This is a genomic window from Erythrobacter litoralis (assembly GCF_029760855.1).
GTDB classification, from domain to species: domain Bacteria; phylum Pseudomonadota; class Alphaproteobacteria; order Sphingomonadales; family Sphingomonadaceae; genus Qipengyuania; species Qipengyuania litoralis_A.
The window spans coordinates 287,917-344,306 of record NZ_SOSI01000001.1 but is presented as its reverse complement, the minus strand read 5'-3'; the positions used below and the strand labels follow the sequence as shown (position 1 = coordinate 344,306).

Genomic DNA, 56,390 nt, shown 5'->3' with positions numbered 1-56,390 from the left:
CCAACTTGGGCCGATCAAGGCATCGTTTGAGCAGGCTTTCATAGCGCTCGTTCGCGGCGGCTCCCCAGCGCCCCAATCGGCCCGGCTCCTTGTCCTGATTGGTCAGGTCGAAGCGCGCCGCCAGTGCGGGGACCAGCGAGAGGGCGACGAAAGAGGAAATGATGACGGCGACCGCCAGCACGAAGCCGAATTCCCGGAACAGGCGCCCGGCTTCCGAAGGCAGGAAGCTGATCGGCACGAAGACCGAGACGAGCACCGCCGTTGTGGCCACCACGGCGAAGAACACTTGCCGCGTGCCGACCACCGCCGCCGCCCGCCGCCCGAGCCCTTTGTTCTGCAAGCGCTGCGCATTTTCCAGCACGACGATGGCATCGTCCACAATCAGGCCGGTCGCCAGCACGAGGGCGAGGAGGGTCAGAAGATTGATCGAAAAGCCCATCGCCCAGATGCCGGCGAGAACACCGACCAAAGCCACCGGAATGGTGGCGCTCGGCACAACTGTGGGCCGCCATGCACGGAAGAAGACGAGCAGAGTGCCGACGACGACCAGAATAGTGAAGCCGAGCGTAATGAGCACTTCCTGCACCGAAATGCGGATAAATTCGGCATCGTCGGACACAACCTGAATCTGCAGGTCGTCGAAGCGCTCGTTCAGCCGCTCCACGCCCTGCCGGATGGTGTCCGAAATCTCGATCGTGTTCGAACTCGCCTGCCGCACCACGCCGAGGCCGACGATGGGCTGCCCATCGAGCCGTACAAAATTGGTCGCATTAGCCGGGGCGAAATCGGCTTCGGCGACATCGCCGATGCGTGTGTTGCCGGAAATGACGACATTCTCGATCAGGGCGGGATCGGTGGCGCTCGCTTCGGCGCGGACGATCAGTTCCTGCGCCTCCGAACGGAACGAGCCGACCGGAACGTCGTACGGCGCGTTTTCGAGCGCGGTCGCGACATCGGCCAGCGTCAGGCCAAATCGGTTGAGGCGGGCGGGATCGACAGCCACGCGCATCTGGCGGGCGCGGGTGCCGAATTCCTCGATACTGGCGACGCCTTCCGCCGCCAGCAATTCGGGCACGATGTCGTTCTCTACGATGCGGGTGAGTTCCGCCTGATCGTAGCGGTTCGATTGCACCGCCAGCGTCATGATCGGCTGCGCATCTTGATCGGCTTTGACCACCGTGACCTGTTCGACGCGTTCGGGAAGGTCCCGCTGCGTCCGGCTGACCGCCTCGCGCACGTCGGATGCGGCGGTGTCGAGATCGATGCCGGGATTGAATTCCACCCGGATACGTGAATTGTTCTCCTCGCTCGATGCGCTGATCTGCCTGACACCCGAAACGCGCGCGACGGCATCTTCCAGCCGGCTCGTCACTTCGGAATCCATCGTTTCGGGCGCAGCACCGGGGAGGGTCGCGGTCACCGACACGATCGGCCGATCGACATTCGGCAATTCGCGCACTTCCACGCCCAGCAGTGCGGCGATCCCCGCGATGACGATCAGCAGGTTGAGAACGCCGATCAGCAGCGGCCGCTCGACCGCCAGCAATGCGAGATCGCGTTTATTCTTCATCGGCTGAAGGGGAGGCGGTGGGCGTGGGGCGGACCTGCACGGTCTGCGTGCCCTGGCTCCCGCCGCGTACGAGGCGGATGTCCTGCCCGTCGCGCACCTTCTGTACGCCTTCCACGATCACGCGATCCTGAGAACGAATAGCGCCATCGACGAAGACCTGCCCCTCGCGCCGCGCGGTGATCGTCACGGGGATACGCACCGCCTTGCCATCGCGCACCACGAACAGGTGCGAGCCTTCGCCGCCCCACACGATCGCTTGCTCGGGCACGACGGGGCGCGCTTCGCCTGCACGCGTGAAAACGACCCGGAAGCTCATGCCGGGGCGCAGGCGATCGCCGGTATTGGGAACGGCGGTGCGCACGATGAAATCGCGGCTGTCCTGCGAAATGCGGTTGTCGGTCGTCACCACACGGGCGTCGATGGTGCGCGACGGGTCGGAGAACGGGCTGACCTGTACCACCTGTCCCGGACGCAGGGCGTTGAACACCGACTCTGGAGCGGGGAAATCGACATAAAGCGTGCCACGCTGGTCGATCTGGGTGATCGGCGTTGTATCGTTCACCCGGTCGCCGGGATCGATTTCGGTCAGGCCGACATGGCCCGAGAAGGGCGCGCGCACCACACGGTCGGCAAGCGCGGTCTGCGCCTGTTCGAGAGCGACACGGGCGGAGGCGAGCGAAGTCTCACCCGCTTCGATCTGGCTTTCAGACAGGGCACCGGTATCCTCGATCCGGCGATAGCGGCCGAGCAATTGGTCCGCTTCGCGCACCGAAACTTCCGCCGCTTCGACGGCAAGGCGCTCCTGCCGCGCATCGAGCCGCAGCAGCGGTTCGCCTTCGCGCACATAATCTCCGGCCGAGAAGAGCACGGAGGTGACGCGGCCCGCAGTTTCCGGGTAGATTTCGGCGGAGGTCGCCGCACGCGCCGTGCCGATCGCTTCCACCTCTAGCTGTTCGGGCAGCACGCGAACCGCTTGCGCGACGACAGGCACAGCCTCGCTCTCCGGCTCCGGCTCCGGCTCGGAGCAGGCGGCTAAAGCAAGGCTGGTGGCAAGGATCGCAAGGCGAGCGAGGGCGTGCGGCATTAGCGTCATCCCTCGCACGGCTTGCAAGGCAGCATCAAGCGAATTGCGCGCTGCGTCAGAAATCCGCTGAGATCGAGGCCTTGAAGGTGCGCGGATCGCCTTGCAACAATTGCCCGCCGAACGATCCGAACGCGGTGAAGGCCGAAGACCAGTACCGCTCGTTCGCCACGTTATCGACCGTGAAGCGCAAGGTTACCGGCGTATCGCCCGCCGCGAAGACATAGCGCGCACCGAGATCGACCCGCGTCCATGGATCGAGTTCGAGCGTGTTCGCCTGATCGACCCATTGTTCGCCTGTATGGACGACGCGGCCCGTCAGTGTGACACCGGGCACGAAGGGCAGGTCCCATTCGGCGTTCGCGTTGATCGTGTAGTCCGGGATGCCGAGCGCGGTATTACCTTCGTTTACGCCGCCAGGCGTATTCGTAAGCTCCGCATCGGTGACCGAACCGCCCAGGATAAGACGGAGGCCCTCGGTCGGTTCGCCGGACACGAAAGCCTCGATCCCGCGATTGCGCTGCTCGCCGAACGGGGCGAAGGCGAGAAAGCCGGGTTGCCCTTCGTTCGGCCCGAGGAAGGCGTTGGGCTGCTCGATCTGGTAGGCGGAAACGCTCGCATCGATCATGCCGAGCGCGAGCTTTGCGCCGACTTCGTATTGTACCGACTTGAAAGGTGGCAGCACCTGATTGGCGTTGCTGACCGGTAGCACGGGGCCATCGGGATTGTCGGGGTCTATCCCGTTGATCGGCGCCCGCTGGCCTTGCTGCAAACCCTCGATCCGGTTGGCGAAGAGCGACAGGCCCGCGACCGGCTTGACCACCAGACCCGCCACCGGCGTGACCGCGCTTTCCTCGTATGCGCTGGTTTCCGCCCCGCTGTTTACATCGAAGCCGCGCACTTCGATCTCCTGAAGGCGCAGGCCGCCGATGATCAGTACGCGCTCGTCCAGAAAGCCGACCGTGTCCGATACGAAAGCGCTCATCAACCGGGAGCGGCTAGAGGTAAGCGGATCGTCGAGATCGCCGCTGGCGAAGGATACGTCGGTCGGGAAAGCGACTTGCGGGGTATCGTAGATATTCGTCGCATAATTGGTTCGAAAATCGAATGCGGTGCGAAACTCCTGCCAGCTGACATTCGTGCCGAAATTGAACTCCTGCGTGACCGCACTGCCGATCTTGGCGCGAAGGCCGGCTTCGATCGCTTGGTTGCTCTGCTCGGCCGGGACGATGGAAGCGCCGCCGCTCGCCGCGCCGGTTACGGCGTCGGTCACGGTGATGCTGCCATAAGTGCCCATCTCCTCGCTCTCAAGCGCGCCACCTGTGACGTAAAACAGGGCGTTGTCGGCGACATCGTATTCGAGCCGGGCGATGCCGAAGAGGCTTTCGAGCTCGGTATTGGTGAAGGCCTGCCCGTAATTCGCGTCCGCATCGGGCACGGCGGGGATGGCGCCGGCGGCAAGGCCGATCTGCGGGCGCAGCCGGTCCACCTCGATGCGCTGATAGGCGAGATCGGCGAAGACGCGGACATTCTCGCTGCGCCAGTCGACGGCGGCGCCGGTCGCCAGGGTTTCGCGAAACTCGTCGTCGATCGACACATCGCCGCTGCGGAAGACGCCGTTTACTCGCACGCCGAACTGTCCGTCTCCGCCGAAGCGGCGCGCGATATCGGCGCTGCCGCCGAAATGGGAATCCGAGGTATAGCCGAGCGTCGCGCGCGTCAGCGGTGTTTCCCCAGCGCGCTTCAACTGGAGATTGACGTTGCCGCCGATCCCGGTGCCGCCGGGCGCCGCACCGTAGAGGAAGGCGTTGGCGCCGTTAAGCACCTGCACCCCGCTATAGAGTTCAGGGGCGACGAGCTGGCGCGGCGTGATGCCGTACAGCCCGTTCATGCCGACATCGTCGCCGTACAGGGGGAAGCCGCGGATGACGAATTGCTCGCCCGCAATGCCGAACCCCAGCGTGGTGCGTACTGTCGGATCGTTTTCCAGCACCTCGCCCAAAGTCTGGGGTTGCTGGTTGAGGATCAGCGACTCGTCGAAGGTTCGCACGGTGAAAGGCACGTCTTCCGCCGGTTTGTCGCCCAGCACACCCACATTACCCCCGGCGACGACTTCCGTCCGGTTTTCGCGCTGCGCCGTAACGATGATGGTGTCCTGACTGTCTTCGGCAGGTGCGCCGGATTGCGCATGGGCGGGAGCGGCGAGAACGAGCGCCAGCGCGGCGCCGGTAAGATGCGGATTACGAAGCACGATTATGAAGGTCCTACTGGTAAGTACGGAAGAGAAAGAGGGCGAGAAGGGCCAGCGGTAAGCCGACCAGGATCCAGGCAGCCACATCGCGCAGACCGTCGCCGGTAAGGCCGAGAACGAGCCCGACCAGCGTCGCCGCGAGCAGAACGAGCGGCATCGCGAAGACGCGGGCCACGGGCTGGGCGGGGCGGCGGCTCATGCGAGCGCCTGCCGCCTGCCGCCGCTGCGGATTTCTTCGATGCGCCGTTCGATCGCGCCGGGGCGGCGGCGCAGCCAGAGCGCGAGGCCGGTCCACAGCACCCAGATCGTCGCGATGGTCAGCAGCGCCCAGACGATCTTGAGGGGCAATCCGCCATAATCGCCGAAATGCAGCGGCTTCGACATCATCAGCGCCTGATTGAGGGCGGGCATGGTGCGTGCATCGACGAAAGCGCCGGATCCGGCATCGACCAGCGCCGGGGTAAGCAAGTGCTGCGTCACCGGACGGTCGCCCTGGAAGAAGATCGCGTAATGGCGGGCCGACGACCAGTCGCCGCCGGGAAAGGCGATGAATTGCGGGCTGCGACCGGGCAGCGCGTCCTGCGCGGTCGCAAGGGCGGCGTCCAGCGAGGCGTATTCTTCGGGGGCGACCGGTGCCGCCTCGCCATATTGCGCGGTCAGGCGGGCAACTTCACCGTCGCGCCAGTTTTCGGTCAAAGGGTCAGCGAAGGCGTTGATCGCCCCGGTCAGCGCGATGACGAGCATCCAGCCCAGCGCGATGATGCCGACAAGATTGTGCTGGTCCAACCGCCGGACGCGCGCGCTGCGATCGGTGCGGTTGGTGCCGAAGGGCAGCCGGCGCATGAATGGCGCATACAGCACCACGCCCGATATCAGCGCGACGACCAGCAAGATGCCGCATACGCCGAGCGCCCACATGCCGCCCTGACCGAGAAACATGTCGGTATGCAGTTGTAGCAGGAAATCCATCGGCGCGTTCACGGGCGCGGGGCCGAGCGCTTCGCCGGTCGCACGATCGAAAAAGAGGAGCGTCATGTCCCCGCCCGCCGCATCGGGCGAGGGCCCGGTGGTGACCGTAAGCAGCGGCGAATCCTGGCTGAACGCCATGAACAGCGGGACCTCTCCCGGGCGATCCGCCAATGCCTGATCGAGGATCGCGTCGAGCGGCAATCCCGACGAAGCTGATGGAGCGCCCGCCAGCGCGGCTTCCGCGTCCGATGCCATCAGCGCATCGATCTCGTCGTGAAATATCAGCGGCAGGCCGGTCAGGCACAGCATCAACAGGAATGCCGTCGGCACGATGCCGCTCCATTTGTGCAGCAGATACCAGAATCGGATGGCGCGGCGCGACATGGCGGGCGAGCTAGGGGCATCCTCCTACTTCGTCAATGAGAATAGTTCGCAATAGCAACGGAGGTATCTCTGCGAGTGTCATTCAGCGTTCACGATGCTAGGGCAAAGGGGCTCGCGACCGACCGGAGTTTAATCGCATGACCATCGCCATTCACCGCCGCCGTTTTCTTTCCGCCACCGGCAGCGCCTTCGGTGCGCTCGCACTCAGCGGCTGCATGACGCGCGGAAACATGGCGACCTCGTCCGCGCGTGCAGTATCATCTTTCGACGGATACGGACCGCTGGTCAAAGATCCGAACGGCCTGCTCGACCTACCCGAGGGCTTCACCTACCGCCTCATCTCCAGCCTCGGCGATGCGATGAGTGACGGCGGGACGGTGCCTGACAAGGCCGATGGCATGGGCTGCCTGCCGCTTCCTGGCGGCGAGATCGCCTTGGTCCGCAATCACGAACTCGTTCCCGACGATGCGCCCGGCGGCACGATTGCCAGCGGATACGACCGGGTCGGCGGCCGGCAGGTTCTGCCGGGTGGGACAACGACGCTAGTGCTCGATGCGGAAACGCTTGCGGTGAAGCGCGAATATCGTTCGCTCGCCGGCACCATTCGCAATTGTTCGGGCGGGGTGACGCCTTGGAACAGCTGGCTTACCTGCGAGGAATTCGTCAGCAAGGCGGATCAGCTCGGCGAAGGCAAGCTCGGCAAGGATCATGGCTGGGTTTTCGAGGTTCCGGCAGGTGCGCCGGGCTTGGTCGATCCCGTGCCGCTGAAGGCAATGGGGCGCTTCAATCACGAAGCCGCCTGCGTCGATCCGGCGACGGGCTATGTCTACCTCACCGAAGATCGCGGCGACGGCGTGCTTTACCGCTTCATACCGCAAACCCCCGGTAAGCTGCATGAAGGCGGACGCCTTCAGGCGATGATCGTCAGCGGCATCGCCGATACGCGCAACTGGGAAGGCCCTGCCATGCCGGTCGGCCAGAGCTATACGGTCGACTGGCTCGATCTTGCCGATGTCGATGCGCCGGGAGACGACCTGCGCATGCGAGCCGCCGCGCGCGGCGCGGCGCTGGTCGCGAGGGGGGAGGGCATTCATATGGGCACGGACGAGCTTTACGTTTGCTCCACCAATGGCGGTGCGAAGAAGCTCGGCCAGATATTCAAACTGGTGCCGGGGCGGGGGCGGCGGGCCGACACCGTCGAACTGTTCTTCGAAAGCGAGCGCGAGGACCAGTTCAATTACGGTGACAATCTCACTGTCGGCCCGAATGGCCACCTCATCGTGTGCGAGGATCAATATACCGACGTGGTCGATAACCATTTGCGCGGCATCACACCCGGTGGCCGAGCCTACGATTTCGGCAAGCTCGACATGCAGACCGAACTGGCGGGCGGTTGCTTCTCGCCGGACGGCAAATGGTTCTTCGTAAACGCCTATTCCCCGACGCGGACGATCGCCATCACCGGGCCTTGGGCTGCGTGAGCGCCTGATCGGCTGCGTCGATCAAACAGACCGCATCACATCGCGAAACCGCGACAACGGTCTGGCGTTATGGGAGGGAACCCAAACACGATAAGACAGAAGGACTTTGTATGGCCACGTCGGGCGACAATTCGAAAAAAGCACTCGTGAGCGCCTTGAACGGCGCACTTGCCGACACGCTCGCGCTTTATCTCAAGACCAAGAATTTTCACTGGCATGTGGCGGGTCCGCGCTTTCGCGACCTGCACCTGCTGTTCGACGAGCAGGCGCTGCAGCTGATCAAGACTGTCGACGATATCGGCGAGCGTGTGCGCAAAAACGACGAATACACGCTAACCTCGATCGGCAGCGTCGCCGCGACCACGCAGATCAAGGATCAGGACGACGTCACGCTCACGCCGGACCAGATGGTTGCCGAACTGCGCGACGACAATCGCAAGCTCCACGCACGCCTCAAGGAAGTGAAGGAAACTTCCGAAGAAGCGGACGACAATGCGACCAGCGGCATCGTCGACGAATGGGCGGACCAGTGCGAAGAACGCATCTGGTTCCTCAATCAGACCAGCAAGTAAGCCTCCGGCTACGCATACGTTTACCGGCCGTCCGCTCTAGGCAGCGGGCGGCCTTTGTTTATAGGTATGCCGCATGAGCAATGTGACGATAATCGAGAACGCCAATAACAGCGCTGTCGCGGAATGGCTCGGCGAGAAGCTGGCTGCGATGTTTGCGCAAGCCGAAGGACCGGTCGCGATAACCGTGCCGGGCGGCTCCACGCCGTTTCCGATTATCGAAAAGCTGCTGACGCGCGACCTGCCGTGGGATCGCCTCATCGTCTGGCCGAACGACGATCGGGTGGTTCCCGAAGATCACGAGGCGTCCAATACCGGCAAGCTGCGCGCCTTGTTCGAGCCGGCGGGGGCCGAGGTCGCGACGCTCACGATCATGGAGAAAATTCCCTCCTTTGCGCTGGCTTGGCTGGGCATGGGCGCCGACGGGCATATCGCCTCGCTATTCCCCAATACCGATCCGCAGGTAGACGAGAAACGGCGCATCCTGCGCCTCACCCCCGATCCCCTGCCGCCCGAAGCCCCGTTCGACCGGATCAGCCTCACTATGCCTGCCCTGCTGGATAGCGACGAGATCGTCTTCGTCGCGCGCGGCGCGGACAAACGCGGCGTGCTGGACGATGCAATTGCCGGGGAAAGCGACCTTCCCGTTGCGCGGCTTCTGGGTGCGGCGCGCCAGCCGGTCACATGCTTCGTCTGATTCCGAAGCCGCTGCTTCACACGGCCTATCGAATTGCCTTTCGTCTCCGTAATATCGTGCGCCGGATCACTGGACGGACGCAGGACGGGGCGAGCGTAATCGCGCAGGATCTCGAAGGGCAGATCCTGCTGATCCGCCACTCCTACGGGCCTGCAGGCTGGGCCTTGCCGGGCGGCGGCATGAAGCGCGGAGAAGATCCTGCAGTCGCAGCAGCGCGTGAATTGCGCGAGGAAACGGGACTCGAAGCACACGGCCTGACCCAGCTTCGCGTAGTCCACGAGCAACTCAGCCGCGCCTCGCATGTCGAACACGTCTATCACTGCCGCGTCGATGCGATGCCGCGGCCTGACGGTATGGAAATCGTCGAGGCGCGCTTCTTTCCGCTCCATTCGCTGCCCGAACCCCTGCTTGACCGCACGCGCGAGCGGCTGGATGTCTGGAAGCGTTCCGGCGCGGACCTAAAGCAGGCTTAACTGCGCATCCGGGCGCTTGGGCAGCGGTTCTTCTCCGTCGCTCTTCGTCTTGGGTTCGAGCTTCGAGAGCGTCAGCCCCATCAGCCTGATCGGCATGGGGAGTGGCAGCACCTCCTCCAGCAAGGCGCGCGAGACGGCTGCGAACGCGTTTTTCTCGCGGATCGGCTGCGGCAGGGATTTCGCGCGGCTGAAGATTTGGAAATCCGTATATTTGAGCTTCAGCGTAACCGTGCGCCCGCTCACGCCATTATGCGAAATGCGGTCCCAGACGATGTCGATGATCGTCTCCAGCGTTTCGCGAAGTTCGCTGCCGCCAGATAGATCGCGACTGAAGGTCCGCTCGCCGCCGACCGATTTGCGCGTGCGGCTACTGCGCACGGGGCGCAGGTCGATGCCCCGGGCCGCGCGGTAGAGGTAATCGGCGAAGCTTCCGAAATGGGCGCGCAGCCACTCGATGTCTTTCGCGGCCAAGTCCGCCCCCGTCTCGATGCCGAGCCGCGCCATCTTTTCCGCCCCCTTCGGCCCGACGCCGTGAAACCTTCGCACCGGAAGCGACTGGACGAAGGCTGCGCCCATGCCGGGGCGGATTACACAGATTCCGTCGGGCTTGTTCTGGTCGCTCGCAAGCTTGGCGAGGAATTTGTTGTAGCTGACCCCGGCACTGGCGGTGAGCTGCGTCTTCGCGCGGATCTCCTGCCGGATCATCTCGGCGATGCGTGTCGCGCTGCCGATGCCGAGCCGGTCTTCGGTCACATCGAGATAGGCCTCGTCGAGGCTCAAGGGTTCGACCAGTTCGGTGTAATGGCCGAAGATGGCGCGGATTTGCTGGCTGACCTCGCGATAGGCGTCGAACCGGCTTTTCACGAAGATCAGGTCCGGGCAAAGCCGCTTGGCCGTTACCGATGGCATGGCGCTTTTCACCCCGAACCGCCGCGCCTCGTAGCTTGCCGCCGCCACCACGCCGCGCCCGCTCGACCCGCCGACGGCGACCGGTTTGCCGCGCAGTTCGGGATTGTCGCGCTGTTCTACGCTTGCGAAGAAGGCGTCCATATCGACATGGATGATTTTGCGCAGGCCCGCCGTTTCGCCCGCTTCGCTGCCTTCCGTGCCGTCGCCGGTTTCGCTGTCGGGCGCCTCGTCCATCGGACGAGTTAATTAGCTTGGCCCGTTGCAAAGCGGAACCGTTCTCGCCACCTATCTTTTTGTGCAGATGCGAAGAGAAACACTGGCCCGCGGCGAACCCGTAACCGCTACGCCGCCGGAAAACCCGGCCAAACCCAAGATCAGCGAACGCTCGCTCATTTGGATGATGGCGCTGCTGATGGCGCTGAACGCATTCGGCATCGATTCCATCTTGCCCGCGCTCGACAATCTGGCTGGCACGCTGGGCGCGGAAGGAAACAGCCGCCAGTTCGTCGTCGGGGCCTACTTAATCGCGGCAGGCTTCGGGGCGCTGGTGCCCGGCAGCTTCGCCGATCGCTTTGGCCGCCGTCCGGTGCTGTTCGCCGGCCTCGGTGTCTACATCGCCCTGTCGATCGCCTGTTCGTTGGCGCAGGACTTCACCACGCTCGTCGTGCTGCGCGCGATCCAGGGGTTCGGCGCGGCCGCGATCATCGCACTGCCGCCGGCCATCATCCGCGACCGTGTGGGCGGCGATAAGATGGCTCGCATGATGAGCCTGATCTTCGTCATCTTTTTGATCGTGCCGGCCATTGCGCCGACCATCGGGCAAGGCATTCTTGAACTTGCCGGCAACTGGCGCTGGATCTTTGCTGCAATGGCCGCTGCCGGCACGGTGATGGCGGTATGGGTCTATACCCGCCTGCCCGAGACGTTGGACGATGAAGACCGCGTTCCGATCCGCTTGCCGGTGATCGTGCGAAACATGCGCCATTCCGTCACCTTGCGCGAGACGATCGGCTACACGCTTGGCAGCGCGCTGGTGTTCGGCGGGCTGTTCGGGTTCATCAACTCCTCGCAGCAATTGATCGGCGAGGCCTTCGGCGCGGGCGAGCTGTTCCCGATGATCTTCGCCATGTGCGCGGGCGCCATGGCGATCTCCAACTGGTCGAACAGCCGCATCGTGGAGCGTTACGGCGCGCGGCGGGTCAGCCATGCCGCGCTGTTCGTGTTCATCGCGGTATCTTCCGCGCAGCTGTGGTTCGCCAATCAGCCGGACGAGAGCCTATGGACCTTCGTGCCGCTGATGGCGGCAAATATGGCGCTGCTCGGATTTATCGGCGCGAATTTCGGCTCGATCGCGATGGAGCCGTTCAAGCATATCGCCGGCGCGGCAAGCTCCGCACAAAGCTTCCTGCGGCTGACCACCGGCGCGGGGCTGGGTGCGCTGATCGGCTTCCTGTACGACGGCACCGCGCGCCCCTTGGCGACAGCACTGCTGATTACAGCAGTCGTTAGCCTGACTTTCGTGCTGTTCTCGGAACGCGGCGAATTGTTCGGCGCGCCGAGGCCGGAGGATGTGGAAGACGGGGTCTAACGCCTTACGCCGATCCCACGGTCCGCTCGCCTTGAGCGTGTCGAACAATCTATCGTCATCCCAGCGGAAGCCGGGATGACGGTTATTCCTCGCTCGTAGGCTCCACCACCGCCAGCACCGCTTCGACCTGCACCTGCCCGCCCTCGCTGGCGTTGAGTTCGGCAACGGTCCCGTCGAACGGCGCGGTGAGCGCGTGTTCCATCTTCATCGCCTCGAGCACCATCAGCCGCTGGCCTGCGGTCACGGCATCGCCCTCGGCCACATCGACCGCGATCACCTTGCCCGGCATGGGCGCGAGGATCGCGCCGTCGCCTGCTACCGCCGCACCGCCGCCCCTCGATGAAAGAGTGAACTCGTGCGCCAGCCCATCGGCGAAGACGACTACGCGCTCGCTGCTGGTGAAGCCGTGCAACGGCTCGAACGGCAGCGCGTCGTGCGGCGTAACCACTTCGGTATTGCCCGCTTGGTCAAGCGCCACAGATAGCCGGGGGGATGCATTCAGGCGAAACCCGGCCAGCGCATCATGCGGTATGTCTGCGGCAAGCAGTACGAGTTCGGCCGCCGCGGCGCGGATTGCGCCGGTCGGTTCGGCGTCGCCGAGAAGCGCGTCGCCTTTGCGTTCGATAAAGCCGGTATCGAGGTCGGCATCGCCGAAGTCCTCGTCCGCAAGGCAATTGGCTAGGAAAGCGGCGTTGGTCTTTACCGGCCAGATTTGCGCGCCTTCGGTCATGTCGAGCAGCAGATCGATGGCCTCGTCGCGGTCCTCTCCCCAAGCGATGAGCTTGGCGATCATCGGATCGTAGTGCGGCGAAATGGCATCGCTTTCTTCAACGCCCGTTTCCACACGACCTTCGCTGCCGAGGTCGAGATGTTCGAGTTGGCCGGTGCTGGGTAGAAAACCCTTCGCCGGGTCTTCCGCATAAAGCCGCGCTTCGATCGCATGGCCGTCAATTGTGAGCTCATCCTGCTTCAGTGGGATCGGCTCGCCGCTTGCCACGCGCACTTGCCACTCTACCAGATCGACCCCAGTAATCTCCTCGGTCACCGGATGTTCGACCTGAAGCCGCGTGTTCATTTCCATGAAGAAGATGCGGTCGGCGCGCAGCCCTTCCGAAGCGTCGGCGATGAATTCGATCGTGCCTGCGCCCTCGTAATCGACCGCTTTGGCGGCGCGCACGGCGGCGGCGCAGATTTCCTCGCGGGTCGCCTCGTCCATGCCGGGGGCGGGGGCTTCCTCGATCACCTTCTGGTGGCGGCGCTGGAGCGAGCAGTCGCGTTCGAACAGGTGAACGACATTACCGTGTGTGTCGCCGAACACCTGCACCTCGATATGGCGGGGCGAGGTGATCCACTTTTCGAGGATCACGTCGTCATTGCCGAAGCTGGCCTTGGCCTCGCGGCGGCACGATTCGAGCGCGGAGAGGAAGTCTCCCTCGCCATCGACCTTGCGCATCCCCTTGCCGCCGCCGCCCGCGACCGCCTTGATCAGCACGGGATAGCCGATCGTGTTGGCCTCCTGCTTCAGGCGTTCGGGCGATTGGTCTTCGCCATCATAGCCGGGGGTTACGGGTACACCCGCCTCGCGCATCAGTTTCTTGGCGGCATCCTTGAGGCCCATCGCGCGGATCGCGGACGGCGGTGCGCCGACCCAGATCAGCCCCGCATCCTTCACCGCCTGCGCGAAATCGGCATTCTCGGAGAGGAAGCCGTAGCCCGGATGAATCGCATCGGCTCCGGTCTGTTTCGCCGCCGCGATGATCTTCTCGCCCACAAGATAACTTTCGGCAGCGGGCGAGGGACCGATATGCACCGCTTCGTCCGCCTGGCGGACGTGCAGCGCCTTCGCATCGGCGTCGGAATACACCGCGACTGTGGCGATGTCCATGTCGCGCGCAGTGCGGATGATGCGGCAGGCGATCTCGCCGCGATTGGCAATGAGGAGTTTGGTGATCATGGGGAGGGACTAGCTTTGCCGGTCCGGAAAGGAAACTCTCTCGAAGCTCTGCTTTTTCTTCCGATGCAAGAAGAGCCCTTCGAAAGGCTTACAGCGAACGAAATCTAGGGGCGTGAGGATCCGGTCACCATCCTGCCACAGGCCGATAATCGTGCCGCGTCCAGATGATTGGTTCGTCCGGCCCTTTCGGCCGGTTCCACAGCGCTTCGAAGAACGCCGTCGCAACGTGCCACAATTTCTCGTAGCCCGGCACCACAACCCGCCGGTCCCACGCTTTCTGTCCGCGGTTCAGCACCTTACGCCCGATCGCGCCATAGATGTTCGCGGCGGACAGCACCGCCCAACGCTGCCGGAACTTCAGCCGCGCCGCGCCGAGCTTGGCCGCATCCTCGTGCTTTTCCATCAGCGCGATCATCCGCGGCATCAGGCTGGCGAGGGCAAAGCGATTTTCCGGCCGCGCGTGTTCGCCGGGCGCGAGGTCCTTTTCCGCCAGCCATTGCGCGGGCAAATAGACCCGTCCGGCCGCCGCATCCTCCACGATGTCGCGCGAGATATTGGCGAGCTGGAAGGCGAGGCCGAGATCGCAGGCCCGGTCGAGCGTGTCGCCATCGTCGTCGGGCACGCCCATCACCCTCGCCATCATCACGCCGACCGCGCCCGCTACGTGATAGCAATAGCGCAGCATATCGCGCTCGTTGGTGGGTGCCCAGCCGGTCGCGTCCAGAGCGAAGCCGCCGATCACGTCGTTCGCCATGTCCGGCGTCAGGCCGCATTCGTCGGCGACCTGGCCGAACCCGTCGAAGGCCGGATCGGCGGTCGGCTGTTCCTCGAAAGCGCGGCGGGTGAGGACGCGCAGTGCCTGTATCCGGTCCTCGGCATTCTTGGGCGTGCCCTGATCGCCCAATGGCCCGCCCTTGTCCTGATTGTCGGCGATGTCGTCGCACCGGCGGCACCAGGCATACAGCAGCCATGCCCGCTCGCGCGTCAGCCGGTCGAACAGCTTGGAGGCGGCGGCGAAGCTGTGCGAGCCCTCCTCGATCGCCTCACGCGCCTTTTCGACCAAAGATGCACGATCGCGCCCACCGCCCGCGCGGGCGAGGGTGGGGCGCATATATTGCGTGGTCAGGGGGCGCTGCGTGGTACTCAGAGGTCTTCCGCCTTCATCCGGAAGATCGGCGTATGCGGACGATAGGCTGCCATTTTGTCGAGCAATCCGGTTAACGCGGTGTCCGAAACGATGATGCCCTGATGCGCCGGCCGCACGAAGCCGACTTCGGCCATGTGGCGGTTGAAAGCGATGAGATGGTCGTAGAACCCGAAGGCGTTCAAAAGGCCGACGGGCTTGGTGTGATAGCCGAGCTGCGCCCAGCTGACCGCTTCCCAAAGCTCGTCCATCGTGCCCACCCCGCCGGGAATGGTGAGAAACCCGTCGGACAGGTCGGTGAACATCTGCTTGCGCTCGTGCATCCCGCCGACCGTGTGAAGTTCGGTGCAATCGCGATTGGCGACTTCGCTACCGGCCAATGCATCGGGAATGACCCCGATGACTTCGCCGCCATTCTCCAGCGCCGCGGACGCAACGGCTCCCATCAGCCCGAGCCTGCCGCCGCCATAGACGACACCGATGCCGCGCTCGGCCAATGTCGCCCCGACTTCGCGCGCCAGCTCGATATAACGCGGATCGGCCGGCGTGGCGGACCCGCAATAGACGGCGACGCGCTTCATCAGTGGACCAGATCCTCGACCATCAGCTTGGCCGTTGCCTTCGCGCTGCCGACCACGCCGGGGATGCCGGCGCCCGGGTGGGTCCCTGCGCCAACGAGATAGAAGTTCTCGATCTGGTCGTCGCGGTTGTGACCGCGGAACCAGGCGCTCTGCGTGAGAACCGGCTCCAGACTGAAGGCGCTGCCCATGTGTGCGTTCAGATCCCCGGCGAAGTCCTTCGGTGCATAATGGAACTTGGTCACGATCCGTGAATGCAGATCGGGGATCAGGCGGCGCTCCACCTCGTCGAGGATGCGCTTTTCCAGCATCGGGCCGATCTCGTCCCAGTCGAGCGAGAGCTTGCCCATATGGGCGACCGGGACCAGCGCGTAGAACGTGCTCATCCCTTCCGGCGCCATCGAAGGATCGGTGACGGTCGGGTGGTGCAGATAGACGGAAAAATCCTGCGGCAGCACGCCGTGATCGTAAATGTCCTCGAGCAGTCCCTTATAGCGCGGGCCGAACAGGATCATGTGGTGCGGAATTCCGGGCCATGTCCCCTCTACGCCGAAATGGACGACGAAGAGGCTGGGCGAGAAGCTCTTGCGATTGAGCGACTTGGAATACGATTTGCCGCGCTTCGAATTGCCGAGCAGGTCGCGATAGCTGTGCATGATGTCGGCATTACTGGCTACCGCGTCGAAACGCTGCCGGAAGCCGGACTCCGTTTCCACCTCGCTCGCCCGGCTGCCCAGTGTGTGAACCTGCACCACCGGATCGCCCATGCGCACCGTGCCGCCGAGCCGCTCGAAATGCGTGATCATGCCGGAGACGAGGCGGTTGGTGCCGCCTTTCGCCCACCATACGCCGCCATCCTTCTCCAGCTTGTGGATCAGCGCATAGATCGCGCTCGTCTTCATCGGATTGCCGCCGACGAGCAGAGTGTGGAAGCTCAAAGCCTCGCGGATTTTCTCGTTCTCGATGAAGCTCGACACCATCGAATAGACGCTCCGCCACGCCTGCTTCTTGGCGAGCGCCGGGGCGGCTTTCATCATCGATTTGAAATCGAGGAACGGCACATGGCCGAGCTTGACGTAGCCTTCCTCGTAAACGCCGGCGGAATAGTCGAGAAAGCGTTGGTAACCGGCGACATCCGCCGGGTTGAGCTTGGCGATTTCGGCGAAGAGATCGTCCTCGTCGTTCGAATAATCGAAGTTCGTGCCGTCAGGCCAGTTGAGGCGGTAGAACGGCATGACCTTCATCAGCTCGACGTCTTCGGCCATGTCGTGCCCCGAAAGCGCCCACAATTCGCGCAGGCAATCGGGATCGGTGATCACGGTGGGGCCGGCATCGAAGGTGAAGCCGTCACGTTCCCAGAAATAGGCGCGGCCGCCCGGCTTGTCCCGCCCCTCGATCAGCGTGGTCGCGATGCCTGCCGATTGCAGCCGGATCGCGAGGGCGAGGCCCCCGAAACCGGCGCCGACGACGCACGCGGTTTTACCGGTTTCGATGAGGTCGGAGGTGGGGGATTGGACGGGCGGGTGGGTCTGGAGGTTCATCGCCTTTCCATATGGACCAGCGGGGCACCCTTGCCAAGGATCGCGCGTATCGCACGGCCTATCTTCACTGGCGGTTTTCCCGAAAGGATGCGCGCTTTGTCTGCCGGGGTGGACCGCGCGGCGTAGAACCGTTCGATCAAGGGTTCGGGCAGGCGGTAGAACCGCTCGAAGATCGTGTAGCGTTTGCTCGGTTCGGCGGCGTCGAACAGCATCTTGGCGAGCAGGCGGTAATAGGCGGTGTCCGCCCAGTGCCGGGTTGCCCGCGCCGCGACGGCATTGGCGAGCGCGGGGCCGGGCAGGTGGGCCATGTCGGCGATGGCCAATGCATTTCGCACCGCAATCGGCATGGTATAGCTGGTAAGCGGATGCGTGAAGCCGCCCCGCGCGCCGGCGAGCGCCACGCCCGGCCGTTCGAGCGAGGCGCGATAGGCCTTGAAATCGCCGCCGGTGATGACGGGAAGCACACCGGCTTCCTCGTGCATGACTTCGGTCCGCCATCCCCTGTCTGCGGCGTAGTTGGCGATGCGTTTGCGCAGGAGGTCCGCATCGAGCACCGGGCTGTCGGCGTAATAGGTGTCCTCGACGAAGATCTCATGCTTGCCGAGCGGCAGGAGATAGATGAAGCGATAGGCGCCCGGCTGCGCAACGGTCGCGTCCATGATGACCGGGCGGTCGATCCCGTGCGGTGCATCGGTGCGCAGCGTCTGGCCGAGAAAGACCTGCCAGCCGCCGGTGAGGTGCGGGCTGGGCCCGGCATCGCGGCAATCGATCACCGCTTTGGCCTGCACGTGCTCGCCGTCTTCGAGCCTGACGCCGTCGCCACCGATTTCGCGAGCGCGGCAACCTGCGAAGATGGCGCTTTGTGGGAGTTCGCGGCGCAGGGCCGCATCGAAATCGCGGCTGTCGAGCGACCGGTAATCGGCTGCCAGCCTGCGTGAATGGGCTGGGAAATGCACGTCGTTCCCGCCGGTCCATACGGTTTTCTCGAACGGCGCAAGCAGCGCCTCGCCCGCCGCGCCGATATCACCCTCGAACCAGCTCCAGCGATGATTGCCGCCGAAACTTTCTCCCGCCTCGATCAGCGCCAGCGACAAATCCGGCCGCCGCTGCGTGACCGCGAGGGCGGTGAGACCGCCCGCCAGACCGCCGCCGACGATTGCGAGATCGAATGCTTCCCGTTCCATGTTCACGCGCTTAGGAGCGGTTGCCGCGTCGCACAATCGCAAGCACCGCCGGAACTGGCGGCAGTGCTACAGGTTTGACGGTAAAACACGAACAGGGATCCGTTCATGAAATTCTACGCACTCGCCGCTGCCAGCGTTCTGCCGGCCTTGTTTGCCGCACCGGCATTCGCACAGAGCCAGGCCGATCCCGGCGTGACATCCGAAGTACCGGACAACACGGTATATGATGGCGACTTCATCAGCGTCGGCATCGGTGCCGCCTACGGGCCGAGCTATACCGGGTCCGACGATTACACCGCCTTCGTCCTGCCTATCGTGCAGGCATCGTACAAGGGTATCGACTTCAACCCGCGCCCCGGCGGGATCGCCGTCGATCTTGTACCCGATGCCGACGAGGGTCCGAACCTTTCCGCCGGTCCTTTCGCACGCATCCGGCGCGACCGCGTAAATCTCGACGGGATCAACGACCGGGTCGTTGAGGCTTATGGCGAACTCGACATGGCGATTGAGGTTGGCGGCACGGTCGGCGTGGGTTTCCCCGCCGTTCTCAATCCTTACGATTCCCTGAGCGCGAACGTCGACATCGGCTGGGATGTGAACGGTGCGCATGGCGGGATGGTGATCGCGCCGAACATCACCTATTTCACGCCGCTGAGCCGCGGCATGGCCGCCTCGCTTTCGGTCAACACGAGCTATGTCGACGACGACTATTCCGAGTATTACTATTCGGTGCCGGAAACCAACACCCTTCTGCCCGACGAGGACGTGCTGCCGGGCTATCGGGCAGATGGCGGGTTCGACCGGGCGGGGGTAAATCTCCTCATCGCCTACGATCTCAATGGCGACCTGACCGACGGCGGTTTCTCTATCGTCGGTCTGGGCGGCTATTCGCGGCTGTTCGGCGATGCGAAGAACACGCCGTTCACCCGTATCCGCGGCGATGCCGACCAGTTCCTGATTGCGGCGGGCATCGGCTACACTTTCTGACGCGGCGCGGCGGCGGTTATTCCGCCGCCACCGCCTGTTCCGCCATTTCCGCAAGTTCGCGCAAGGCGGCCATGTGCTTCGCGAAGCCGTTTCTGCCGTCGCGCGTGAAGCTCGCCCAAGTGCGTTGGCGGCCTTCGCTCTTGGCTTTCTTCAGCTTCACATAACCGGCGTCCGACAGGGCGGAGAGGTGTTTCGACAGGACAGAATCGCTCACTTCGATGATATCGCGAAGGGTGGCGAACTCCACCTCGTCGACCCGAGCCAGCATGGCCGCAATCTGCAGGCGTGCCGGATGATGGTAAGCGGGGTCGATCTGCGGAACATTGCTCATTGGACGCCGCCTTGCCGCAATTCGGCGCGATAGAGCTTTTCCCACCAGATACTCGCGAGCGTGCACCCGACAAAGACGGTTCCTACGACCGGCAAGACGTAAGGGGTCCATTGGTTGGGTCCGCCGGTCAGAACGAGAGCGACAAGTCCGCTCAATACGATGGCTAGAGCAAGCCACGTTGCCGGAAGGGCGGCTCGCGAAGAATACCCGCTGACAAACATCCCGTACCGGCGGCGGTCGTCTGCAACGATCCACCAAAGACCGCCAAGCGCAATGACAATACAGGCTGCCATCGCCGCCAATGGCACGCCCCACGCCAGCAGCAGGAGGGCTTCGAGCGCGCCGAACGCCGCATGTCGCCACAAGGGCCAACGCGCCCGACGTTCTAGTGCGCGGTCGGTTTCCCGAACGCTGTCGAGCGCTTTCATAGCATCGTTCTGATCCATGACGATTCCTTTCTTTCCAACATGGAAAGTTATGGCAATCACTTTCCGCTTTTGCAAGTGATAATATTCCATGTTGGAAAGTGATTGGAATTGCTGTGTGTCGCGGCTTGCCCGGGGACGCTTAAGCGTTCATCGTCCATGCAAAACAGGAGGACAGATCATGCGCACCCCCACACGCTTGCTCGCGGCTGCCGCCGTGCTTTTCGCTGCGCCCGTATCCGCACAGACCTATGCCATACAGGCCGACAGCGTTGTTGCCGATGCGTCGGGCGAGGCAAGTGGTCCGGCCACCGTCACAGTGACCGATGGCCGTATCGTATCCATCGTGGACGGCTTCCAGACCGCGCCGGAGGGCGGCGAAACGATCCGCCTCGAAGGGCAGACCCTCGTCCCCGGCCTGATCGACCTCCACGTCCACCTCACCGGCGATCCGGGCGGCGATTTCTGGCGCGAGGCGGTGGAGCCCGCCGAATGGGGCGTCGTCGTCGGCGCAAAGAATGCCGAGGCCACGGTACGTGCCGGTTTCACCACCGTGCGCGAGGCGGGCAGCGCGCAGCAGACCGCCTTTGCCCTTCGGCGCGGCACCGAAGAAGGCTTGATCACCGGACCGCGCATCGTAGCCGCCGGACCGCCGCTCGCGATCATCGGCGGGCATGGCGACGTCACCGGCTTCCTGCCCGAGATCAACGAAATCCTCTCCAGCGGCTACAGCTGCACCGGCCCGGTCGAATGCGCGGCCAAGGTGCGCCGTGCCAGCCAGAACGGCGCCAACGTCATCAAGATCACCGCGACCGGCGGCGTGCTGAGTCAGCAGGGTCGCGGGCTGGAGGCGCACTTCACCGATACCGAGATGAAGAGCATCGCCGATACCGCGCACTCGCTCGGCCTCAAGGTCATGGCCCATGCGCATGGCGCGCGCGGGATCGAGGCGGCGAGCCGGGCGGGCATCGATACGATCGAGCACGGCACCTATCTCGACGAGGCGGCAGCGCGCGAGATGGTGAAGAACGGCACCGTCCTCATTCCCACGCTGATGGCGTTCCAGGGCGTGACCGAGCGGCTGGGGCAGGGCATCTATACCCCCGTGGTGGAAGACAAGATCCGCGCCGTCGCCGAGACCGCGAAGACCTTCATGGGCAAGGCGATGGATTGGGGTGTGCCGATCGCTTTCGGCACCGATGCCGGCGTGTTTGAGCATGGCCGCAATGCCGGCGAGTTCGCGCTGATGAAATCGCAGGGTATGAGCGACCGCGATGCTCTGGCCTCGGCCACCACGCGCGCGGCCGAAGTGCTGGAAATGGAGAACGAGATCGGCCGCATCGCGTCCGGCTATTCGGCGGACATGATCGCCGTTTCCGGCAATCCGCTGCGGGATGTTACCGTGCTCGAGAATGTCGACTGGGTGATGGTGCGCGGCCGCATCGTCGAATGAAGTTTGGAAATCGGAGAGAGACTATGAGTATCGCCCGCACCGTCCTGCTGAGCGCTAGCGCGCTGTCACTAGCTGCCTGTGCCACGACCAGCGAAGGGGTCGAACAAGCCCCCCTGCGCGATGCTCCGGTGAATATGTCCGCAGCTGCACAAACGGCCCGCGTGGTCGCGGAAGCAGCGGAAGCATCGGATCAGCACGATCGTCTCTTCGCTCTCTTCGCACGGTCCGACGCCGCCTATCTCGATCGCAATCCCACCGCCGCCTTCTATCGCGGCGATTTCAGCGATGCGGACCGGCTCGGCGAGTTCACCACCGCCGCCTTGCTGCGCGAGCGGCAGGCCGCGGAACAGAACCTCGCGGCGCTCGGCACCATCGATCGCGCCGCGCTCTCGGAGGAAGACCGCATCTATTACGACGTCTTCCGTTACGGGCAGGAGCGCACGCTGGCCGAAACGTCGCCGGAAATCCTCGCATTCGAGGCCGGGCTTGCGGTCGATCACTTTCGCGGGCTGCATATCAGCTATCCGCGCCTGTCGGCTCCGGGCGGGTTGATGCCGTTCGCGACGGTTCAGGATTACGAGAACAACCTCTCGCGGCACGGCGATTTCGTGCGTGCGATGGATGCCGCGATCGCGCGGATGCGGTTGGGCGCCGCGAACGGCATCACCGAACCGCGCCTGACCGTGGAACTGATGATCCAGCAGCTTGCGACCCAGCTTGCCCTGCCGGAAGAGCGCAATCCCTATTACGCGCCGCTGCGGGCGTTTCCCGACGGTTTCTCGGCTGCCGAAAAGGAGCGGTTGACGGCCCGGTATCGCGAAGTCGTCGGCGGGCAGCTCATGCCGGCGCTTGAAGAGTTCCGCACCTTCCTCACCGGCGAGTACCTGCCCAAGGCCCGCCCGACCGGGGGCGTCGACGGGATGGCGGATGGTGGGGACTATTACCGGTTCCGGATCGAGGAAATGACCACGCTGCCGCTGACGGCGGACGAGGTTCACGCGCTTGGCCTGTCGGAAGTCGCGCGGATCAATCGCGAACTGGCGCAGGCGCGCGCCGAGGCCGGAGACCGCGAGCCGACCTATTATCGCAGCAAGGACGAACTGACTGCCGCGTGGTATGCGCTGGCGGAGCGGGTCGATCCCAAGCTCGACGCGCTGTTTTCGGATTTCCCCGAGACTCAACTCGAGATCAAGCCGTACGAGGAATATCGCGAGGCGTTCAATCTCGCCGCGTCCTATATGTCGGGTAAGCCCGGCGCACGGCCCGGCACGTTCTATTTCAGCGGCTACAACCCGACCGAGCGCGATCTTTCGCCATCGATCGCGCTCTACATGCACGAAGGCAATCCGGGGCATCACTTCGAAACGATGCTGGCGATCGAGAACGAGGATATTCCCGCCTTCATGCGCTATGGCGGGTTCACCGCCTATTCCGAGGGCTGGGGGCTCTATGCCGAAAGCCTGGGTTACGAGTTGGGCTTGTACGACGATCCGCTCGACCGGATCGGGGCGCTGGCGGGCGGCGAGTTGCTGCGCGCGGTGCGGCTGGTGGTCGATACCGGGATGCACGCCAAGGGCTGGAGCCGCGAGCGGGCGATCGAATACATGGTCGAGAACGGCCAGCCGCGCGATTTCGCGGAGAGCGAGACGGCCCGCTATCTGGTAATGCCGGCGCAGGCGCTGGCGTACAAGATCGGCGAACTGAAGATCAAGGAACTACGCGCAAAGGCCGCCGCAGCGCTCGGCGACGATTTCGATGTGCGCGATTTTCATGCGCAAGTTCTGGGCAGCGGCGACATACCGCTACCGGTGCTGGAAGCGAAGATCGATCGCTGGATTGCGGCGGGCGGGGGCTGACTTCGGCCGTTCCGGCGTCTTGCAAGCGCGTTTACCACACTGTTGCTCCGCAGTCCCACCGGGGGACAGAAATGAAACGAAGCGGGAACTTTTAGACCGTTTGTGCGATTACTCGTGCAGGAATTGAGGGAAACGGTTCAAAGGAGGTAACGCAATGTCAAGTCTGTCATTTCGCAGCAGCCGGCCGGACCGATGGTCCAGCCCGAAGCCCTATAGCGACGCAAGCCTGCGCATGAAGCATCACGGCAAGATCCTGCCGATGGAACAGCCCGGCTTCTTCGCGCGGCTTCTCGGCACACGCTGAAATAACTCACTAGCGAAAAAATGGGGCCGGGAGAACGATCCTCCCGGCCCCTTTTCGTATGCACCATGCTACCGGAGGGATCAGTATTCCTCCGGCTCCTCCGGCGTATCGGCGGTGTGGGTCTTGCCCGCGGTCTTGTCGCCGCGCGCCAGCTTGAACACCACGCCGGAGAGCAGGGCCAAGGCCAGCAGGTTCGGCAGGGCCATTGCAGCGTTGGAGATGTCGCCCAGCCGCCAGACGAGCTGCGAAGGCTGCGTCGCGCCGATATAGATGCCGATGCACCAGATCACGCGCCAGATGATGTGCAGCACCTTCTCGCCCCCACGGCTGGAGCCGGGAATGCGGTCGTAGATGAAGGTGATCGCCCGCTCGCCGTAATAGCTCCAGGTAAGGAGCGTGGTGAACACGAACAGGATCAGCGCAATGCTGGCGATCAGCGTCCCGATCGGAATGCTCGCGATCTCGAACGGGAAAGCCGCCGCAAACGCGCCGCTGGTGGTGACGAAGCCGCTCAGCTCGGTCGTGCCGAGATCGGATTGCCAGACATGGCGCACCGCCTCGCCCTGATAGGTGAAGTCGCCCTCCACCGTCAGGATGACCAGCGCCGTCATCGTACAGATCACCAGCGTATCGATGAACGTGCCGAGCATCGCCATGCGGCCCTGCTGTTCGGGATCGTTGGTCTGCGCCACGGCATGGGCGATCGGGGTGGAGCCTTGGCCGCTCTCGTTGGAGAACAGGCCGCGCGCCACGCCCGCCCTCAGCGCGATGATGATCGCCGCCCCGGCAAAGCCGCCCACCGCGCTCTGCGGATTGAACGCGCCGTAGAAAATGCGGCCGAACGTTTCGGGCAGGTCCGCGAAGTTCAGCACCAGCGCGACGAAGGCCATCACGATATAGGTCGCCGCCATGAACGGCACGACCTTTTCCGCTACGTTGCCGATCGACTTGATGCCCCCGATGATGACGATGAACACCGCGATAGCGACCACGAGCCCGCCGAACCAGCGCTCCCACCCGAACAGTTCGTTTAGACCGCTCGCGACTTCGTTCGCCTGGATCGAATTGCCGGTGACCAGCGCGGAGAACAGCGTGCCGAGGCAGAACAGGATGGCGAGCCAGGTCCATTTCGGCCCGAGGCCCATCATGATGTAGCTCATCGGGCCGCCGCGATAGACGCCGTCGCTGGTCTTCTCGCGGAACCGGATGGCGAGGCTGCCTTCCGCGAAGCCCAATGCCATGCCGAAGATCGCCGTCACCCACATCCAGAACACCGCGCCCGGCCCGCCCAGCGCAATGGCCGTGGCGACCCCGGCGAGGTTACCGGTGCCGACCTGGCCGGAAAGCGCGGTCGAGAGGGCGGCGAAGGGCGAAATTTCGCCCGCGCCCGCACCCTTGCGGCCCTTGAACAGGCCGGCAAACGCGCTGCCGAGCTTGACGATGGGATAGAACCGCAGGCCGATCATGATCCAAAGGCCAATGCCCAGCAGCACCAGCGTCATGGGCGGGAAGGGCAGCACCTCCTGCCCGTTCCATGTGCCGACCCAGATGAAATCGGATATATTGGTTACGCGATCGATCAGCGTCGGCGACGCTGCCGTGTCTGGTAGTGCCATGGAACCCCTCGAATTTTCGTCCCGGTTATCGCGCCGCACGCTAGGGGCGTAATCGCGGCTTGCAAAGGGCGCGCGTGCGAAAGTTCCCCCGCTTGCCTTTTCGGCCCCACCGGCCTACATGCGCTGCCGTCTTCCGACATCGGAGCATCATAAAGCCCCTCCCGATCTTGCATCGGGGCGGCGATGATCCCATCCCGGAAGAAACGAGACGATATTCGAGCGAGAGCAAGTCCACGATGGCCGAGAAGACGAACAAGACCAGCCCCGCGGAATTCATCCGTCAGGTCCAGGCCGAAGGCCGCAAGGTCGTGTGGCCTAGCCGCGAGGAAACGATCCGCACGGCGATCTTCGTGTTCATCATGATGACCATCCTCTCGCTGTTCTTCCTCGGGGTGGATTCGCTGTTCAGCACGTTCGTCGGCTGGCTGCTGACCATCGCCTGAGCCGTAGGCTTTCACCGAACCGCACACATTTCGACAGGGTAAGACGTTAGACACATGGCACGCTGGTACATCATCCACGCCTATTCCGGTTTCGAGAACAAGGTCCGCGATTCCATCCTGAGCGAGGCGGAACGGCTCGGCCTGTCCGAAGGGGTGGAGGAAGTCGAAGTCCCGACCGAAACGGTGACCGAGATCAAGCGCGGCAAGAAGGTGCAGACGGAACGCAAGTTCATGCCCGGCTACGTGCTGGCCAAGCTGAACATGACCGACGATATCTATCACCTCGTCAAGAACACCCCGAAGGTGACCGGCTTCCTCGGCAACAACAACAAGCCGCAGGCGATTTCGGAAAAAGAGGCCGCGCGCTATTTCGGCGGCGTGGAAGAAGCGAAATCCGCGCCAAAGCAGCAGGTCGACGTCGATTACGAAATCGGCGATCAGGTCAAGGTGCTGGACGGCCCCTTCGCCAGCTTCAACGGTCTGGTGGAAGAGCTCGATTTCGACAAGCAGAAGGTCAAGGTCTCCGTCTCGATCTTCGGTCGCGCGACGCCGGTGGAACTGGACTTCGAACAGGTCGAACTCAGCAAGTAAGGCGCGCCGCTGCGGCGGGCGGTTGCCAATTCGAACCCCTCGCGCCGTGACCGGCGGCGAGGGGTTTTTCGTTTATTCCGCGTTCTTTGAAAGCGGCGGCAAAGCCATGCGAATTTCCTACCGCGCTCGTGCTCTTTAAGCAGTGTCTCCATGACCTGCCCAAACCGAACCTGTTCCTTTTACCCCTTAGACCCCGCTCCATGTGTTCCATCCGATAGGAACCGTCCTGCGCGTACCCCAACTTCCGTCCAACAGCCTTGCAAATCGGCGGCAAACCGCTATGTGCGCCGCTTCCCAAGCAAGAGCATCGGGATTCGTGCGGAAGGCCAGCCTTTGACCGGTTGGCCGCTCGACCGCTTATCATGACCCGCCTTGCCCATACCGGGCGCGCGGGAACAGTGTGAAAGGAGGCCCTCGTGGCCAAGAAAATCGAAGGCTATATCAAGCTGCAGGTGCCTGCCGGCACCGCCAACCCCTCACCCCCGATCGGCCCGGCACTGGGTCAGCGCGGCGTGAACATCATGGAATTCTGCAAGGCGTTCAATGCCGCCACGCAGGATCTCGAAAAGAGCGCACCGATCCCGACGGTCATCACCGTCTATGCCGATCGCTCGTTCACCTTCGTCACCAAGACGCCGCCGGCTTCGTACTACCTGAAGAAGGCTGCCAAGCTGAAGTCGGGCTCGAAGGAGCCGGGCAAGGTTTCGGCCGGGACCATCAAGGCCAGCCAGGTGAAGGAAATCGCGGAGGCCAAGATGGCCGACCTGAACGCGAACGATGTCGATCAGGCCATGAAAATCATTGCCGGGTCCGCCCGTTCGATGGGCCTTGAAGTGGTGGAGGGCTGAACCGATGGCCAAGCAGACGAAAACGCAGCAGACCCGCGCGAAGCTCGATAACGAGAAGCTTTACACGGTGGACGAAGCGCTCGCCACATTGCGCGAGCACAAAGCGAAGTTCGACGAGACGGTCGAGGTCGCGATGAACCTCGGCGTCGATCCGCGCCATGCCGATCAGCAGGTGCGCGGCATGGTCTCGCTGCCTTCGGGCACGGGCAAGGACGTGAAGGTCGCCGTGTTCGCTCGTGGCGACAATGCCGAGAAGGCGACTGCCGCCGGTGCCGACAAGGTCGGTGCGGAAGATCTCATGGAAGACATGCAGAACGGCAATCTCGATTACGATCGCATCATCGCGACGCCCGACATGATGGGCGTGGTCGGCCGGCTGGGCAAGCTGCTCGGTCCCAAGGGCCTTATGCCGAACCCCAAGCTCGGCACGGTAACCCCGAACGTCGAACAGGCGGTGAAGGATGCCAAGGCCGGCCAGGTGGAATTCCGTGTGGAAAAGCAGGGCATTATTCACTCGGGCCTCGGCAAGCTTTCGTTCGACGATGCGGCGATCAAGGCGAACTTCAAGGCGCTGACCGATGCGGTGGTGAAGGCCAAGCCCGCCGGCGCGAAGGGCAAGTATGTCCGCAAGGTCACGCTGACGAGCTCGATGGGTCCGGGCCTCAAGCTCGACCTCGCCGAGGTCGAAGGCGCATAAGCCTCGCATTCATGGTAATCATGGAAGGGCCGGTGAGCGATCGCCGGCCCTTTTTGCGTCATGGGTGCGGAAAGATGCGGTGCGCCGGGCGTTGTAGGATCGAGCTCAACAAATATTAAGACCCGTCATCGAGGATCGTCATGGATAATCTGGTACCCATTCTCTACTTCGTCGCCCCGATGCTGCTGTTCGCGGCCATCATCTGGGCTTGGGCCCGCAATCGCAACTCGAGCGCCGCCACGGATCGAAAGGCGGAAGAGGGTGCCCGAAACTTGCGCGAGGATATCGAGCAGGACCGCCACGGCAATATGGACCTCTAAGCGGCGGGGTTGCTCCTGAGCTGGCGGGAGTAGAACCAGCCGATCGCGATCAGGCTGGCCCCGAGCGCCACGAAGCTGGCGATGCGGACGAGACCTTCGAGCCCGGCGGTGTCGAACAGGAACACCTTGATCACAGTCACCAGGATCAGCGCGAGCGACCCGAGCCGCCAGCTCCGTTCGCCCCGCCGGCTCCCCAGCGAGAGGAACGCGACCGCGAGGACAATTCCGAGGAGCGAGCGTAGCAGGTCTTCGGTCTGGCCGAGCGGCGCGTTAATCAGGATCGAGCCGGCGAATGCCTGCCGTAACAAGGTAAGCGCTCCGAACGTGACGAGCGCCATGACCGCCGCATCGAACACACCGCGTGGCGCGCTGACCCAGCGTTTGAGCGACAGGACCGCGCCGATCGCCACTGTGTAGGCGGCAAGCGCGAGGTTCGCCAATGGCACTGGACCCACGGCCTGCCGCGTCCAGAGCGGATTGTGCATTAGCCCGGTATAGACGAGGAAATGCGCAAGCGCCGCCCCGGCAAAGACCGCCGCCAGCGTGTTTGAAGGCGTCAAACGCCCGGCACCCCTCGCGGACAACCAAGCGACGGCAAGCAGCAGTCCTTCCCAGACCGTACGCTCTGCCAACCCGAGGCTGACGAACTGCGTGACGGTATCGATGCCGAACACCTGCCGATACAGCGTGTGAACGATAACCAGCGCCGGCAAGACGGCGAGAGCCCCGCGTGGTGCGGCCTTTGAACCGATGGAAAGCCGCCCGAACACAGGAAGCGCAAAGCAGGCCAGGACCGGGAGCACGCGCAATGCGAGCATCTGCAGGCTCGGCAATTCCCCGACACGCACATACGCGCCACCCAGTGTTTCTATATTGGGGCCGAACCACAGGAGGATAGGCCAGACCGACCACCCAGCCGCGATGGCGGCGAAGGTCAGGCCGGCGGCAGGACGCGAGCGCAGGGCGAACCCTGCCGCAAGGGCGGACAGCGCAGCCATCCAAGCGAGCGATAACGGCGAGGCAATCTGCGCCAGCGTGCCGTAGATGAGCACCGCCGCCACGCATTCGGCGAGAAGCGAAATTGTCCTGTCGGGTAGCTTCCACGCCAACGCCGAGAGGAGCGCCGTCGGTGACAACCAACGCAGGACGGCGCGGAGCCTATCAGCGTCCGATACCTCTCCGTACAGCCGCCCGGCCTCGCCGGTGAAGTCCGGCGTCGCCATGAGGCTTGCGAGCACGACGGCACCCGCACCCGACGCCAGTATGACGGCGGCGTCCGTCCTCGTCCGCATTGCAATAGCCAGCAGTGCGCCAGCGACCGCGCTTGCTGCGATGGGCGCGCTCCAGCTTGGCGTCACAAGAAGGAGAGCGGCGAAGGCTAGGCTTGCTACGATGGCGCAAAGAAGAGCCGTGTCCCGGCCGAAATCGGCGCGGCGGAGCCAGGTTCCCACAGCCGGAAGGGCGGCCAGCGTCGTCAAGGCAAACGCCAGCATCGGCATCGCGGCATCGTCGAAATCGCAGAACTTGCCGAGCAGGACCGCGCTGAGGGCAAGCGGTACTGCGCCCACCTGCAACAGATCGACACGCCGCGAGACCCCGCGCCAAAGCGCGGCGAGCGGAACCCCTGCGAAGAGGACAGCGATTGCGGCGGCGATGGCGGCGAAGAAACGTGGATCGTATCCGTGCCATGCCGCCAGAAGAAGGATCGCGACGGTCGCTGCGACGACATTCGCCCCGCGTAATTCGAGCCGCCGCCAGGCGAAAAAGGCAAGCGCTGCCCCAAGCAACAGGTAAAGCCCCCATGCGAGCGGTGCGAAGCCCGCCTGCTCCACCATCAGCGCAAGCTGCACGCTGGCGACCAGTGCCGAGCCGAGCCGTACGGGCCGCTCGAAAGCGGCTCCGCCGACCAGCGCGGGTACGACGGAGCCGAGCACCAGCAGGTACAATCCGAAGGCGAGGATTTCGCTCGCGCCCCAATCGTTGGACAAGAGAAGCAAGCCGCCCCAGCCAAGTCCGCCGACGAGAGCGGCGATACCGAGCCATGATCGGCCCTGCCGCCGACCCGTATAGGCAAGGCCTGCCGTCACGAGGCCGAGATAGAGCGAAAGCAGCGGCAAGTTCGCTTCTTCGCCACCGACCAGCAACGGAGCGGCGAAGCCGCCTACCAGCCCGAGGATCGCGCTCGGGAGGCCGAAGCGGAAGGATAGACCGATGGCCGCTGCCGTAACGAGGGCAAGTCCCAGAAAGGCGACCGTCTGCCCGATCAGCCCGTATTGCGTTCCGGCCAGATAGAAGGCGGCGTAGAGCGTCGCGAGGCCGGCCCCGGCGAGCGCCTGACGTACGCGTTCATCCTGCACGCGGGCTTCGAAGCGGTAAGCCAGTTCGGCGGCGGCGAGGAGCAGCACGCCAAACAGGAAGGCGAAGAACACCCGAACGATCGGGGTCAGCAATCCCTGATCTATCGAATAGCGGACCAGCAGCACGCCGGCGACCGCGAGCGTTATGCCACCGAGCCAGATGGCGAGCTTGCGGAACAGGTCTTCGGGATCGAAGGCACGTCGGGAAGCGACCTCTTCTTCGTTATCCTCCGGTAGATCCGAATTGGACTCCGAAACGCTGCCAAATCGATATGTGACCGGTTCGGCCACTCGCGTTTCTTCTAGCCCTTCATTTGCGCGAGTGGCTTCCTCGACCACGGGTTCGGGTTCCGGCGCCGGCGCAAGGTCCGTCTGCCGTACGAACTCCTGCGCGTCGGCGCTTCGGTATGCATAGGCACGGGGGGCCGCTTCCAGCTCGTCTATCCGGGCTTCGGCTTTTTTCAGCCGATCATGAAAGGCGTAGGATACCGCCCCCAGCAATATGATCAGCAGCCATTCCATTCGAACCCCCTCCGAACGAACCTGGCCTTACGGCATCGCGGGTTAAGAAAATAGCCGCTTAGATGCCGCCTTCGACAAAGGTATAACCCTCTGCGTGCAGTCCTTCGCACAAATCGGCCATGCAGGCATCGAGCGCGTCCTGCTCGGTCGAGCGGACGACGAAGTTCGCGCCGACCTTGCCTTCGCGGAAAAAAGGGTAGCTACCTATCTGGCAGTCCTCGTGCCGCTTCTCGCAATCGCGAAGCAGGCCGGAAATCTCGCTTTCGGGAATGAACCCGCCGACCGTCGCGGCAATCAGCGGCGCCCCGCCTTCCAGCGTTCCGGTCAGGGCATCGAGCATGCCCGCGGTGATATGCGGCACGCCGGCCATAATGTGCAGATTGCCAATCTTGATGCCCGGCGCGCCGCTCATCCGGTTGGGGATCAATTCCGCGCCGTCGGGCACGCGGGCCATACGCAGGCGGCCTTCGTTCACGCCGCCCTTGTCGGCATAGTAGCGCTCTAGAATGGCGCGCGCTTCGGGATGGATCACGACCGGCACGCCAAGCGCTTTCGCCACCGCATCGACCGTAATATCGTCATGCGTCGGGCCGATCCCGCCGGTGGTAAAGAGATAATCGTATTCCTCGCGCAAGGCATTCACCGCTTCGACGATCCGCTCTTCCACGTCCGCCACGACGCGCACTTCGGACAGCCGAATTCCCTGCACCTGAAGCCAGCTTGCGACCTGCGCGATGTTCTTGTCGTGCGTGCGGCCTGACAGGATTTCATCGCCGATCACCACGAGGCCGGCGGTGTAGATGCGCTGTTTTTCAGTCATGCATGGCCACGTAGGGCGCGCGGGTCCACAAGGCTAGAGCGCCGCTTCCCTGGGACGCGAAATCGCACTGTCGGCCCGTTCGGATTTGCGCAGCGCCAACACGCCGTCATCGACTGGTTCGGTTCGCATGAGCTTGCGGTCGACCACGTATTCCTGATTGAGGCGCCACGGGAAGTTCACCGCGTTCTTCGGCATGATGTGCTTCGAACGCTGAATATAGCCGGACGAGAAATCGAAGATGTCGTCGTCTTCCAGATCATGGTCCTCAGGCAAGACCGGAACCGCGATGTCGACGCCTTTCGCCTCCATCTCGTTCAGCACGCGGCAGACGTAATCGGAATTGATGTCTGCCCGCAACGTCCAGCTTGCGTTGAGATAGCCGAACACCACGGCAAGGTTCGGTATGTTCGAGAACATGCATCCCTTGTAATAATAATGCTCGGAGAAATCGACGGGTACTCCGCCAACGGAAACGGCGATCTTTCCGGCGACTGCCAGCTTCAGGCCCGTCGCCGTCACCACGATGTCGGCGGGGAGGAAACGCCCATCCTTCAGGCGGACACCGCCTTTCTCGAACGCGGCGATATGGCCGGTTTCGATGGCCGCCTTGCCCGAATTCATCGCGTCGAACAGGTCGTTGTCGGGTACGAGGCAGAGCCGCTGGTCCCACGGATCATAGGGCGGAGTGAAGGCGGTGCGATCGTAATCGGGACCGAGTACGCTTTCGATGTGGTCGAACAACGCCTTCTTGACCCTGTCCGGTTTGGTTCGCGCGCGTTTGAACATGAAGTCCTGCATCTTCACGTTCTTCCATCGCGTAATCTTATACGCCGTTTCTTCGGAGAAGATTTTGCGCATGAAGTTGGCAAACTTGTCTTTCGCCGGCCGTCCGAACATCCATGTGGGCGTACGTTGCAGCATCGTGACCTTCGCGGCCTTGTCGGCCATCGAAGGAACGATGGTGACCGCCGTCGCTCCCGATCCGACGACGACGACCTGTTTGCCCGCATATTCGAGATCGTCCGGCCAGAATTGCGGATGGACCACGCGGCCTTCGAATTCGCCGAAATCGAACCCCGGATCGTACGGCTGGTCGTAGTCGTAATAGCCCGAACCGAGATAGAGGAAGTTCGCGGTCAGCAGCTTGCGCTCGCCTTCCGCATTTTCCAGCGTCACGTGCCAGCGCGCATCGGCTTCCTGCCAGTCGGCCGATTTTACCGTATGCCTGAAGCGGATGTGGCGGCGGATGTCGCGCTCGTCCACGATGCGTTCGAGATATTCGAGGATCGCAGGCCCATCGGCGATGGACTTCTCGTGCTTCCACGGTTCGAACTCGAAGCCCAGCGTGTGCATATCGCTGTCGGAGCGGACCCCCGGATAGCGGAACAGGTCCCACGTCCCGCCGAGGTTCTCGCGCCGCTCGGCGATGGCGAAGCTGCGATCCGGCGTCTTCTCCTTCATGTGCGCAGCCATTCCGATCCCGGATAGGCCCGCACCCACGATCAGGACGTCGTAATCGGTGGCCTGCGATGTCATTGTTCTCTCCTCTTCCGCCGCAGAGCTTATCGTATAGCTTGGACGTACGCTACCTTCCGTTTCGGTATGCAACCCTTATTCAGGCGAGCCCTCGCCAATGGCTCGCCTCGTGGTATAGGCGACCGAATAGAGGGGCGCGGACAAGCTTATGACGGTAGTAAAGCGGGAGCAGATGCAGCGCGTTACGTCGATCGATGTGGCGGAACGGGCAGGGGTAAGTCAGTCCACCGTCAGCCGCGCCTTGTCGGGATCGGAAACCATTACCGAGGCGACGCGGCGGCGGGTCGAGCAGGCTGCGAAAGAACTGGGCTATCACGTCAATACCCGCGCCGCCGGCCTGCGCCGGGGGCAGACGGGTACCATCGCCATCGTCGTCATCGGCAGGGCGGGGCAGGGCGCGGCTGCGATCAATCCGTTCTACTACAGCCTCCTCGGCAGCACCTGCGCCGCCGCGGCGGAGCGCGGCTACGAAGCGTTGGTTTCCGTACAGGCTGAGGAGAGCGAACTGTTCGGCCATTACGTCGCGCGGCGGCAGGCCGACGGGATGGTGGTAATCGGCACCGCAACGAACGAGCCCGCATGGGATTACTTCCGCGAGGTCGCGGCGGGATCTCCGGCAACCGCTTTCTGGGGCTCGCCCTTCGACGATGCGATGTGGGTGCGGTCCGACAATCTGGATGGGGGGCGCCTTGCCGTCGAGCGCCTTGCCAAGGGCGGCGCGCGACACATCGTTTTCGTCGGCGATCCCAATTCCTCGCAGCGCCAGTATCGCGAACGGTACGATGGGTATTGCGCAGGCATCGAAGCGCTGGGGTTGGACCCCCACGAAGCGATCGTATCCGAAGGAAAGGACCGGGTTTCGCAAGGCCGCGCGGCCGTCCGCTCCCTTGTCGAGAAGGACACGAGCTTCGACGGTTTGTTTTTCGCCTGCGACGCAATGGCACTCGGCGCGCTCGAGGAGCTCGAGCGGAGCGGCATTTCGGTGCCGGACGCGGTCGGCGTCGTCGGTTTCGACGGTTTGGGGTCGGGCGCGTTCTCGCATCCGCCACTCACCACGCTGGAACCCGATTTCGCCGAAGCGGGCCGCCTGCTGGTGGACATCGCCCTAGCATCCGAAAACGACGAGACCCGTCGCCGCGTGCCCGTGCATCTGGTGGAACGCGCGAGCGTCCGCTAACCGATACCAGAATTACTCGTTCAGGAGAGAGCTTCAATGAGAACCAGCATCGCATCCGCCCTCGCTCTGGTGCTTGCCGCCGGCGCGGCCAATGCGCAGAGCCAGGAACCGCAGCCCAGCCCCAATCCGGTGGAAGAGCAGGAAGTCGATGCCTCGCAGGACGAGATGCCGCCCGAAGGCGGGGGCGAACAGGTCGACGCCGCCCCCGCTACCGTGCCGATCGCAGGCGAAGATGCGAAGGACGAAAGCTGGGATGTCAGCGCCCCGCGCGGTGCCCAGCTTCGCGATGTGCCGATCCGCACGGACGAGGGCACGTGGATCGACGTCGACGTCTCGCCCGATGGTCGCACCATAGCCTTCGCGCTGCTGGGCGATATCTACACCATGCCGATCGGTGGGGGCACGCCGACGCGCATCGCGGAAGGTCTGGCGTGGGAAGTTCAGCCCGATTTCTCGCCCGACGGCAGCCAGATCGCCTTCACCTCCGATCGGGGCGGGGGCGACAATATCTGGATCATGAATGCCGACGGTTCGAACAAGCAACAGGTGACCAAGGAGGACTTCCGCCTCCTCAATCAGCCGAGCTGGTCGCCCGATGGCCGCTACATCGTGGCTAAAAAGCAGTACACCACCGAGCGCAGCCTCGGCACCGGCGAAGTCTGGCTCTATCACGTTTCGGGCGGCGGCGGCGTCCAGCTGGTAGAACGTGCAAGCGAGGCGCTGCAGAAGGAATTGGGCGAACCGGTCTACGCGCCCGACGGCAATTCGATCTACTACACCCGCAACATTACCGGCGGGCCAATCTTCGAATATGCGCAGGATTCCAACGCCGGCATCTTCAACATCGAGAAATACGACATCGATACCGGCGAAGTGACGACGGCGGTCGGCGGCTATGGCGGCGCCGTGCGGCCGACGCCTTCGCCCGACGGCAATACGATGGCGTTCGTCCGGCGCGACAAGGACCAGTCGCAGCTGTGGGTGAAGAATGTCGCCACCGGCGAAGAACGCATGGTCTATGGCCAGCTCGATCTCGACATGCAGGAAACCTGGGCGGTATACGGCGTCTATCCGATGATGGACTGGACGCCGGATGGGCGCTCCATCGTCTTCTGGGCGGGCGGCAAGATCCGCCGCGTGAATGCCGACGGTTCGGGCCTTGCCGAAATCCCCTTCCGGATCGACGATACCCGCGCGGTTGCGAACGCTCCGCATCCCGTGATCGACGTCGCGCCGGCAAGCTTCACCGCAAAAATCCCGCGCTTCGCCAGCATCTCGCCCGATGGCCGCACCGTCGTGTTTGAAAGTCTCGGCAAACTCTATGTAAAGCCTGTCGGCGGCAATGGCGAACCACGCCGCTTGACCTCGAACGACGACACCCTCGAACTATGGCCCGCATGGTCGCGTGACGGGGAACGGATCGCCTTCGTGCGCTGGAGCGACGACGAACTCGGCAGCATCGTGACGGTCGACGCGCGCGGCCGCAACGAGCGCCGCGTGACGCAGCAGCCGGGTCACTATGCAGTACCACAATTCTCGCCCGACGGTGAGAGTATCGTTTTTGAAAAGCGCGGTGGCGGCTATCTCACCGCCCCCGAATACAGCGAAAACGAAGGCGTCTATTCGGTGTCTGCCACGGGCGGCACGTCTCGCCTGATCGCGCGCGACGCCTCCAACCCGCAATACGGCGCGGACGGCGACCGGCTGTTCATGATCGCCCGAAATGACGGCAAGCTGCAGCTTCTCTCGAGCGATTCGAACGGCGAAGCCCGCCGCGTCCATGCCGAGGGTGAACTGGCCAACGATTTCAAGGTAAGCCCCCGCGGCGATTACGTCGCTTTCCGTCAGAACTACGAAGTGTTCGCCATGCCGCTCCTGCCGGGCGGGCAGGCCGTGACCGTGGGCGAGAAGGCGAGCTCGCTTCCCGTCACCCGCGTAAGCCGGGGCGGGGCGGACTATATCGGCTGGGCCGAAGACGGTCGCACGCTTTACTGGTCGATGGGGCCGACGCTTTATCGCGCGACTACGGCGGCCCTGACGCCCCGCGCGCCCCAGGCACCGGACGCCGCGCCGCAATTCACGCCGCCCGACAGCGGCACGTCGCTCGCGCGCACGATCCGCGCCGACAAGGCGAACGGCACGGTCGCGATCACGGGCGCGCGCATCCATACCATGGCGGGCGAAGGCGCCGGCACCATCGAGAACGGAACGATCGTCATCGAAGGCGACCGGATCGCGGCCGTCGGTCCCGCGTCGAGCGTACAGGTGCCTTCGGGCGCGACGATGATCGATGCGGGCGGACGGATTATCATTCCCGGTCTTGTCGATGCCCATGCGCATGGGGCGCAAGGTGTGGGCGATCTGGTGCCGGAGCAGAACTGGTCGCTGGTGCAGAACCTCGCGATGGGGACCACCACGCTGCACGATCCCTCGTCCGTCGCCAGCATGATCTATCATGCGGCGGAGCGGCAGCAGGCGGGCAGTCTGCTCGCCCCGCGCATCTTCTCCACCGGCGAGATCGTGTACGGCGCGAAATCGCCCGGCGTCTATGCGCGCATCGACAGCTACGAAGATGCGCTGGCCCATGTACAGCGGATCAAGGCGCAGGGCGGCATCTCGATAAAGAACTATAACCAGCCCCGACGCGAACAGCGCCAGCAGGTGGTCGCCGCTTCGCGGGCGGAAAACATGCTGGTGGTGGCCGAGGGCGGATCGCTGTTCGGAATGGACATGAATATCATCGCCGACGGTAATTCCACGCTGGAGCACAATATCCCGCTCGCCGTAATGTATGACGACGTACTGCAGATGTTCGGCCAGTCGGACACGAACTACACGCCGACGCTGGTCGTCACCTATGGCGGGCTCGCAGCCGATCCCTACTGGCGGCAGGCGACCGACGTGTTCGACAATCCGCTGCTGGTTCACACGCCTCCGAAAATGCTGCTCGCCGAAACGGCGCGCCGCACCAAGGCGCCGGACTGGGCTTTCGTCGACGACGAGGCGGCGCGCGAGGCGCATAAGCTTGCACAGCGCGGCGTACATGTCAGCATCGGTGCGCACGGCCAGCAGGCCGGGATTGCGCCGCATTGGGAACTGTGGAGTTTCGTGCGCGGCGGCATGAGCCCGGTCGAATCGCTGCGCGCCGGCACGATCGAACCGGCCCGCTCACTCGGCATGGAGCGGGATGTGGGCAGCCTCGAAGTCGGCAAACTCGCTGACCTCGTGATCCTCACAGCCGATCCTGCCGAGGACATCCGCAATTCGGACGACATCGCGCAGGTCATGCTGGGCGGGCGGCTTTACGATGCGCGAACGATGAACGAGGTCGAGACCGGCGACGCGCGCCGCCTCCCCTATTGGTGGGAATGATCCACGATGTATTCGCGTCGCCGATCAGGCGGCGCGGATATGCTGTAAAAAGTCGTCCACTTTGGAGCGCAGCACGGAAGCCTGATCTTCGAGCCCGCGCGCAGAATCCAGAACCTGAGAAGCGGCGCTTCCGGTCGCGAGACTGGCGCTGCGCATATCGCCGACATGCGCTGCCACCTCGTCGCTGCTCCGCGCAGCGAGATCGATGCTACGTGCAAGATCCTGGCCCGCTACGGATTGCTGATCCACCGCACTGGCAATCGAGATGCTGGCGGTTTCGAGCTGGCGGATTTGATCCCCGATTGCGCGCAGGGCCTTCACGCTGTTGCCGGTCGAATTCTGCATGTTGCGAACCTGCGCGGCGATGTCGTCCGTCGCACGGCTGGTCTGAGCAGCGAGTTCCTTCACTTCGCTGGCAACCACGGCAAAACCCCGCCCGGCTTCGCCGCCGCGGGCGGCTTCGATCGAGGCGTTGAGCGCCAGAAGGTTCGTTCGCTGGGCAATCGAATGGATGAGTTCCACGATCTCTCCAACCTGCTCGGCTGAATTCGAAAGGGAAGATATGGTGGTATCGGCATTTTCGGCGTCGTCTGAAGCCTTGCGTGCCAATTCGGCGGATTGCGCTGCCTGGCGGCTGATTTCACCGATCGACATGGCGAACTCGTCCGATGCGGCAGCAGCTGCGGTTACGCCGCCGGTCGCTGTATTCATCGCCTCTGCGACCCCGGATGCCTGCTGCGCCGCCTGATTCGCCGCTGCGGACATGGTCGAGGCAGTCGCTTTCAACTCGCTGGAAGCCGCTGCCACGGAGCCGACCACTTCCCCGATACGGGCGTCGAATTCCGAGGCCAAACTCAGCAGTCGCGCGCGACTTTCCTCAGCGGACGCCTGACGAGAAGCAAACAACTCGTCCAGCTTGATGCCCGAGCGAAGAAAGACTTCGAGAGCGCGGGCAAGCTCGCCGATTTCATCCGGCCGGTCTGTTCCGGTAATTGCGATATCCCTGTGGCCTGCGGAAAGGCGTCGCATTTCTTGCATGATTTGGGTGAACGGTTCGATCACGTCGCGCACGATAGTGCGAACACTGAAGATGCTGATAAAGACCGATGCCGCCGTTATCGTAATTACCAGTCCCTTCGAGAAGGGCGTCGGATTGCTGATCGCGTTAACGGCAGCCGAGGCGACAAGTATGGTTCCCGCGATACCGAACCCTGCGACCAGCCAGGTCTTTTCGACAAGCGTCTTTCCAAGCAGCCATTCGCGAACAGCCGATCCGCGGACGCGTTCCCGGGTCGCCTCAATCTCGACCTGGGCAATTTCTTCCGAAAGGCTTTGGGCGGTACCGGTCATCATTTCGTCTTTCCTAGCCTAATCAAATTGGGACGCGCAGGGTCAGGCGGCCCGAATTCCTTGATCGCTCGACGTGGTCGAGTTCGCTTTTGAGGTGAGATATTGTGCAATTTCTTGTGCCGGCATGGCCCTGTAATAAAGCCACCCCTGTATCTGATCGCAACCGGCAGCCCGGACCATCGCGGCCTGTTCTTCGGTTTCGACCCCTTCGGCCGTTACGCCCATTTTCATTGCGCGAGCCACGGCGATGCTGGAAAGCATCATCGCTCGGCTCCCTTCGTCCTCGCTCGCCTGAACCACGAGGCTGCGATCGATTTTGAGTTTTTCGAAGCGGAACTGGCGCAGAAAACCGATCGAAGCATAGCCGGTCCCGAAATCGTCGAGCGCGATGCGCACTCCGAATTGCCGGATTAGCGCAAGATTGCGTTCCGCAATTACTGGATCGAGAACGAGGCAGGTTTCCGTAATTTCCAGTTCGAGCCGGTCGGCATCGAAACCGGTTTCTTCCAGAATGTAACCGAGTTGTACGGGGAATTCCGGATTGCGGAGCTGCGCCGCCGATATGTTGACCGAAAGCGTGATGTCTTTCCATGCCAGGGCATCGCGGCACGCCTGTCGCAGGACCCATAACCCGATCGCGTTGATGAAGCCGGACTGTTCCGCTGCGGGAATGAAAATATGCGGGCCGATGGGTCCGGCAGGGCGGTCCCAGCGGAGCAGACATTCGACCGATACGACGCGCCGGTCTTCACTGGATACCAGTGGTTGGTACACGAGCCGGAATTCGTTTTCGGTAAGTGCGCGGCGCAGATCGTCGTCGAGTCTGCGCATTTCTTCGCGGTTGCGATCGAGGCTGGCACTGTACCATGTGCAGCGCATCTTCCCGCCGCGCTTCGAAGCGGCCATCGCCATGTCGGCGCGGCGCAGCAGTTCCGAGGCCGAACAATTTTCGCCGCGGCAGGATGCGAGGCCGATGCTTGCGCCCATCAACAATTGAACATTTGCAATCTGGACGGGCTTCGTAAGGTATTCGACGATACGCCGACAATGGCCTTCGAGCAAAGTTCCCGACAGCGAGCCTTTCAGGATCAGCGCGAATTCATCCCCGCCGAGACGATAAATCTCTACCTCCGGACCACAAACGTCCCGCACGATATGGGCCGCCGCTAGAAGAGCCTCATCGCCCGTTCGGTGTCCGTGGTTTTCGTTGATGAGTTTGAAGTTATCAAGGTTCAGAAGGGCAATGCCGGTTTCGCTCGTATCGGAACGGGACTGCCGAAATCGATCGAGCAAGGCCCTCCGGTTTGGCAGAGCTGTCAGTCCGTCGTGCAGCGAAAGCTTTTCCAGACCGCGGAAGTAGCGCAGCGAGAGCGTTCCGAGACTAATAGTCACCGCGGTGAAAAACGCCAAACCTGCGAACAGGGTGTGCGGCGTATGAGTTGTGCTTTCAGGGGCTATGAAGACCGAAAGGCTAACGGTCGTAAGGAATATCATTTGAAGAAGGGCGAGCGATCCGAGAATGACGACGCGCCGGAACAGGCGATTATCAATCATCCTTACTTTCACCGCGGTTCCTCCAAGGCCGATGCCGCTCGCATGCCTTTCCGAACACGCTAATCTTTTGATCCTAAAAACACGTAAACTTCGCGAACTCCGGCCGCCTTTCAGGCCACTCGAAGGGCTGTTCGCGGAGCCAAGGTCGTGGGGCGATACAGGCCCGAACCGCATTCTGCAGGTTCGAACCGATCGGTCTGTCCGATTACCGTTTCCCCGGCACCCAGCATCAACAATCCGTCATTTCGAACCGCAGAAGCGAGACGGTCGAATGCCATGCGCCGTGTCGTGGTATCGAAATATAGAAGAACGTTACGGCAAAGAACGAGGTCGAAATCACTCGGCATCGGCGGATAATCGAGAACCGAATGCTGCGCATAGCGCGCGAATTTGCGGATCGAGTCCGTCGCCTGCCATCCGCCGCCATCTTCTGCAAAGAAGGTGATCATCTGCGTCACGGCAATCCCACGCTGGATTTCGAACTGTGAATATCGCGCACGCTGTGCTGCTGCGATGGCTTTCGCGGAAATGTCGGTGCCAAGGATCTGTATGTCCCAGTCCGCCCAGCGTGCGGTATCCTGAGCAAAGATCATCGCGAGGCTGAGTACTTCCTGCCCGGTCGAACAGCCGGCCGACCATATCCTCAGACGCCGGTCTTCAGACCTGCGGTCAGCCAATTCGGGAATGACGCTTTTCTCGAGAACGTCGAAATACGCGTGATCGCGAAAAAAATAGGTCTCGTGATTGAGCAGCGCTTCGACCACACGGGTCGCCAACTGAAAGTCGCCCGGTCGCTCCAGCAAACAGGCGAGCTGGTCGACATTCTCGATGCCGAGTTCACGAAACAACCCGGAGAGCGCGGTCGATACTCGCCACCGCCGGCTCTCGGTCAGCTGTTGTCCGGTACGTGCTGCGAGGAGGTCGGCGATGATACGGTGCGAAGCATCGTCTTCGGTCACACAGTCGCTCCGATGCTCGAAACGATTTCGCGAGCCAGTTCCCCAGGCGGACAGACGGCTGTGGCAATCCCGGCTTCGGTCACCGCCCGCGGCATCCCCCATACCGCGCAACTTTCCGCATCCTGCGCGAAAAGCGTGCCGCCTGCGGCATGGATGGCTTGCGCACCATCGGTTCCATCACGGCCCATGCCGGAAAGCAAGACGCCGGCGACGTTTCCATCATAGGCCGAGGCAAGACTTTCGAACATCGGATCGACGGAGGGCATGCAGCCGCTTTTGACCGGATGATAGGAAAGACCTGCTACGCAGCGTCCACCCGTCTTTCGCACGACCATGTGACCGTGGCCCGGCGCAATCACGAGAGTACCGCGTGCGATCTCGATACCGTCATCGGCCATGACGGCCAGGCGCCCACAGGCTGATTCCATCTGTTTGGCAAACACAGGGATGAAGCTTGCAGGCAGATGCTGCGTGATCAGGATAGGCAAATCGAACGATGCAGGCAGATTGCCGAGAAGCTGATTGAGAGCGTGAATGCCGCCCGTCGAGGCTCCAATCGCGACAACCTCCGGGCGCTTCCGTTTGCCGGCAGCCTGACCAGATGGAAATTGGGGCGCCGATGACTGCGCTTTACCGCCCCTTAAAGCCCTGATTTTTCCAAGCAGAGTGTCGCGATACGTTTCGTCGAAACCCCCGGGGCGGGGCTTGAGCATGGTATCGGCAGCACCCATTCGCAGGGCAGACACAGTATGCTCCGCGCCGTTTGCCGTGAGCGAGGAAATTACGAGGACTTTTGCAGAAGGCGCGCGAGCGAGGATGAGCGGAAGCGCCTTCAGACCGCCCATTCCCGGCATTTCCAAATCAAGCAGGACCACATCGATGTGTGATCGTTCAAGTTCTTTCAGCCCGAGTTCGGCCGTTCCTGCACCGGCGACGACAACCATATCCGGCTCGCGGCCGAGCATCCGGGAAAAAACAGTCCTGACCGTCAGGGAGTCATCGATCAACAGGACCTTGATGGGTGCCGCATCCGGCGGAGCCGCAGATTTGGGTGTCAGCCCGTGAAAGGAGACGGCGTTCATCCCGCAGGGCTCGGTCAGGCCATTCCGACGAGCTGCAGTTTGACCTGCAACGTTTCGTGATCGAACGGCTTCATCACATATTCGTCGGCACCCGCGCTGATGGCTTCGCGAATATGGGCGACGTCGTTCTCGGTGGTGCAGAAGACCACCTTGGGCCGGTCACCGCCATCGCACTGACGCAACCGGGTGATAAATTCGATACCTGTCATCACTGGCATGTTCCAGTCGAGCAGGATCACGTTGGGCATCGCCTGCATGCAGCGATCGAGGCCTTCCTTGCCGTTTTCGGCCTCCTCGACCGTGAAACCGAGCGATTCCAGGATATGGCGAGACACCTTACGGATCACTCTCGAATCGTCGATAATCAGGCACGTCTTCATGGATGCGGTTCCCATTGATTTAACGTCGGTTTTATCGTGCATATGTAACTGTTTGCTTAAGCCGCGACCGATCGTTCGGGATCGATGATTGCTTCGATATCGAGCAGCAAGGCAGGCTCGCCGTCTGTTTCGACCATACCTAGAGCGACCCTGGCCCAGTCATCTCCGAAACCTCCCGGGACGTTGCGAACCGGACTACGCGCTTCGCTTACCTCCTCCGCCTCGTCGAGCAGCAGGGCATAGGGGTGACCACCGATATCCATCACGGCTGCACGCTGATCGCAGCTTAATTCGGTCGGTGTTAAGCCGATGGCGTCAGCGCAGTCGATCACTGTCAACGCTTGGCTACGAAGAGTGGTCAGGCCGCGAACCCAGTTCGGCGTTCCGGGTATGGGCGTCACCTGTCCGATTTCGATGACCGATTGTACCTGCATTGCGGGAAGCGCAATACGCTGTCCTGCAATCCGGCAGACAAGCAAGAGATCACTCATGCCGCGCGCTCCTGCCTGACGCGCTCCAGCGCCGCCAAGATCGCTTCGCGATCATACCTGAAAATTTCTCCATGCTCGGTCTGACCCGGCGCGTTTCGGAGTCTGATCCTATGACAGGCGTCGACATCTTCTTCCTCGGTGCCTTCGATGGAAATTGCGAGATCGGGAATGTCGTCCGAACGGTCTGTCGCGACAGAAAAGCCGACCTGTTCAAGAAGCGGCATGAGAATGGCTCGCGCCCATTCGTCATTCTCGGGAATGCGGCAGATAAGGGGTCGGTTTGATCCGAATGAGCCGTAGCGGGCAAAGAGCGAGAACCCATTTACTATGCCGACCGGGCGACCTTCTATCAAACCCTGGCCTTCCAAGTCCGGGTCGGACCGAACCGGCATCACGGTGCCGGTAAAGTCGAGCGTGTCGACGACTTGGCGCACAGCGTAGGCGACTTCGGCGCTACCGTCGGACAAGCGTAGCAAACGGCACTTTTCCGCTGAAGTCAAAGCAGCGTCGTATCCTTCCAATGGAAGGATTGCGCCATCGACAACTACCTGGGCAAAACCGTTCACCACCGAAACAGCATCCAGAAGGACGGTTTCGATACGTCGTACCAGATCGAGGCGAATGGCGCGTCGCGAGCCGTCACCAGCCACAAATAGCATGAGTGGGATTGCGAGTTTCGGTTCGTCGATCGCGCTTTCCGCAGGCTCGCTTGTTCCGTTGCCGAGCGCGGAAACGAAATCGCTGCGTGTTGCCATCGATGCTACGTCGAGAAGCATCATCGGGCGGCCATCGTCAAGTAACGTCGTGCCCGCGTAAAGCTTCGAAGCCATGATGACGGGTGCGATCGGTTTTACGACCACGTCTTCGTGGTCGAGCACGCTATCGACTGCCAAGGCGAAAATCCGATCGCCCGGCAATCGGATGAGAACGAGGGTCTGTTCACGCCAGTTCACAGTCTCCGGTTCGCTACCGTATAGCATTGCAGCGAGCGACACGCAGGGGATGCGTTTGCCCCGGAAGGTGACCAGCGTTTTCGAGCCTGCCCTTGCAAACTCCACGTTCTCGCCGCCACCGAACACGATCTCTTCGACGAAGCTTTGTGGGATAGCATAGGTTTCCTGACCGGAACGGACCGTCAGCGCGGCGATGATGCTGAGCGTAAGGGGCAGCTTGAGTGTAATGACGGTGCCGGATCCGGGGGTACTCGTGACGCCGATCGATCCGCCGACCTTCTCGATGTTCGCCCGGACCACATCCATGCCAACGCCGCGTCCAGAGACTGCGCTGACGGTATCTGCCGTCGATAAACCGGGCGCGAATATCAGTTGATTGCGCTGATCTTCGCTCATCGCATCGAATTCTTGTTTCCCGCAGACCCCCGCCGCGACTGCCTTTTCGCCCAGACGCGTTGTATCCAAACCCTTCCCGTCGTCGCTGATTACGAGCTGTATCTGATTGCCCGATTGACGCGCTGCGAATGTCAGCAGGCCGATCTCCCGCTTTCCCTTTTCGAGCCGTTCGGAAGGCAATTCGATGCCGTGATCGATGGCATTGCGGATAACATGGGTAAGGGGGTCGCGCACCATATCGACCATTTCGCGGTCGAGTTCGACTTCGCCGCCCTCACAATCTACCAACACCTGCTTGCCGAGCTCGTTCGAGAGATCGCGGACCAGACGGGGCAGCGAGCCGAACAGATGGTCGAGCCTCTGCATCCGCATGCGCGTGATCGAATTGCGCACATCGGCGAGGATCGTCGAGAGACGCTCGAAGGGACCGTCGATAGTTGGCTGTTCGCCCGCTTCGCGCAGGCGCCGCGCGAGGTCGTTTCGCGCCAGAACCATGTCGGACACGCCTTTCATCACCTCGTCGAGCAGTTCGACCGGCAGGCGGATGGATCGCTGGACGGCGGGCGTGTGACGCGAACCCGCCTCCTCGCTCCCTTGGCAGAAGGAGGAAGGCGAGGTTGAATGTTCCGCTTGGGTCATGCAGGCGGCAGGTTCGACGACTTCGCCGTCGGTAGCGAGGGCGGCGAGGAGCGCGCGGTCCCGATCGGTACTCTCGTCGAGCGCTTCGCCGCGCTCCATCGCGTCGGTCATTTCGCCGATCCGGTCGATGATAGCGAGAACGGCGTCCACCAAGGCTCTGTCAGGCTCCCGATGTCCGGCGCGGCATTCGGCAAGTGCGTCCTCGGCCCCGTGGCTCAACTGTTCGAGTGCGGGAAAGTCGAAGAAGCCGCAATTGCCTTTGACGGTATGGACGAACCGGAAGATCGTATCGATACGCGCGCGGTCGGTCGGATCGGCTTCCCATGCGACCAGCTCGCTGCCGCTCGCTTCCAGCATCTCGCGGGTTTCGGCGATAAATTCCGCCAGCAGGTCGTCCATCGTGTCCTCGGCCCTCGTCGACTGTGGGCTTTATGTCAGGCGATGGTTAAGTATTGGTTTTGAGCGCACCCGAGCTGTCGCGGTCCGGTTTCAGCACGCGCCATACGATCGCCGCGGCCACCGCCCCGCCTATCAGGTTGGCGACGAGTTCGGCGGCATAGATCGCTTCTGCGCCCCAACCGCCTCTCAGTAGCCACCCGAACGGCAGCATGACGAGGAACACCCGCGCCGCGCTTTGCGCCAGAGCCCAGCCGGCCTTGTCGACCGCGTTGAGCGCGCCGTTTGCCGTGATGAGCAGGCCGAACCCCGCATAGCCCCAAACCGCAATCGCGAGATAGCGAGAGAACTGATCGACTACCGCGGGGTCCTCGGTAAAGAACCGCGCGAACCAGTTGCCCGTGAAGAACAGGATGACGGCGGTAACTAGGCCGTAGCCAACGCAGAACAGACCCGCCTCGAACATGGCGCGCCGCGCCCGGTCGTATTGCCTGGCGCCCCAGTTCTGACCGACGATAGCGCCGATCGAACCGGAAAGGCCGAGCAGGGGGACAGTTGCGAAACTTTGCAGCCGGCCCGCGGCACCGAACCCGGCGACCGCAGCCTCGCCCTGGCTTGCCAGCAAAGCGGTAAGCACAGAAAGTCCGATGGGGTTGATGGCGTTGGAAAAGGCGGCGGGACCGGCCACGCGCAGGATGGCGGCACTGGAATCGCCGAAATTACTGTTGCGGATTGCGGCGGGATTGATCGACAATTGCGAACCGCGGATCAGATAGAGCGCAACAAGGATGGCGATGGCGAAGCCCGCCACAGTCGCATAGGCCGCGCCGGCGATCCCGAACCCGTCGAAGCCAAAGGCGCCGGTGATCAGCAGCGGGTCCAGCACCCAGTTCGCGGCGGCATAGGTAATGGAAACAATGGAAGTCTTGCGTGCCTCGCCCTGTCCGCGCAGCACGCCGTTCAACCCCATCTGCAGAAGCAGGATCGGAAGGCCGAGCGCATAGGGCTGCATGTATTCCCGGATCAGCGGCAGCAGCGCATCCGATGCCTGCATCAGCCGGAACAGCGGATCGAGCAGGAGATAGAGCAGGGCGCCCATTACCAAGCCGCTGGCGAGCGCGAAGACCGCTCCGAAATTGGCGCGCCGTTCCGCCCGGTCCCGGTCGCCTTCGCCCAATGCGCGGGCGATGACAGAATTGATGCCGACCATCACGCCAACGCCGAGGCTGGAAAGCGCGATGGTGATAGGGAAGATGAAGGCGACGGCGGCAAGTTCCTGCGCACCGAGCTGGCCGATGAAGTAGGCATCGATCAGGCCGACCGACATGATCGCCGCGACGCCGAGCACCATCGGTGCCGTCTGCGTGACGAGATGGCCGCGGATGCTTCCGCTGGTCAGTTTGGCCGTCTCGCTCATTGCTGCGGGCGCTAGCGGGCCGCGCCGCGCTTGCCTAGCGCCGAATAGCGCGGCCTCGCTTGCGACCGTGCGCCGGTCCGTGCGATAAGCAGTGCAAAGGAGAGACACCGATGGCCACGCAGATCAAACCGCAATTCGAATGCAGCGACGAGGAATGGCAGGTCCGCCAGGATCTCGCCGCGCTTTATCGCATCTTCGATCACCTTGGCTGGGGCGAGAGCATCTACAATCACATCTCGGTCGCCGTGCCGGGTGAGAAGGACGTATTTCTCATCAATCCTTTCGGCTTGCTCTATGACGAGGTGACGGCATCGAACCTCGTAAAGATCGACGTCGAGGGAAACAATGTCGGCCAGTCGCAATACATGGTAAACAAGGCGGGCTTTACCCAGCATGCGCATTTCCACCGCGAACTGGGCGATCGGGCGAACGCTATCTGCCACGTGCACACGACCGCCACGATGGCGGTGTGCAGCCATAAGGACGGGCTGCTCCCGATCAGCTTCTACGCCTGCAATTTCCAGGGACAGATCGGCTATCACGATTTCGAAGGCGTCACCGTGCGGGCCGAGGAAGGCGAACGGCTGGTCGAGAATCTTGGCCGCAAGTCGATCCTGATGCTGCGCAATCACGGACCTGTCGTGATGGACAAGACCATTCCCGGCATGTTCGTGAAGATGTGGGCATTACAACGGGCTTGCGAAATCCAGATCGCAACTTTGAGTCAGGGCGAGCCGAACGTCGTACAGCAGGATGTAATCGATACTCACCAGCGCGACCTTGCCGTCATGGCGTCGCAGGGCGGGGCCGGCGTACTCGATTTTGAAGCGTGGAAGCGCCGCGTCTCGAAAATTGACGATAGCTGGAAGAGCTAGACTTAGAGACGCAACCGCGCGAGGGCGCCGTCCATGTCCCGCCTGATCGTGAACGACCGTCCGGTCGAATTCCTGATGGAGCCCGATACGCCCTTGTTATGGGCGCTGCGCGATGCCGCAAACCTCACCGGCACGAAGTTCGGGTGTGGCAATGGCGATTGCGGATCGTGCATGGTGTTAATTGACGGGCAGGCCCTGCGGTCCTGCCTCGTGACGATCGAGGAGGCCGAAGGGCGCTACGTCACCACGATCGAGGGACTAAGCGGCGATCGCTCGCACCCCGTGCAGCAGGCAATGGTGGCGGAGCAGGCCGTGCAATGCGGGTTCTGCACGCCCGGTATCGTCATGGCGGCGGCGGCCTTGCTCGCGAACAACGGTTCGCCGGGCGAGGCGGAGATCAAGGCGGCAATCCCCAATATCTGTCGCTGCGGTGTCTATCCGCGCCTCGTTCGCGCAATCGAACGGGCGGGGCGCGTCGCTAACCGGCAGGAGCGGATCAGTGCCGCCCCCGCACCCGGCATCAGCGCGGAAGATGCGGCGGGCGAAGTGCCGGCGCTGCAAACGCCATCGAACCCGTAAGACGAACGCGCTAATCGGTTCGTTCAAATCTGCCGGGTAAGAATGTTCGTGAAGGAGACAGGACGATGAAGGCGACGATCTGGCACAACCCCAAATGTGGCACTTCGCGCAAGACACTGGCGATCCTCGAAAACCTTTCCGGGATCGATCTGGAAGTGATCGAATATCTGAAGCGCCCGCCAACCCGTGAGAAGCTGGCGCAGCTTTATGCCGACGCCGGGATCGCTCCGAAGGATGGACTGCGCTTGCGCGGGACCGATGCGGAGGAGCGCGGTTTGCCGCAAGCCAACGCCGACGCCATTCTTGAGGCGATGGTTTCCGATCCGATCCTTATCGAGCGGCCGTTGGTCGAAACCGAGAAGGGCGTGCGCCTGTGCCGGCCGCAAGACCGGGTGCTGGAGATCCTCTAGCCGCGATCCTGCGTCAATTTCGCATCGCTCTGCAGGGTCAGCGCGCCGTACGCGAACACGATGAGGCACAGCGCAATGATAAGACCGAAGCCGAGGAAATCGGAGTGGTTGTATAGCCACACGCCGAGGGCGGGAGCGTATATATAGCTTGCTCCCGCGACAGAGGCCGTAATCCCCGAAGCCTGACCCTGTTCGGCGCGCGTGACCGCCAGAGAGGTGCCCGATGTCGAACCCGGGCGGAACAGGCCGAAGCCTAGCGATGCGACCGCGAAGCTCAGGGCAATAAGGTAAATGTCGCTCGCTACGCCGAGCATGGCGACCCCCACGGCCGCCGTCGCAATGCCAGATAAGGTGGCGGCGCGCGGACCAAGGTCGAGGCGCGGGATCAGACCCCATTGCGCGAGCAGGGTGGCAAGGGCGCCCGCCATCAACACGAGGCCGACCGGTCCGGTCCCTTCCGCAGGCGTTGCCCGCAGACCGAGGCGGTCGAGCACAAGGAAGCCCGCGATCCCGAGGACCATGGCTTGTGCATGGCCTCCGATCAGGCCGCACACGACCCACGGCCGCAGGCGCGCTTCGAACCAGCGCAGCTTGTGCGGCCCGCCGGGAATCTCGGCATCCTCGTCGTCTTCGTTCGGTACGTTGCCGGGCTCGGCGGTCGGGCTGCCGGAATAGGGCGCATCGTAGGCGGTCCCGCGTGCCGGGAAGCTCGGCTCGTCATTGGGCAGTCGCATCCGCAGGGCGATGAGAGTGGCGATCCCGATGAGGGCGAAGATCAGGAACGGTCCGGTCAGGCCGAGGAAGGGCAGCACCATCAGCGGGGCGAGCGCGGGGCCGATCACGGTGCCAAGACCGAAACTCGAGGCGATGAGAGACAGCGCCTGGGTGCGTTCGGCGCGCGGCGTGCGGCTGGCGACGTAGGCTTGGACGGCAGGCGGTGCCGCACTGCCGAACCCGCCGTATAGGCTGCGGGCGGCGGCAAACAGGCATAGGGCGAAGGCAGCCGGAAGGTATCCGCCAAGCCCCAGCCACAAGGTAAAGCCGCAGAGAGAAAAGCTGACGACGAAGCCGAGCAGGCCGAGCGCCATCATGGCCTTTCGCCCGCGCTGATCGGACCGTTTGGCCCAGAAGGGGGCGCATACGACCCACAGCAAGGCCGACCAGCTATAGGCGAGACTGATCCACACATCGTCGATCTGCAACGCCGTCCCGATGGAAGGCATCACCGATTGCATCGCTGTGTTCCCGGCCGCTGTCGTCAACATGACGGCGAACAACAGCACCATGCGCCCGTTCGGGATCGCCTTTTGCGCAGGCGGCGTGCGGGCGGCGGTGTCCGCGATGGGCTCGATGTCGGCCATGGCCCTTCCGCTACGCCCGACGCCGCACGCTTGCAATGCCTTGGGCAGACTGTAAAACCCTTGTCTTTCCCAACACATCGGCAAGGGTATCAGTTTTGACCGGACATCGCGGTGCGCAGGCTATCGAGCAGCCCAATCTAAAGCAGAAAGCGGCGCGATTCTTCGGCCAGTGGGGCGTATTCTTCCGCGGTTTCGTCGAACATCCGCGCATGGTGGGCTCGATTATCCCGTCCTCGCGCTTCACGATCGAGAAGATGCTGGCGCCGGTCGACTGGGCGAACTGCAAGCTGTTCGTCGAATACGGGCCGGGCGTCGGCACGTTCTGTCAGCCTGTGCTCGACCGCCTGCCGCGCGACGGGGCGCTGATCGTCATCGATACCAATCCGCTGTATATCGATTATCTCAAGCAGCATTACCGCGACAGCCGCTTCCACGCCGTGCTGGGTTCGGCCGCCGATGTGGAAGATATCGTTGCGGCGCATGGTCACGAGCATGCGGACTATGTGCTTTCGGGCCTGCCGTTCTCGACTTTGCCCGAGGGCGTCGGCCCAGCGATCGCAGATGCGACCTACCGTGTGATCCGCCCCGGCGGCGCGTTTCTGGTGTACCAGTTCTCGGCCAAAGCGCGCAGCTACATGGCGCGCAATTTCGAGCGGATCGATAACGGGTTCGAAGCCCTGAACGTGCCGCCCTGCCAGCTGTTCTGGGGCTGGAAAGAACCGAAGACCTAGAAATCGTCCTGCGGAGCTGTGGTCGATCCGCGAACCCCGCCGGATCGCGACAGGCGCCCCAATTGCAGATGCACGGCGGCAAGCACCGCGGTGAACAAAACGATGAGCGCAGCGATGACCGCGGCCGATATGATGATGCCGACCGTCTCTGCGATCACCGCCCCGAACAATGCCAGGATCGCTCCAGTGATCATGGTGAAGACCAGCGCGACGACGATCGCGGCCACGGCCATCAGCACGTAAAAGCCGAGCAGGCGCAATGCATGACCCTTGGTGCGCTTCCACGAATTCGTCAGGAGCTGGATCGGGTTCACGCCGCCTTCGATCGACGCGATGGGCAGGACCAATGAAAACCGCGTCGTCAGGTAGATCGCCAGCGCGAACGCCACGACCCCGCCAAAGAACAGAACGGGCGGCGAGCCGGTCGCGCTGGCCACGAACAGCACCAGCAACATCACGAAATTGACGCCGAGCGACTGCAGGATGAACGCGATCCACGCAGGCAGGATTGCCTTCCCGCCGATGCGTATCGCATCGCCCACGGTGGGGTGGGGCCTGCGCCCGATAAGTGCGAGCATCGCCAATTGCCCGATAGTCACGATGATCGAGACCAAAAGGAACATCCACCAGACCTGGCTATAGAACGCGCTGAGCGCCTCCATCGCGATATCGAAGCTCGCGCCTTCCGGAACCTCAGGCATTTCAGCGACAAGGGGCATCAGGATCAGCATCGCTGCGTAGGGCAAGAACACGAAGATCCCCGACATGGTCGCGAGGAGTCCGGTATTCTCGGTGAGGTAACGGCGCGTGTCCCGCCATGCAGTGTCGAGGTCGAATTTCATCGGGGCTCTTTGTTGTTGGAAAGCGGGCGCCCTTGATAAGCGCGTCGGCAGACGCCACGCAATGGGCGATGTCCCAAACGCTCACACAATCGGTCGAATGGCGCGCCGACAATGCACTCGTACCGTATCGCGAAGCGTTGGCCGCGATGGACGGGCGGAACCGCGCTATTGCGGCGAACGAGGCACGCGAGCTCGTCTGGCTGCTCGAACACCCGCCGGTCTACACGGCGGGCACCAGCGCCAACGGGGCCGAACTGCTCGATCCCCGGTTCGAAGTGATCGAAGCCGGGCGCGGCGGGCGCTACACCTATCACGGGCCGGGCCAGAGGGTTGGCTATCTTATGCTCGATCTGAAGGAGCGCGGTCGCGATGTGCGCTGCTTCGTCCATGCGGTGGAAGGCTGGGTCATTGCGGCGCTCGGCGAACTGGGCGTCAAAAGCTGGCGAAGCGAAGGCCGGATCGGCATCTGGACGCGCGATGTGGACGGTCGCGAAGCAAAGATCGGGGCGATCGGGGTCCGGGTTCGTCGCTGGGTGACGATGCACGGTTTTTCGATCAACGTATCGCCCGACCTGTCGCATTTCGCAGGAATCGTGCCCTGCGGGATTGAGGAATTCGGCGTCACCAGCCTTTCGAAATTGGGCGTGGAGCTTGCGCCGGGCGCAGTCGATGCGGCATTGGCGGTGCGGTTCGGCGATTTCCTCGCCGCCCTCGAAGGAAAGAGCGACCTGCCATGAGACGGCTTCTGATTCCGACTATCGTCATGGCCCTCGGCGCGTGCCAGGGAGAAACGCAGCCGCCCCCCGTCGAGGAAGGCGGCGGCGCGAAAGGCGAAGTGCTGGAAGGCACGATCAGCGACGCAATGCTTCCACTCGATACGATTGTCGTACCGCAGAATGCTTCGCCCGCCGCGACGCCCGGAAGCGGCGATGAGCCGGTGCCGAACGAGGCCTCGGCTGACGGCACCGATGCGGCAACTGCCAGCGACGAGGCCCCTATCGCCGAACCGGTTTCCGAAGAAACGCCCGAAGAGTAATACCTTCGGGCGGAAGCGTGGGGATCGTTATCCGGCAGCTGCCTGCTTTTCTTCGTCGAGCGTCGGGTAATCGATGTAGCCTTCCGGGCCGGGAAGATACCAGCTCTTCGGAACGTCGACATTCGGTTGCAGCGCTGCCTCGCGGCGGAAGCGTTCCGGCAGGTCGGGATTCGAGATGAAATCCCGCCCCCAGCTGATCGCATCGCATCGGCCCGAACGGATGTCGTCCACCGCCTGTTCGGGCGAGTAGTCGCTGTTGAGCACCAGCGGGCCTTTGTAGATGTCGCGGATCATCGGGCTCTGCTTCGGGACGTCGGTGCTGCCGAAGGTGCCTTCCGGGCCCGGTTCGCGCAGTTCGAGAAAGGCGAGATCGAGGTCCTGCACCACCTGTGCAGCTGCGCTGAAGGTCGTCGCCGGATCGCTATCGTCACACCCTTGCGTTTCCCCATTGGGCGACAGGCGCACGCCGACACGGCCCGCTCCCCAGACGCCGATCAGGGCTTCCAGCACCTCGCGCAGGAAGCGGGTGCGGTTCTCCGGACTGCCGCCATATTCGTCCTCGCGCAGATTGGTGCTGTCGCGCAGGAATTGATCGACCAGATAGCCGTTCGCGCCGTGAAGCTGCACGCCGTCGAAGCCTGCCTTCTTGGCGTTCTCGGCAGCCTTGCGATAATCGTCGACCACCCGCGCGATCTCGTCCTTCTCGAGCGCGCGCGCCGGTTGGTAGTCCTTGCGGCCCTCGAAGGTGTGCGCATGACCGGGCGCGCAGGTCGCGCTGGCGGAAACGGGGGGTGCGCCTTCGAGGAAGTCGGGATGGACGAGGCGGCCCATGTGCCACATCTGGAGCACGATTTTGCCGCCCTCTTCGTGCACCGCTTCGGTCACTGGCTTCCAGCCGTCAGTCTGCGCGTCGGACCAGATGCCGGGGGCCGCAGGCCAGCCGAGGCCTTCGATGCTGATACCCGTTGCCTCGCTGATGATCAGTCCCGCGCCTGCCCGCTGGCGGTAATAGGTAGCCATCATATCGTTCGACACGGAACCGGGCTGGGTCGAGCGGCCACGGGTGAGCGGAGCCATGAAAATACGGTTCTTGGTCTCGATATCGCCAAGGGTCAGGGGCTCGAAAAGCGTATCGTGCATGGGGGCGCGGTCCTTTTTCTGTGACGCGAATATTGCCAAGAGCTAGGGCGCGGGCATGAGCGAGACAAGCGGCACGGCTGGCAAGAACGGCTTTCAGGCGAACGCTTGGCACTTTGCCGCATTGCTCGGCGGAAACGCGGCGCTGGCGCTCGGCCCGTGGCTGGTCCGGCTGACGGATACGGGGCCGGTATCCGCCGGATTCTGGCGACTGCTCCTCCCGATCCCGCTCCTCGCATTGCTTGCTTGGCGCGCGCGCAGCCCAGGCCGGATGGACCGCCGGATCCTGCTGATGGTGATTGCAGCCGGCGTCTTCTTCGCATTCGATCTTGCCAGCTGGCATGTCGGAATAGAGCGGACGCGGTTGGGCAATGCGACCCTGTTCGGCAATTCGGGCAGCGTGATCCTGATGGTGTGGGGCGTCATCGCGATGCGACAGGCGCCGAGCGCGAAGGAAGCGGCGGCGATCGCCGCAGCAGTGGCGGGCGGGGCGATCCTTCTCGGCGAGAGCCTCGATATATCCACGACGACGTTAGTCGGCGATCTGTTCTGCCTGCTCGCGGGCCTGTTCTACGCCTTCTACCTCCTGCCGGCCCAGCGCGCTCGCGCTACCCTTGGACAATGGAGTGTACTGCTGCTGGTCTGTGTCTCGGCCGCGCCGGTGCTTCTGGCCATCGCGCTATTGCTTGGCGAGCCGGTGTGGCCGGGCGCTGCTGGGTGGAAGCCGGTCGTCGCTCTTGCGATTTCGAGCCAGCTTATCGGGCAGGGCTTGCTCGTCTATTCCCTGAAGCACTTCCCGCCGCTCATCATCGGCATGGCGTTGCTGACCCAGCCTGCTATCGCCGCGTGTGTAGGCTGGCTGGCCTTTCGCGAAACGCTGACGCCGCTGGACGTTATCGGCATGGCATTGGTGGGCGGCGCGTTGATGCTGGCGCGTACGGCGAAGCCGCTGCCTAGCGCGCGATCTTCGTCTTGAAGGTTTGATATCGGGCCTCGACCTCTTCGAGTTCCGGGCCGACCAGTTCCTCGCGCGCCTGACGCATAAGTTGCAGTGCCTCGCGAGCGATCAGTGCCCGCCGGGACTCGTCGTCAAGAGTCGTGGCCGCATCGAGCATCGTATCGAAGGCGACCTGTGAGGCGATCCGATTGGTGGCGACCCCGCCGCGAACCGCGCCGAACCCGCGATTGACGTAATGCTCGAAATCGTTGTCGAGCAGTTGCACGCGCGGTTCGTCGCCTTCCTTCGCGTAGGTGCGGATCAGCTTCCTGCGAGCGAGTTCGGCGGTCGCCGCGCCGAGCCAGTGGATTGCGGTAATGGCCGTGAACGGATCGTTGATACCCGGAGACAAGGCGCGGAGGGCAATCTCCACCAATTCGTCGATCAGGAATTCCATATCCTGGTTCGGTGTGCGCATGCTGCCCAATGTAAAGCAGGCGCGCACCGCGTCGTCCGGCGTATTCTCGAACGCGTCCATTTCCGCCCAATAGGCGAGCGGAACGTCGGGATGGACGAAGTCGCCGGTGCGCACGGCCAGCTTCAGCATTCCGTTTTCCTTGATCGCCAGCTGTTCCAGCTCGCGGAAAGTAATGATCTGAACGTAACCGGTGCCGTCGCAGATGATCGGTGTGCCTTGCGGGCTGTTGCTGTTGGCTTCGCCGTCGTTCGCATCGGGAAAATCGCGTTCGATATCCTTCAAAAGCCGCGATCCGATGCCTTCGAGCACGGTGTTGATGCGGATCGAGGCGGGGATATGATTGAGGAAGTAAACCAGGA

At 63.1% G+C, this 56,390-nt stretch carries 52 protein-coding genes (2 of these 52 only partly in view); 23 read left to right on the top strand and 29 right to left on the bottom strand.

Features of this window, described 5'->3' with window-relative positions; genetic code table 11:
- The 5 genes in view from E3U23_RS01560 to E3U23_RS01540 are tightly spaced (at most 55 nt apart) and all read right to left on the bottom strand, a layout consistent with a single transcriptional unit that may run on beyond the window.
- Positions 1-1,570, bottom strand: partial view of an efflux RND transporter permease subunit gene (locus E3U23_RS01560; RefSeq protein WP_279349420.1) — the 5' portion only. It extends 1,532 nt beyond the left edge of the window; 1,570 of the gene's 3,102 nt are visible here — the first part of the coding sequence; its start codon is at positions 1,568-1,570; its stop codon lies off the left edge, out of view.
- Positions 1,560-2,654 carry an efflux RND transporter periplasmic adaptor subunit gene (locus E3U23_RS01555; RefSeq protein WP_279349419.1) on the bottom strand — a complete coding sequence of 365 codons (1,095 nt, stop codon included), beginning with the start codon at positions 2,652-2,654 and terminating at the stop codon, positions 1,560-1,562. Before E3U23_RS01555 ends, E3U23_RS01560 begins: the two co-directional genes overlap by 11 nt.
- A gap of 55 nt (positions 2,655-2,709) precedes the next feature.
- On the bottom strand, positions 2,710-4,902 hold the full coding sequence (locus tag E3U23_RS01550; RefSeq protein ID WP_279349418.1) for a TonB-dependent receptor: 2,193 nt from the start codon (positions 4,900-4,902) through the stop codon (positions 2,710-2,712).
- A gap of 13 nt (positions 4,903-4,915) precedes the next feature.
- Complete coding sequence (locus E3U23_RS01545; protein ID WP_279349417.1) at positions 4,916-5,077, bottom strand: hypothetical protein; 162 nt, start codon at positions 5,075-5,077, stop codon at positions 4,916-4,918.
- A gap of 20 nt (positions 5,078-5,097) precedes the next feature.
- Complete coding sequence (locus E3U23_RS01540) at positions 5,098-6,255, bottom strand: PepSY-associated TM helix domain-containing protein (RefSeq protein ID WP_279349416.1); 1,158 nt, start codon at positions 6,253-6,255, stop codon at positions 5,098-5,100.
- Positions 6,256-6,392: 137 nt separating this feature from the next.
- Here E3U23_RS01540 and E3U23_RS01535 point away from each other — a divergent pair, with 137 nt between their 5' ends.
- The 4 genes from E3U23_RS01535 (at position 6,393) to E3U23_RS01520 (ending at position 9,475) form a co-directional block, all read left to right on the top strand.
- A complete protein-coding gene (locus tag E3U23_RS01535; protein ID WP_279349415.1) occupies positions 6,393-7,736 on the top strand; it encodes an alkaline phosphatase PhoX in 1,344 nt (447 codons plus the stop codon).
- A gap of 110 nt (positions 7,737-7,846) precedes the next feature.
- On the top strand, positions 7,847-8,308 hold the full coding sequence (locus E3U23_RS01530) for a Dps family protein (RefSeq protein WP_279349414.1): 462 nt from the start codon (positions 7,847-7,849) through the stop codon (positions 8,306-8,308).
- A gap of 73 nt (positions 8,309-8,381) precedes the next feature.
- Positions 8,382-9,002 (top strand): 6-phosphogluconolactonase, encoded by a 621-nt coding sequence (locus E3U23_RS01525; protein ID WP_279349413.1) that lies wholly within the window; start codon positions 8,382-8,384, stop codon positions 9,000-9,002.
- Positions 8,990-9,475 carry an NUDIX domain-containing protein gene (locus tag E3U23_RS01520; protein WP_279349412.1) on the top strand — a complete coding sequence of 162 codons (486 nt, stop codon included), beginning with the start codon at positions 8,990-8,992 and terminating at the stop codon, positions 9,473-9,475. Before E3U23_RS01525 ends, E3U23_RS01520 begins: the two co-directional genes overlap by 13 nt.
- On the opposite strand, the gene dinB is transcribed toward E3U23_RS01520, so the two are convergent.
- The gene (dinB, locus tag E3U23_RS01515; RefSeq protein WP_279349411.1) at positions 9,461-10,618 is read right to left on the bottom strand and encodes a DNA polymerase IV; all 1,158 of its coding nucleotides are present in this window, start codon (positions 10,616-10,618) and stop codon (positions 9,461-9,463) included. The genes E3U23_RS01520 and dinB overlap by 15 nt on opposite strands.
- Before the next feature lie 67 nt (positions 10,619-10,685).
- Here dinB and E3U23_RS01510 point away from each other — a divergent pair, with 67 nt between their 5' ends.
- Entirely contained in the window at positions 10,686-11,972 is a 1,287-nt protein-coding gene (locus E3U23_RS01510; protein ID WP_279349410.1) for a multidrug effflux MFS transporter, read from the top strand.
- 82 nt (positions 11,973-12,054) lie between these two features.
- On the opposite strand, the gene E3U23_RS01505 is transcribed toward E3U23_RS01510, so the two are convergent.
- The 5 genes from E3U23_RS01505 to crtY form a co-directional block, all read right to left on the bottom strand.
- On the bottom strand, positions 12,055-13,926 hold the full coding sequence (locus E3U23_RS01505; RefSeq protein WP_279349409.1) for an acetyl/propionyl/methylcrotonyl-CoA carboxylase subunit alpha: 1,872 nt from the start codon (positions 13,924-13,926) through the stop codon (positions 12,055-12,057).
- A gap of 124 nt (positions 13,927-14,050) precedes the next feature.
- Positions 14,051-15,037, bottom strand: a complete 987-nt coding sequence (locus tag E3U23_RS01500; protein WP_279349408.1) for a phytoene/squalene synthase family protein — start codon at positions 15,035-15,037, stop codon at positions 14,051-14,053.
- 32 nt (positions 15,038-15,069) lie between these two features.
- Positions 15,070-15,651, bottom strand: a complete 582-nt coding sequence (locus E3U23_RS01495; protein ID WP_279349407.1) for a TIGR00730 family Rossman fold protein — start codon at positions 15,649-15,651, stop codon at positions 15,070-15,072.
- A complete protein-coding gene (locus E3U23_RS01490; RefSeq protein WP_279349406.1) occupies positions 15,651-17,189 on the bottom strand; it encodes a phytoene desaturase in 1,539 nt (512 codons plus the stop codon). Before E3U23_RS01490 ends, E3U23_RS01495 begins: the two co-directional genes overlap by 1 nt.
- A complete protein-coding gene (gene crtY / locus E3U23_RS01485) occupies positions 17,186-18,373 on the bottom strand; it encodes a lycopene beta-cyclase CrtY (RefSeq protein WP_279349680.1) in 1,188 nt (395 codons plus the stop codon). Before crtY ends, E3U23_RS01490 begins: the two co-directional genes overlap by 4 nt.
- 105 nt (positions 18,374-18,478) lie before the next feature.
- Between crtY and E3U23_RS01480 the strand changes: the two genes are divergently transcribed.
- Entirely contained in the window at positions 18,479-19,360 is an 882-nt protein-coding gene (locus tag E3U23_RS01480; RefSeq protein WP_279349405.1) for a MipA/OmpV family protein, read from the top strand.
- A 16-nt stretch (positions 19,361-19,376) separates the two neighbouring features.
- Here E3U23_RS01480 and E3U23_RS01475 read toward each other — a convergent pair whose 3' ends face one another.
- Together E3U23_RS01475 and E3U23_RS01470 are read right to left on the bottom strand one after the other, a co-directional pair.
- On the bottom strand, positions 19,377-19,691 hold the full coding sequence (locus E3U23_RS01475; RefSeq protein WP_279349404.1) for a winged helix-turn-helix domain-containing protein: 315 nt from the start codon (positions 19,689-19,691) through the stop codon (positions 19,377-19,379).
- A complete protein-coding gene (locus tag E3U23_RS01470) occupies positions 19,688-20,137 on the bottom strand; it encodes a hypothetical protein (protein WP_279349403.1) in 450 nt (149 codons plus the stop codon). The genes E3U23_RS01475 and E3U23_RS01470 overlap by 4 nt, the downstream gene beginning before the upstream one ends.
- A gap of 160 nt (positions 20,138-20,297) precedes the next feature.
- Here E3U23_RS01470 and E3U23_RS01465 point away from each other — a divergent pair, with 160 nt between their 5' ends.
- The 3 genes from E3U23_RS01465 (at position 20,298) to E3U23_RS01455 (ending at position 23,729) form a co-directional block, all read left to right on the top strand.
- Positions 20,298-21,569: a metal-dependent hydrolase family protein gene (locus E3U23_RS01465; protein WP_279349402.1), complete on the top strand. Its 1,272-nt coding sequence runs from the start codon at positions 20,298-20,300 to the stop codon at positions 21,567-21,569.
- 23 nt (positions 21,570-21,592) lie between these two features.
- Entirely contained in the window at positions 21,593-23,425 is a 1,833-nt protein-coding gene (locus E3U23_RS01460) for a DUF885 domain-containing protein (RefSeq protein WP_279349401.1), read from the top strand.
- A 154-nt stretch (positions 23,426-23,579) separates the two neighbouring features.
- Positions 23,580-23,729 carry a hypothetical protein gene (locus E3U23_RS01455; protein ID WP_279349400.1) on the top strand — a complete coding sequence of 50 codons (150 nt, stop codon included), beginning with the start codon at positions 23,580-23,582 and terminating at the stop codon, positions 23,727-23,729.
- A gap of 80 nt (positions 23,730-23,809) precedes the next feature.
- Here the strand turns inward: E3U23_RS01455 and E3U23_RS01450 are convergent, their stop codons facing one another.
- Positions 23,810-25,345, bottom strand: coding sequence for an alanine/glycine:cation symporter family protein (locus tag E3U23_RS01450; RefSeq protein ID WP_279349399.1), 1,536 nt, complete (start codon positions 25,343-25,345; stop codon positions 23,810-23,812).
- Positions 25,346-25,581: 236 nt separating this feature from the next.
- On the opposite strand from E3U23_RS01450, the gene secE reads away from it, so the two are divergent.
- The 5 genes from secE to E3U23_RS01425 all read left to right on the top strand — a co-directional run bounded on the left by secE (position 25,582) and on the right by E3U23_RS01425 (position 28,244).
- Positions 25,582-25,788: a preprotein translocase subunit SecE gene (secE, locus tag E3U23_RS01445; RefSeq protein ID WP_279349398.1), complete on the top strand. Its 207-nt coding sequence runs from the start codon at positions 25,582-25,584 to the stop codon at positions 25,786-25,788.
- Positions 25,789-25,842: 54 nt separating this feature from the next.
- Complete coding sequence (nusG, locus tag E3U23_RS01440; protein WP_279349396.1) at positions 25,843-26,379, top strand: transcription termination/antitermination protein NusG; 537 nt, start codon at positions 25,843-25,845, stop codon at positions 26,377-26,379.
- Between the two features lie 416 nt (positions 26,380-26,795).
- On the top strand, positions 26,796-27,227 hold the full coding sequence (gene rplK, locus E3U23_RS01435) for a 50S ribosomal protein L11 (RefSeq protein WP_279349395.1): 432 nt from the start codon (positions 26,796-26,798) through the stop codon (positions 27,225-27,227).
- Positions 27,228-27,231: 4 nt separating this feature from the next.
- Positions 27,232-27,924 (top strand): 50S ribosomal protein L1, encoded by a 693-nt coding sequence (rplA, locus tag E3U23_RS01430; RefSeq protein WP_279349394.1) that lies wholly within the window; start codon positions 27,232-27,234, stop codon positions 27,922-27,924.
- A gap of 140 nt (positions 27,925-28,064) precedes the next feature.
- Positions 28,065-28,244 carry a hypothetical protein gene (locus tag E3U23_RS01425; RefSeq protein ID WP_279349393.1) on the top strand — a complete coding sequence of 60 codons (180 nt, stop codon included), beginning with the start codon at positions 28,065-28,067 and terminating at the stop codon, positions 28,242-28,244.
- Here E3U23_RS01425 and E3U23_RS01420 read toward each other — a convergent pair.
- Genes E3U23_RS01420 through E3U23_RS01410 form a run of 3 tightly spaced genes read right to left on the bottom strand, consistent with a single transcriptional unit; the run spans position 28,241 to position 33,479 of the window.
- Positions 28,241-31,123 carry a DUF2339 domain-containing protein gene (locus tag E3U23_RS01420; RefSeq protein WP_279349392.1) on the bottom strand — a complete coding sequence of 961 codons (2,883 nt, stop codon included), beginning with the start codon at positions 31,121-31,123 and terminating at the stop codon, positions 28,241-28,243. The genes E3U23_RS01425 and E3U23_RS01420 overlap by 4 nt on opposite strands.
- A 58-nt stretch (positions 31,124-31,181) precedes the next feature.
- Positions 31,182-31,943, bottom strand: a complete 762-nt coding sequence (locus E3U23_RS01415; RefSeq protein WP_279349391.1) for a competence/damage-inducible protein A — start codon at positions 31,941-31,943, stop codon at positions 31,182-31,184.
- Between the two features lie 33 nt (positions 31,944-31,976).
- Positions 31,977-33,479 carry a flavin-containing monooxygenase gene (locus tag E3U23_RS01410; RefSeq protein WP_279349390.1) on the bottom strand — a complete coding sequence of 501 codons (1,503 nt, stop codon included), beginning with the start codon at positions 33,477-33,479 and terminating at the stop codon, positions 31,977-31,979.
- Positions 33,480-33,627: 148 nt separating this feature from the next.
- Here E3U23_RS01410 and E3U23_RS01405 point away from each other — a divergent pair, with 148 nt between their 5' ends.
- The gene (locus E3U23_RS01405; RefSeq protein WP_279349389.1) at positions 33,628-34,656 is read left to right on the top strand and encodes a LacI family DNA-binding transcriptional regulator; all 1,029 of its coding nucleotides are present in this window, start codon (positions 33,628-33,630) and stop codon (positions 34,654-34,656) included.
- A 36-nt stretch (positions 34,657-34,692) separates the two neighbouring features.
- Positions 34,693-38,028, top strand: a complete 3,336-nt coding sequence (locus tag E3U23_RS01400; RefSeq protein WP_279349388.1) for an amidohydrolase family protein — start codon at positions 34,693-34,695, stop codon at positions 38,026-38,028.
- A gap of 24 nt (positions 38,029-38,052) precedes the next feature.
- On the opposite strand, the gene E3U23_RS01395 is transcribed toward E3U23_RS01400, so the two are convergent.
- The 8 genes from E3U23_RS01395 to E3U23_RS01360 all read right to left on the bottom strand — a co-directional run bounded on the left by E3U23_RS01395 (position 38,053) and on the right by E3U23_RS01360 (position 47,645).
- On the bottom strand, positions 38,053-39,381 hold the full coding sequence (locus E3U23_RS01395) for a methyl-accepting chemotaxis protein (RefSeq protein ID WP_279349387.1): 1,329 nt from the start codon (positions 39,379-39,381) through the stop codon (positions 38,053-38,055).
- 39 nt (positions 39,382-39,420) lie between these two features.
- Positions 39,421-40,932 (bottom strand): putative bifunctional diguanylate cyclase/phosphodiesterase, encoded by a 1,512-nt coding sequence (locus E3U23_RS01390; protein ID WP_279349386.1) that lies wholly within the window; start codon positions 40,930-40,932, stop codon positions 39,421-39,423.
- Positions 40,933-41,042: 110 nt separating this feature from the next.
- A complete protein-coding gene (locus E3U23_RS01385) occupies positions 41,043-41,891 on the bottom strand; it encodes a CheR family methyltransferase (protein WP_279349385.1) in 849 nt (282 codons plus the stop codon).
- Entirely contained in the window at positions 41,888-42,973 is a 1,086-nt protein-coding gene (gene cheB / locus E3U23_RS01380; protein ID WP_279349384.1) for a chemotaxis-specific protein-glutamate methyltransferase CheB, read from the bottom strand. Before cheB ends, E3U23_RS01385 begins: the two co-directional genes overlap by 4 nt.
- A 14-nt stretch (positions 42,974-42,987) precedes the next feature.
- The gene (locus E3U23_RS01375; protein ID WP_279349382.1) at positions 42,988-43,353 is read right to left on the bottom strand and encodes a response regulator; all 366 of its coding nucleotides are present in this window, start codon (positions 43,351-43,353) and stop codon (positions 42,988-42,990) included.
- A 56-nt stretch (positions 43,354-43,409) separates the two neighbouring features.
- Positions 43,410-43,844, bottom strand: a complete 435-nt coding sequence (locus E3U23_RS01370; RefSeq protein ID WP_279349381.1) for a chemotaxis protein CheW — start codon at positions 43,842-43,844, stop codon at positions 43,410-43,412.
- On the bottom strand, positions 43,841-46,231 hold the full coding sequence (locus tag E3U23_RS01365; protein ID WP_279349380.1) for a chemotaxis protein CheA: 2,391 nt from the start codon (positions 46,229-46,231) through the stop codon (positions 43,841-43,843). Before E3U23_RS01365 ends, E3U23_RS01370 begins: the two co-directional genes overlap by 4 nt.
- A 46-nt stretch (positions 46,232-46,277) precedes the next feature.
- Complete coding sequence (locus tag E3U23_RS01360) at positions 46,278-47,645, bottom strand: MATE family efflux transporter (protein WP_279349379.1); 1,368 nt, start codon at positions 47,643-47,645, stop codon at positions 46,278-46,280.
- A gap of 110 nt (positions 47,646-47,755) precedes the next feature.
- Here E3U23_RS01360 and E3U23_RS01355 point away from each other — a divergent pair, with 110 nt between their 5' ends.
- The 3 genes from E3U23_RS01355 to E3U23_RS01345 all read left to right on the top strand — a co-directional run bounded on the left by E3U23_RS01355 (position 47,756) and on the right by E3U23_RS01345 (position 49,509).
- A complete protein-coding gene (locus E3U23_RS01355; protein ID WP_279349378.1) occupies positions 47,756-48,520 on the top strand; it encodes a class II aldolase/adducin family protein in 765 nt (254 codons plus the stop codon).
- Between the two features lie 33 nt (positions 48,521-48,553).
- Entirely contained in the window at positions 48,554-49,099 is a 546-nt protein-coding gene (locus tag E3U23_RS01350) for a (2Fe-2S)-binding protein (RefSeq protein WP_279349377.1), read from the top strand.
- Positions 49,100-49,164: 65 nt separating this feature from the next.
- Positions 49,165-49,509, top strand: coding sequence for an arsenate reductase family protein (locus tag E3U23_RS01345; RefSeq protein ID WP_279349376.1), 345 nt, complete (start codon positions 49,165-49,167; stop codon positions 49,507-49,509).
- On the opposite strand, the gene E3U23_RS01340 is transcribed toward E3U23_RS01345, so the two are convergent.
- Complete coding sequence (locus E3U23_RS01340; RefSeq protein WP_279349375.1) at positions 49,506-50,870, bottom strand: MFS transporter; 1,365 nt, start codon at positions 50,868-50,870, stop codon at positions 49,506-49,508. The two genes, E3U23_RS01345 and E3U23_RS01340, sit on opposite strands and share 4 nt — an antisense overlap.
- 95 nt (positions 50,871-50,965) lie before the next feature.
- On the opposite strand from E3U23_RS01340, the gene E3U23_RS01335 reads away from it, so the two are divergent.
- Positions 50,966-51,601, top strand: a complete 636-nt coding sequence (locus E3U23_RS01335) for a class I SAM-dependent methyltransferase (RefSeq protein ID WP_279349374.1) — start codon at positions 50,966-50,968, stop codon at positions 51,599-51,601.
- Here E3U23_RS01335 and E3U23_RS01330 read toward each other — a convergent pair.
- The gene (locus E3U23_RS01330) at positions 51,598-52,443 is read right to left on the bottom strand and encodes a hypothetical protein (protein ID WP_279349373.1); all 846 of its coding nucleotides are present in this window, start codon (positions 52,441-52,443) and stop codon (positions 51,598-51,600) included. The genes E3U23_RS01335 and E3U23_RS01330 overlap by 4 nt on opposite strands.
- Positions 52,444-52,511: 68 nt before the next feature.
- Here E3U23_RS01330 and lipB point away from each other — a divergent pair, with 68 nt between their 5' ends.
- A complete protein-coding gene (lipB, locus tag E3U23_RS01325) occupies positions 52,512-53,180 on the top strand; it encodes a lipoyl(octanoyl) transferase LipB (protein WP_279349372.1) in 669 nt (222 codons plus the stop codon).
- Positions 53,177-53,479 (top strand): hypothetical protein, encoded by a 303-nt coding sequence (locus E3U23_RS01320; protein WP_279349371.1) that lies wholly within the window; start codon positions 53,177-53,179, stop codon positions 53,477-53,479. Before lipB ends, E3U23_RS01320 begins: the two co-directional genes overlap by 4 nt.
- Before the next feature lie 27 nt (positions 53,480-53,506).
- On the opposite strand, the gene E3U23_RS01315 is transcribed toward E3U23_RS01320, so the two are convergent.
- Positions 53,507-54,619 (bottom strand): alkene reductase, encoded by a 1,113-nt coding sequence (locus E3U23_RS01315; protein WP_279349370.1) that lies wholly within the window; start codon positions 54,617-54,619, stop codon positions 53,507-53,509.
- A gap of 55 nt (positions 54,620-54,674) precedes the next feature.
- Between E3U23_RS01315 and E3U23_RS01310 the strand changes: the two genes are divergently transcribed.
- The gene (locus E3U23_RS01310; RefSeq protein ID WP_279349369.1) at positions 54,675-55,592 is read left to right on the top strand and encodes a DMT family transporter; all 918 of its coding nucleotides are present in this window, start codon (positions 54,675-54,677) and stop codon (positions 55,590-55,592) included.
- On the opposite strand, the gene E3U23_RS01305 is transcribed toward E3U23_RS01310, so the two are convergent.
- Positions 55,570-56,390, bottom strand: partial view of a DUF2254 domain-containing protein gene (locus E3U23_RS01305; protein ID WP_279349368.1) — the 3' portion only. Its footprint extends 493 nt past the window's final position; only the last 821 of its 1,314 coding nucleotides appear in the window; the start codon falls outside the window, past its right edge; the stop codon is at positions 55,570-55,572. The genes E3U23_RS01310 and E3U23_RS01305 overlap by 23 nt on opposite strands.

What these genes read in the sequence shown, in the direction of transcription:
- E3U23_RS01555 (WP_279349419.1), bottom strand. Translation starts at nt 2,654, where the DNA reads ATGCCGCACGCCCTCGCTCGCCTTGCGATCCTTGCCACCAGCCTTGCT.
- E3U23_RS01540 (WP_279349416.1), bottom strand. Translation starts at nt 6,255, where the DNA reads ATGTCGCGCCGCGCCATCCGATTCTGGTATCTGCTGCACAAATGGAGC.
- E3U23_RS01535 (WP_279349415.1), top strand. Translation starts at nt 6,393, where the DNA reads ATGACCATCGCCATTCACCGCCGCCGTTTTCTTTCCGCCACCGGCAGC.
- E3U23_RS01530 (WP_279349414.1), top strand. Translation starts at nt 7,847, where the DNA reads ATGGCCACGTCGGGCGACAATTCGAAAAAAGCACTCGTGAGCGCCTTG.
- E3U23_RS01525 (WP_279349413.1), top strand. Translation starts at nt 8,382, where the DNA reads ATGAGCAATGTGACGATAATCGAGAACGCCAATAACAGCGCTGTCGCG.
- E3U23_RS01520 (WP_279349412.1), top strand. Translation starts at nt 8,990, where the DNA reads ATGCTTCGTCTGATTCCGAAGCCGCTGCTTCACACGGCCTATCGAATT.
- dinB (WP_279349411.1), bottom strand. Translation starts at nt 10,618, where the DNA reads ATGGACGAGGCGCCCGACAGCGAAACCGGCGACGGCACGGAAGGCAGC.
- E3U23_RS01510 (WP_279349410.1), top strand. Translation starts at nt 10,686, where the DNA reads ATGCGAAGAGAAACACTGGCCCGCGGCGAACCCGTAACCGCTACGCCG.
- E3U23_RS01505 (WP_279349409.1), bottom strand. Translation starts at nt 13,926, where the DNA reads ATGATCACCAAACTCCTCATTGCCAATCGCGGCGAGATCGCCTGCCGC.
- E3U23_RS01500 (WP_279349408.1), bottom strand. Translation starts at nt 15,037, where the DNA reads ATGCGCCCCACCCTCGCCCGCGCGGGCGGTGGGCGCGATCGTGCATCT.
- E3U23_RS01495 (WP_279349407.1), bottom strand. Translation starts at nt 15,651, where the DNA reads ATGAAGCGCGTCGCCGTCTATTGCGGGTCCGCCACGCCGGCCGATCCG.
- E3U23_RS01490 (WP_279349406.1), bottom strand. Translation starts at nt 17,189, where the DNA reads ATGAACCTCCAGACCCACCCGCCCGTCCAATCCCCCACCTCCGACCTC.
- crtY (WP_279349680.1), bottom strand. Translation starts at nt 18,373, where the DNA reads ATGGAACGGGAAGCATTCGATCTCGCAATCGTCGGCGGCGGTCTGGCG.
- E3U23_RS01480 (WP_279349405.1), top strand. Translation starts at nt 18,479, where the DNA reads ATGAAATTCTACGCACTCGCCGCTGCCAGCGTTCTGCCGGCCTTGTTT.
- E3U23_RS01475 (WP_279349404.1), bottom strand. Translation starts at nt 19,691, where the DNA reads ATGAGCAATGTTCCGCAGATCGACCCCGCTTACCATCATCCGGCACGC.
- E3U23_RS01470 (WP_279349403.1), bottom strand. Translation starts at nt 20,137, where the DNA reads ATGGATCAGAACGATGCTATGAAAGCGCTCGACAGCGTTCGGGAAACC.
- E3U23_RS01465 (WP_279349402.1), top strand. Translation starts at nt 20,298, where the DNA reads ATGCGCACCCCCACACGCTTGCTCGCGGCTGCCGCCGTGCTTTTCGCT.
- E3U23_RS01460 (WP_279349401.1), top strand. Translation starts at nt 21,593, where the DNA reads ATGAGTATCGCCCGCACCGTCCTGCTGAGCGCTAGCGCGCTGTCACTA.
- E3U23_RS01455 (WP_279349400.1), top strand. Translation starts at nt 23,580, where the DNA reads ATGTCAAGTCTGTCATTTCGCAGCAGCCGGCCGGACCGATGGTCCAGC.
- E3U23_RS01450 (WP_279349399.1), bottom strand. Translation starts at nt 25,345, where the DNA reads ATGGCACTACCAGACACGGCAGCGTCGCCGACGCTGATCGATCGCGTA.
- secE (WP_279349398.1), top strand. Translation starts at nt 25,582, where the DNA reads ATGGCCGAGAAGACGAACAAGACCAGCCCCGCGGAATTCATCCGTCAG.
- nusG (WP_279349396.1), top strand. Translation starts at nt 25,843, where the DNA reads ATGGCACGCTGGTACATCATCCACGCCTATTCCGGTTTCGAGAACAAG.
- rplA (WP_279349394.1), top strand. Translation starts at nt 27,232, where the DNA reads ATGGCCAAGCAGACGAAAACGCAGCAGACCCGCGCGAAGCTCGATAAC.
- E3U23_RS01425 (WP_279349393.1), top strand. Translation starts at nt 28,065, where the DNA reads ATGGATAATCTGGTACCCATTCTCTACTTCGTCGCCCCGATGCTGCTG.
- E3U23_RS01420 (WP_279349392.1), bottom strand. Translation starts at nt 31,123, where the DNA reads ATGGAATGGCTGCTGATCATATTGCTGGGGGCGGTATCCTACGCCTTT.
- E3U23_RS01415 (WP_279349391.1), bottom strand. Translation starts at nt 31,943, where the DNA reads ATGACTGAAAAACAGCGCATCTACACCGCCGGCCTCGTGGTGATCGGC.
- E3U23_RS01410 (WP_279349390.1), bottom strand. Translation starts at nt 33,479, where the DNA reads ATGACATCGCAGGCCACCGATTACGACGTCCTGATCGTGGGTGCGGGC.
- E3U23_RS01405 (WP_279349389.1), top strand. Translation starts at nt 33,628, where the DNA reads ATGACGGTAGTAAAGCGGGAGCAGATGCAGCGCGTTACGTCGATCGAT.
- E3U23_RS01400 (WP_279349388.1), top strand. Translation starts at nt 34,693, where the DNA reads ATGAGAACCAGCATCGCATCCGCCCTCGCTCTGGTGCTTGCCGCCGGC.
- E3U23_RS01395 (WP_279349387.1), bottom strand. Translation starts at nt 39,381, where the DNA reads ATGATGACCGGTACCGCCCAAAGCCTTTCGGAAGAAATTGCCCAGGTC.
- E3U23_RS01390 (WP_279349386.1), bottom strand. Translation starts at nt 40,932, where the DNA reads ATGATTGATAATCGCCTGTTCCGGCGCGTCGTCATTCTCGGATCGCTC.
- cheB (WP_279349384.1), bottom strand. Translation starts at nt 42,973, where the DNA reads ATGAACGCCGTCTCCTTTCACGGGCTGACACCCAAATCTGCGGCTCCG.
- E3U23_RS01375 (WP_279349382.1), bottom strand. Translation starts at nt 43,353, where the DNA reads ATGAAGACGTGCCTGATTATCGACGATTCGAGAGTGATCCGTAAGGTG.
- E3U23_RS01370 (WP_279349381.1), bottom strand. Translation starts at nt 43,844, where the DNA reads ATGAGTGATCTCTTGCTTGTCTGCCGGATTGCAGGACAGCGTATTGCG.
- E3U23_RS01365 (WP_279349380.1), bottom strand. Translation starts at nt 46,231, where the DNA reads ATGGACGACCTGCTGGCGGAATTTATCGCCGAAACCCGCGAGATGCTG.
- E3U23_RS01360 (WP_279349379.1), bottom strand. Translation starts at nt 47,645, where the DNA reads ATGAGCGAGACGGCCAAACTGACCAGCGGAAGCATCCGCGGCCATCTC.
- E3U23_RS01355 (WP_279349378.1), top strand. Translation starts at nt 47,756, where the DNA reads ATGGCCACGCAGATCAAACCGCAATTCGAATGCAGCGACGAGGAATGG.
- E3U23_RS01350 (WP_279349377.1), top strand. Translation starts at nt 48,554, where the DNA reads ATGTCCCGCCTGATCGTGAACGACCGTCCGGTCGAATTCCTGATGGAG.
- E3U23_RS01345 (WP_279349376.1), top strand. Translation starts at nt 49,165, where the DNA reads ATGAAGGCGACGATCTGGCACAACCCCAAATGTGGCACTTCGCGCAAG.
- E3U23_RS01340 (WP_279349375.1), bottom strand. Translation starts at nt 50,870, where the DNA reads ATGGCCGACATCGAGCCCATCGCGGACACCGCCGCCCGCACGCCGCCT.
- E3U23_RS01330 (WP_279349373.1), bottom strand. Translation starts at nt 52,443, where the DNA reads ATGAAATTCGACCTCGACACTGCATGGCGGGACACGCGCCGTTACCTC.
- lipB (WP_279349372.1), top strand. Translation starts at nt 52,512, where the DNA reads ATGTCCCAAACGCTCACACAATCGGTCGAATGGCGCGCCGACAATGCA.
- E3U23_RS01320 (WP_279349371.1), top strand. Translation starts at nt 53,177, where the DNA reads ATGAGACGGCTTCTGATTCCGACTATCGTCATGGCCCTCGGCGCGTGC.
- E3U23_RS01315 (WP_279349370.1), bottom strand. Translation starts at nt 54,619, where the DNA reads ATGCACGATACGCTTTTCGAGCCCCTGACCCTTGGCGATATCGAGACC.
- E3U23_RS01310 (WP_279349369.1), top strand. Translation starts at nt 54,675, where the DNA reads ATGAGCGAGACAAGCGGCACGGCTGGCAAGAACGGCTTTCAGGCGAAC.